This is a genomic window from Nocardioides astragali, assembly GCF_024436375.1.
GTDB lineage: Bacteria > Actinomycetota > Actinomycetes > Propionibacteriales > Nocardioidaceae > Nocardioides > Nocardioides astragali.
The window spans coordinates 840,996-898,666 of the sequence record NZ_JAFMZM010000001.1; the positions used below are offsets into that span (position 1 = coordinate 840,996).

A 57,671-nucleotide genomic window follows, 5' to 3' on the forward strand; every position below is an offset into this window, starting at 1 on the left:
CCGTGGGCCAGTCCCTGGGCCACGAGATCACCGGCGAGATCGTCGAGATCGGCGACGACGTCCTCTTCCACGAGGTCGGCGACATCTGCTCGGTGCCGTTCAACATCGCGTGTGGTCGCTGCCGGATGTGCAACGAGGGCAAGACCGGCATCTGCCTCAACGTGAACCCGGCGCGTGCCGGCGCGGCCTACGGCTACGTCGACATGGGCGGGTGGGTCGGCGGCCAGGCGGAGTACGTGATGATCCCGTTCGCCGACTTCAACCTGCTGAAGTTCCCCGACCGCGACGCGGCGCTGGAGAAGATCCTCGACCTCACGATGCTCTCCGACATCTTCCCGACCGGCTACCACGGCGCCTACACCGCCGGCGTGACCACGGGCTCGACGGTGTACGTCGCCGGTGCCGGCCCGGTGGGCCTCGCCGCGGCGTACTCGGCGCAGCTCCTGGGTGCCTCGACCGTCATCGTCGGCGACATGAACGCCGACCGCCTCGCGCAGGCCGCCAGCTTCGGCTGCGAGGTCGCGGACCTGTCGAAGGGTGACTCGCTGGTGGACATCGTCGCCGACATCCTCGGCGAGCCGGAGGTCGACGCGGCTGTCGACGCCGTCGGCTTCGAGGCGCGCGGCCACGGCAAGGACGCCGCCGAGGCGCCCGCCACGGTGCTCAACGACATCATGAACATCTCGCGTGCCGGCGCCTCCCTCGGCATCCCCGGCCTCTACGTGACCGGCGACCCGGGCGCGGTGGACGACGCCGCGAAGGTGGGCCAGATCGGCGTGCGGCTCGGCCTCGGTTGGGCGAAGTCCCACACCTTCGTCACCGGCCAGTGCCCCGTGAAGAAGTACAACCGCCAGCTGATGAACCTGATCCTGGCCGACAAGGCGCACATCGCGAAGGCCGTGAACGCCACCGCGATCAGCCTCGACGACGCCGCTCTCGGCTACGCCGCGTTCGACAAGGGCGCCGCCCAGAAGTTCGTCATCGACCCCCACGGCATGGTCGGGGCCTGAGTCGATGAGTGATGTCATGACCTCACAGATGTCCGTCCTCGACCGCACCCTCGCCGACTTCGACCCCGAGGTCGCCGAGCAGATCGAGCGCGAGCTGGTCCGCCAGCAGACGACGCTCGAGATGATCGCCTCGGAGAACTTCGCTCCGAGGTCGGTCATGGAGGCCCAGGGCTCCGTCCTGACCAACAAGTACGCCGAGGGCTACCCCGGCCGCCGCTACTACGGCGGCTGCGAGCACGTCGACGTCGTCGAGCAGCTCGCGATCGACCGGATCAAGGCGCTCTTCGGTGCCGAGGCCGCCAACGTCCAGCCCCACTCGGGCGCCCAGGCCAACGCTGCCGCGATGTTCGCCGTGCTCAACCCGGGCGACACCATCCTCGGCCTGGACCTGGCCCACGGCGGTCACCTGACCCACGGCATGCGGATCAACTTCTCCGGCAAGCTCTACGACGTCGTGGCCTACCAGGTCTCGCCGGACGACTTCCGCATCGACATGGCCGAGGTCGAGCGCCTCGCCGTCGAGCACAAGCCCAAGCTGATCATCGCCGGCTGGTCGGCCTACCCGCGTCAGCTGGACTTCGCGGAGTTCCGGCGGATCGCCGACAAGGTCGGCGCCTACCTGATGGTGGACATGGCCCACTTCGCCGGCCTGGTGGCCACCGGCCTCCACCCGAGCCCGGTGCCGTACGCCGACATCGTCACCACCACCACGCACAAGACCCTCGGCGGTCCGCGCGGCGGCGTCATCCTCTCGAAGGAGTCGCTGGCGAAGAAGATCAACTCGGCCGTCTTCCCCGGTCAGCAGGGTGGTCCGCTCGAGCACGTGATCGCCGCCAAGGCGGTGGCCTTCAAGATGGCCGCCGAGCCGGCGTTCAAGGACCGTCAGGAGCGCACCCTCGAGGGCGCGCGGATCATCGCCGAGCGGCTCTCGCAGCCCGACCTCGCCGAGGCGGGCATCTCGGTGCTCTCCGGCGGCACCGACGTGCACCTGGTGCTGGTCGACCTGCGCCACTCCGAGCTCGACGGCCAGCAGGGCGAGGACCGGCTGCACGCCGTGGGCATCACCGTGAACCGCAACGCCGTGCCGTTCGACCCGCGTCCGCCGATGGTCTCCTCGGGACTGCGGATCGGTACGCCGGCGCTCGCGACCCGTGGGTTCGACGCGGTCGCCTTCACCGAGGTTGCGGAGATCATCGCGGCCGCGCTGACGGGCGAGGGGGAGGCCGAGCAGCTCGCCGAGCTCCGCGGCCGCGTCGAGGCCCTCGCCGACAAGTTCCCCCTCTACCCGCCTCAGTTCGACAGCCAGGAGCGCTGATGTCCCACGGTATGCCCGGCGAGCACCCCGAGTGGCTCTGGCGGGACCCCGACCCGAAGTCGTCCTACGACGCGGTGGTCATCGGCGGCGGTGGCCACGGCCTCGCCACGGCGTACTACCTCGCCAAGAACCACGGCATGACCAACATCGCCATCCTGGAGAAGGGGTGGCTGGCCGGCGGCAACATGGCCCGCAACACCACGATCATCCGCTCGAACTACCTCTGGGACGAGTCCGCGGCGATCTACGAGCACGCGCTGAAGCTGTGGGAGGAGCTCCCCGAGGAGCTCGACTACGACTTCCTCTTCAGCCAGCGCGGCGTGCTCAACCTGGCGCACTCCCTCGGCGACGTCCGCGACTCCGTGCGCCGCGTCGAGGCCAACCGCCTCAACGGTGTCGACGCGGAGTGGCTCACCGCCGAGGAGGTGGCCAAGGTCTGCCCGATCATCAACATCTCCGAGGACGTGCGCTACCCGGTCCTCGGTGCGACCTTCCAACCGCGCGCCGGCATCGCCAAGCACGACCACGTGGCGTGGGCGTTCGCCCGGGCATGCGACGCGATGGGCGTCGACATCATCCAGAACTGCGAGGTCACCGGCTTCGTCAAGGACGGCAACCGGGTCACCGGTGTCGAGACCACCCGCGGCCGGATCCTCTCCGACACCGTCGGCATGGTCGCGGCGGGCCACTCCAGCGTGCTCGCCGAGAAGGCCGGCTTCCGGCTGCCGGTGCAGTCCCACCCGCTGCAGGCGCTGGTCTCCGAGCTCTACGAGCCGGTCCACCCGACCGTCGTGATGTCCAACTACGTCCACGTCTACGTCTCGCAGGCGCACAAGGGCGAGCTGGTCATGGGCGCCGGGATCGACCAGTACAACGGCTACGGCCAGCGCGGTTCGTTCCACGTGATCGAGCACCAGATGGCCGCGGCGCTGGAGCTCTTCCCGATCTTCGGCCGGGCGCACCTGCTGCGCACCTGGGGCGGCATCGTCGACGTCTGCCCGGACGCATCGCCGATCATCGGCGCGACTCCGGTCGACGGCCTCTACGTCAACGCCGGCTGGGGCACGGGTGGCTTCAAGGCCACTCCCGCGGCCGGCTGGGCGATGGCCCACACCATGGCCACCGGTGAGTCGCACGAGCTCAACAAGCCCTTCGGGCTGGAGCGCTTCACCACCGGCCACCTCATCGACGAGCACGGCGCCGCCGGCGTCGCGCACTGATCCCGCCCGAGACTGAGAAGGAGCACCTGCCATGTTGCAGATCGAGTGCCCGTGGTGCGGACTGCGGGACGAGACCGAGTACCACTACGGCGGCCAGGCGCACGTCGCCTACCCCGAGGACCCGAGCGCGCTGAGCGACGAGGAGTGGGCCGAGTACCTCTTCTTCCGCGACAACCCCAAGGGTCCCTTCGCCGAGCGCTGGGTGCACAGCGGCGGCTGCCGCAAGTGGTTCAACGCCGTGCGCGACACCCGGACGTACGAGTTCCTCGCGGTCTACACGAGCAACGACCCCCGGCCCGACATCAGCAGCCTGGCCAGCGCCGACACCGCAGGAGCAACGGCATGAGCAGCCCCCAGACCCCACGGCGCAGTCACCGCCTGCCCGCGGGCGGCTGCATCGACCGTGACACGGTGCTGACCTTCACCGTCGACGGCGAGCAGCTCACCGGTCACCCCGGCGACACCATCGCCTCGGCCCTGATCGCCAACGGGCGGGTCCGGGGCGGTGACTCGATCTACCGCGGCCGCCCCCGCGGCATCCTGGCGGCCGGTGGCGAGGAGCCCAACGCGTTGGTCCAGATCCTCGGCGAGCACTCCGAGCCGTCGGTCACCGCGACCGTCCGCTCGCTCACCGACGGCCTGAAGGCGAAGACGCTGTCCGGCTTGGGAGTCCTGGACCCCGAGCCCGACACTGCGGCGTACGACAAGCTGTTCGTGCACACCGACGTGCTGGTCGTCGGCGCCGGCCCCTCGGGCCTCGCCGCTGCCCTGTCGGCCGCGCGCTCCGGCGCCCGCGTCATCCTCCTCGACGAGCAGGCCGAGCTCGGTGGCTCGCTGCTGGGCAGCCGCACCGAGCTGGTCGACGGCACGCCGGCGACCGAGTGGGTCGCCCAGGCGGCCGCGACGCTCGCCGCGGCCGAGGAGGTCACGGTGCTCACCCGCACGGCCGCCTTCGGTTCGTACGACGACAACTACGTGCTCGCCGTCGAGGACCGGGCCGGCGGCTCGTCCGCCCCCCAGCCGGACGGCTTCTCGCGCCAGCGGGTCTGGCACATCCGTGCGGCCCAGGTGATCCTGGCCAACGGCGCCTACGAGCGCCCGCTGGTCTTCGCCGGCAACGACGTCCCCGGCGTCATGCTCGCCGGTGCCGTGCGCACCTACCTCAACCGCTACGCCGTGACGCCCGGTCGCCGCTTTGTGGTCGCCACCACCAACGACAGCGCGTACGACGTGGTCGAGGACATCCTCGCCGCCGGTCTCGAGGTGGCCGCCGTGCTCGACGCCCGGGGCAGCCTGTCGGTCCGCGCGACCGAGGTCGCCGCGGCGGGGGTCCGGGTCCTCTCCGGCACGACCGTCGAGCGGGCCGAGGCCGACAGTGGGACTGCGCTCCTGACGCGGGTCCACGCCGCGTCGATCGCCGACGACGACACCGTCACGCCGCTCGAGACCATCGACGCCGACGTGCTCGCGGTCTCCGGTGGCTGGAGCCCGCTGGTGCACCTGCACACGCAACGCCAAGGCACCACGACGTACGACGCGTCGCTGGTCGCCTTCGTGCCAGGGAGCAAGGTCAAGGACCAGACCGTCGTCGGCGCCAACAACGGCACCTTCCTCCTCGGCGACGCCCTCGCCGAGGGCACGTCGGCAGGCGCCGCCGCGGCAACCACGGCCGGTTTCCCGGTCGAGGCCACCACGGCGCCTGCTGCCGCGGGCACGGCCACCGAGGTCGGCGAGGTCCGCGCACTGTGGCTGGTGCCCGCCGCCGAGGGTGAGCCGGGGGAGTGGGACGAGCACTTCGTCGACCTGCACCGCGACCAGAGCGTCGCCGACGTCTGGCGCGCGACCGGTGCCGGCATGCGCAGCATCGAGCACGTCAAGCGCTACACCTCGATCGGCACCGGCCAGGACCAGGGCAAGACGTCCGGCGTCAACGCCGGTGGCGTGATCGCCGCGGCACTCGGGCTCGACGTCGCCGAGGTCGGCTTCAGCAACCACCGCGCGCCGTACACGCCTGTGCTCTTCGCGGCGCTGGCCGGCCGGGAGCGGGGTGAGCTGTTCGACCCCAAGCGGATCACCCCGATCCACGGCTGGCACGTCGAGCACGGTGCCGAGTTCGAGGTCGTCGGCCAATGGCTGCGTCCGTGGTACTTCCCCCGGGACGGCGAGGACCTCGACGCCGCGGTGGAGCGGGAGTGCCGTGCGGTGCGCACCAGCGTCGGCATGATGGACGCCTCGACGCTCGGCAAGATCGAGATCAAGGGCGCCGACGCAGGCGAGTTCCTCAACCGGATCTACACCAACGCCTACAAGAAGCTGGCGATCGGCTCGGCTCGCTACGGCGTGATGTGCAAGCCCGACGGCATGATGTTCGACGACGGCGTGACGCTGCGCGTGACCGAGGACAGCTACTACATGCACACCACCACTGGTGGCGCTGCCGGCGTGCTGGACTGGCTGGAGGAGTGGCTGCAGACCGAGTGGCCCGAGCTCGACGTCTACTGCACCTCGGTCACCGAGCAGTGGTCGACGGTGGCAGTGGTCGGCCCGAAGTCACGCGAGGTCGTCGCGAAGATGGCTCCCGGCCTCGACGTCTCCAACGACGCCTTCGGCTTCATGACCTTCCAGGAGACGACGCTGGCCTCGGGCATCCCCGCCCGGATCTGCCGGATCTCCTTCTCCGGCGAGCTCGCCTTCGAGATCAACGTCTCGGGTTGGTACGGCCGCCGGGTCTGGGAGGACGTCGTCGCCGCCGGCGCCGAGTTCGGCATCACGCCGTACGGCACCGAGACGATGCACGTGCTGCGTGCCGAGAAGGGCTACCCGATCGTCGGCCAGGACACGGACGGCACCGTCACGCCGCAGGACGCCGGCATGGACTGGATCGTGTCGAAGACGAAGGACTTCGTCGGCAAGCGCTCCTACACGCGTGCAGACAACATGCGGCCCGACCGCAAGCAGATGGTCGGCCTGCTGCCCGTCGACCGCACGACACGGCTGCCCGAGGGCAGCCAGGTCATCGAGGCCGGTCCGGCGCTGTCCGAGCGTCCCAAGCCGGTGCCGATGCTGGGCCACGTGACGTCGAGCTACGACAGCGTGGCGCTGGGGCGGCCGTTCGCGCTCGCCCTGATCAAGGGTGGTCGCGACCGCATCGGTGAGGTGCTGCTGGCGCCCGTCGGCGACCGCCTGGTCGAGGTCGAAGTGACCTCGTCCGTTCTCTACGACCCGGAAGGGACCAGGCGCGATGGCTGACCTGACCACGCTGCAAGGCCTCCGACGCAGCCCGCTCCACGACATGGCTGCCGAGCTCCGCGGCGGCCCCGTTCCCGGGGAGCGCGCGGTGCGGCTGCTCGAATGGCCGTACCTCACGATGGTGAGCCTCCGCGTCGAGCCGGGCTCCGACACCGCTCGGCGGATCGAGGGGGTCCTCGGCACGGGCCTCCCGGAGCGGTGCGGCGACGTGACGGGCGAGGGTGCCCACTCGGTGCTCTGGCTCGGGCCCGACGAGTGGCTCGTCGTCTCGCAGACGGCACCCGAGTCCCTGGTGGCCTCGCTGCGGTCGGCGACAGTGGACGGACGCGCCCAGGTCGTCGACATCTCCGCGAACCGTACGGTCATCGAGGTCTCCGGCCGGGCGGCCCGCGCGGTCCTCGACAAGGGCTGCCCGGCCGACCTGCACCCACGGGCCTTCGCCGACAACACCGCGATCACCACCTCGCTGGCCCGGGTGCCCGTCCTGCTGTGGAAGATCGACGCGCACACGTTCCGCGTCATGCCTCGGGCATCCCTCGCGCAGTACGTCGCGGCCTGGCTGCTCGACGCCGCGCTGGAGTTCGCCTCCCCGCTGCCGGCCGGCCAGGCGCCTGCCGCAGAGGGAGCCTGATGGCGCTCTCCGCCTTCGACCTCTACTCGGTCGGCATCGGGCCGTCGTCGTCGCACACGGTCGGTCCGATGCGCGCGGCGAGGCTGTTCGTCGAGGGGCTCGAGAAGTCGGGCCGGCTCGGCGACGTACGCCGCGTGCGCGCCGAGCTCTTCGGCTCGCTGGGCGCCACCGGACACGGCCACGGCTCGCCCAAGGCCGTCGTGCTCGGGCTCGAGGGCGAGGACCCGGCGACCACCGACACCGACCGCGCCGAGGCACGGATCGACGAGATCCGACGCTCCGGTGAGCTCGTGCTCAACGGCACGACACCGGTCCGCTTCGACGTCGACAGCGACCTGGTCATGCACCGGCGCAAGAGCCTGCCCGCACACCCCAACGGGATGACCTTCGCGGCGTTCGACGGGGACGACACGGAGATCCAGTTCCGCACCTACTACTCGGTCGGCGGCGGGTTCGTCGTCGACGAGGTGGCGACCGGAGCCGATCGCGTCGTCGTCGACGACACCGAGGTGAAGTTCCCCTTCAGCACCGGCCAGGAGCTGCTGGCCATCTGCGAGCGCGAGCAGATGTCGATCAGCGACGTCATGCTCGCCAACGAGCAGGCCTGGCGATCCGAGGAGGAGATTCGCGCGGGGATGCTGCACCTGTGGTCGGTGATGGCCGAGTGCATCGAGCGCGGCTTCCACCGCGAAGGCGTCCTCCCCGGCGGCCTCAAGGTGCCGCGCCGGGCTCCCGGGCTCTTCCGCGAGCTGTCGGGCAAGAGCGAGGTGGACCCGCTCCACGTCATCGACTGGGTGAATCTCTACGCCCTGGCGGTCAACGAGGAGAACGCGTCCGGCGGCCGCGTCGTGACCGCGCCGACCAACGGCGCGGCGGGCATCATCCCGGCGGTCCTGCACTACTACGTGCGGTTCGTACCGGGAGCCGACGACGACGGGATCGTGCGCTTCCTCCTCACTGCCGCGGCGATCGGGATCCTGTTCAAGATGAACGCCTCGATCTCGGGTGCTGAGGTCGGCTGCCAGGGCGAGGTCGGCTCGGCCTGCTCGATGGCCTCAGGCGGTCTGGCCGAGGTCATGGGCGGTACGCCGCCCCAGGTCGAGAACGCCGCCGAGATCGGCATCGAGCACAACCTCGGCCTCACCTGCGACCCGGTCGGCGGACTCGTGCAGATCCCGTGCATCGAGCGCAACGCGATCGCCTCGATCAAGGCGATCAACGCGGCCCGTCTCGCCATCATCGGCGACGGCACGCACAAGGTCAGCCTCGACAAGGCGATCAAGACCATGCGCGAGACCGGGGCGGACATGAAGACGAAGTACAAGGAGACCGCCCGCGGCGGTCTGGCCGTCAACGTCATCGAGTGCTGATGGCTGTCGACGACACGGACGGCAACGGGACCGGCTACACGGGCGACGACAGCAGGCTGCTCGGCACCGCGGACGAGACCGACCTCGCTGTCGAGCATCCGCACGACCATGCAGCGGGACTCCCCGCCGTCACGGTCGCCATGAAGCGCGCGCTGAGCCAGATGGGACCGAGCCGCACAGCGCGGACGCTGCTGCGCCTCAACCAGGCCGACGGCTTCGACTGCATGAGCTGCGCGTGGCCCGACCCGGACCCCGAGCACCGGCACCGTGCGGAGTTCTGCGAGAACGGTGCGAAGGCGGTGGCCGAGGAGGCGACGAAGGTCCGGGCGACGCCGGAGTTCTTCGCCCGGCACACCATCAGTGACCTGCTGCAGCAGACCGACCACTGGCTCGGCCAGCAAGGCCGCCTGACCCACCCGATGGTCAAGCGCCCCGACTCCGAGCACTACGAGCCGATCGACTGGGACGACGCGTTCGCCCTCGTCGGCGACCACCTGCGGCAGCTGGCGTCGCCGGACGAGGCGCTCTTCTACACCTCGGGCCGCGCCTCCAACGAGGCTGCCTTCGTCTACCAGCTGTTCGTGCGCGAGCTCGGGACCAACAACCTGCCCGACTGCTCCAACATGTGCCACGAGTCGAGTGGCGTCGCCATGATCGACACGATCGGCATCGGCAAGGGCAGCGTGAGCCTGGAGGACCTCTACCGGGCGGACCTCATCGTGCTCGCCGGACAGAACCCCGGGACCAACCACCCGCGGATGCTCTCGGCGCTCGAGATCGCGAAGCGGCGCGGTGCCCGCATCATCTCGATCAACCCGTTGCGCGAGGCCGGGCTGGTGAACTTCCGCAACCCGCAGTACCCCCGCGGCGTCGTGGGCGCGGGGACCGACCTCAGCGACCTCCACCTGCAGATCCGGCTCAACGGCGACCTCGCGCTCTTCCAGGCCATCGGGTGCCTCCTGGTCGAGTGGGACGCGGTCGACGCCGACTTCGTCTCGGGCTACACCGAGGGCTTCGGCGAGTGGCGCGACCACGTCCTCGGCGTGGACTGGGACCAGGTGCTCGCCGCGACCGGGCTCTCGCGTGAGCAGATCACCGAGACGGCGAGGATGATCGCCGACTCCGACGCCACGATCTACTGCTGGGCGATGGGGCTGACCCAGCACCGCAATTCGGTGGCCACCATCAAGGAGGTCATCAACGTCGCGCTCGCGCGTGGCGACATCGGCAAGCCAGGGGCGGGCCTGTGCCCGGTCCGCGGCCACTCGAACGTCCAGGGCGACCGCACCATGGGCATCTGGGAGAAGCCGCCGCCGGCGTTCCTGGACGCGCTCGAGGCGGCGTACGGCTTCGAGCCACCGCGCCACCACGGCTTCGACGTCGTGGAGTCCATCCACGCCATGCTCGAGGCCAAGGCGGCGGTGTTCGTGGCGCTGGGGGGCAACTTCCTGCATGCCGCACCCGACACCGCCCTGACTGCAGCGGCCCTGGAGAAGACGGCGCTGACCGTGCAGATCTCCACGAAGCTGAACCGCTCGCACCTGATCACCGGTCGCACCGCGCTGATCCTGCCCACCCTCGGGCGCACCGAGCGCGACGACCAGGCGACCGGACCGCAGTTCATCACCGTCGAGGACTCGATGTCGGTGGTGCACGCCTCCCGCGGCCGGCTCGACCCGGCCAGCGAGCACCTCCGGTCCGAGGTCGCGATCGTCACCCGCATCGCCGAGGCCGCCCTGGGCGACCGGTCGGTCGTGGACTGGGCAGCGCTCCGGTCCGACTACCGGCTGATCCGTGCCGGGATCGAGCGCGTCGTGCCCGGGTTCGTCGACTTCGAGCGGCGGGTGGTCGAGCGGAGCGGGTTCGTGCTGCCGCATCCTCCCCGCGACACCCGCAGCTTCCACACGCCCTCCGGCCGGGCGCAGTTCACCGCCTCGCCGATCGAGACGATCGAGGTGCCACCAGGTCACCTGGTGCTGCAGACCCTGCGCAGCCACGACCAGTTCAACACCACCATCTACGGCCTGAGCGACCGCTACCGAGGCATCGAGGGCGGTCGTCTCGTGGTGATGGTCAACCGCCGCGACCTGAAGGCGATGGGCCTGCGCGACGGCGACCGGGTCGACATCGTCAGCTGCTGGGAGGACGGCCGGGACCGCCGCGTACGCAACTTCCGCGTCGTCGAGTACGACACCCCGGTCGGCACCGCCGCGGCCTACTATCCCGAGACCAACCCCCTCGTGCCGCTGGGCTCTGCCGCCGAGGGCAGCAACACCCCGACCTCGAAGTCGGTCGTGGTCCGGCTCGAGCCGGTCGGCTGACCCGACCGGGCCCCCTGGTCTGACCACCAGGCCTCACCACCTGGCACCACACACAAAACTCCGGCCGTGCGCGATGCGCACGGCCGGAGCTCTGTCTGGCGGGAAGCTACGCCGGGTCGTCCCCGGTGCTGCTCTTGGCGCCGTTGGTGCACTCCACGCTGAAGGCGAAGTCGTCACCGTGCTCGGTGACGCCGGCGATCACCGCCTGCGCGACCGCCTCCTCGCCGTACTGGCGGCGAACCATCAGCGGGTCCTTGCGCAGGTCCTTCACGAGGGCCACGGTGATTCCGACCATCACGAGGACGAACGGCAGCGCAGCCACGATGGTGATGGTCTGCAGACCGCTGAGCGCGTCAGCGCCTCCGACCAGCAGCATCACCGCGGCGGACGCCCCGGTCGCAACGCCCCAGAAGATCACGTTGAACCGGCTGGGGTGCTGGGTGCCCTTCTCGGAGAGCGTGCCCATCACGATCGACGCCGCATCGGCGCCCGAGACGAAGAAGATCGCGACCAGCACCATGACCAGCACCGAGGTGACGGTCGCGAGCGGGAAGGACTCGAGCGTGGTGAACAGCTGCGACTCCAAGCCGCCGGCACCCGCGATGTCGACACCGTTCTGCTGCAGGTTCATCGCGGCGCCGCCCATGACGCAGAACCACACGACGCTGACCAGGCTGGGCACCACGAGCACGCCGGTGACGAACTGGCGGATCGTGCGACCGCGGGAGATGCGGGCGATGAACATGCCGACGAACGGCGTCCAGGACAGCCACCACGCCCAGTAGAAGACCGTCCAGCCCTCGAGCCAGGCCTGGGTGTCGGCACCCTCGGCGCCGGAGCGGGCCGACATCTCGGGAAGGGTCTGGATGTAGCTGCCGATCGACGTCGGGAGCAGGTCGAGCATGAAGATCGACGGGCCGACCACGAACAGGAACAGGGCGAGGGTGACCGCCAGGACCATGTTGATGTTGGAGAGCCACTGGATGCCCTTGGCGACACCCGACACGGCGGACACCACGAAGGCGGCGGTGAGGACGGCGATGATGCCGATGAGCACGGCGTTGCCCGTCGTGCCGATGCCGGCGACGATCTCCAGGCCCGTCCGGATCTGGAGGGCGCCGAGGCCCAGCGAGGTCGCGGAGCCGAACAGGGTCGCGAAGATCGCGAAGATGTCGATGACCTTGCCGACGCTGCCGTGCGCGTGCTTGCCGAGAAGGGGCTCGAATGCGGCGGAGATCAGCTGCAGGCGGCCCTTGCGGTAGACGCCGTACGCGATCGCGAGCCCGACGACGGCGTAGAGCGCCCACGGGTGCAGCGTCCAGTGGAAGAGGGTCGTCGCCATCGCGTTCTGGACGGCGTCGGGGTTGCCGGCCTCGCCGGTGCCCGGGGGAGGGGCCACCATGTGCGAGATCGGCTCGGCGACGCCGTAGAACATCAGGCCGATCCCCATGCCGGCGCTGAACATCATGGCGATCCAGGAGATGGTCCGGAACTCGGGTCGCTCGTCGTCGCGACCGAGCGGGATGTTGCCGTAGCGGCTTGCCGCCAGCCAGATGACGAAGACGACGAACGAGCTCGACGTGAGCACGAACAGCCAGCCGGCGTTGCCCATCACCCAGCCGAGAGCGTTGCCCGATGCACTGCTCAGCGAGGTGGTGCTGATCATTCCCCAGGCGAGGAACGCCAGCGCGACGACCGCGCTGACGCCGAAGACGACCTTGTCGACGCCACCGCTCTCAGTGCGGGGCGCCTCGGGCTCGACGTCGAGCGCCGGGTGCGGGATGGGGTCTCCCGCCGGTGACTTGAATGCGTCCTCGACAGCGTCGTGGACCGCCTGCGCGGTCGGCCTGCCGTTCCTCACCGGCGGCCGACGGCGCGGCGTCTCGGGGGTGGTGGTCATGCTGTGTGTCCCTTCGATGGGTCCGTGCCCGGGCCCTTCGACGATAGACCTTTGTTGTGACAGACGCAACAGACTGCTCAGCATGCAACAAAGGCTTGACATTTGTGTGACCTGGCTCACTATGCCGGTGCTCACGCCCCGCTCGCGCCAGCGACAGGACAGTGCCCGTGGCCACCGGGTGGTGGCCACGGGCACTGTGGGTGAGTCAGCAGGAGACCGACGGGTTCCACGGCGCGAAGACGCCGTCGGGGTTGCTGTCGAAGAGCCAGACGTGCAGGTCGTAGTGCACCGGCATCCCCGGGCCGTGACCCGTCATCGGGCCCTCGAAGGGGCGTCCCCAGAGGCTGGGACGGTCGCCGTCCGTGCTCAGGTCCTGGTCCGCGTCGGCCTGGAACCACTCGGCACCGATCAGCTCGTAGCCGCCGCCCGCGGTGGGGGAGTAGAGCAGGAGCGCCGGCTCACTGGCGTCGACCGGCGCCATCGCCCGGGCCGGGTTGAGGAAGTGCACGCCCATGCCACCCTCGGGCGACTCGGTGCACTCCGAGACCGGGATGAACCCGTCGGCGAGCGCGTGCTGGACGTCGGCGTACGGCGCCAGGCTCCGCTTGAGCCCGGCCAGGGCGCGGCCGGCGCCGTCACGCGAGTGCCGGTCGGCACTGCTCGGCTCGTGGACTTCGCCGTCGTGGGCGGAGGCCGACCCGCCCGTGACGAACAGGGCGGAGGACAGCAACGCCGCGGAGAGCGTCGTGGCGAGAATGCGGTGGGACATGGTGACTCCTTGAGAGTTGGTGGTTGGTGGTGACGATGTGGGACGGGCCTGACAGATCGCTGACGGGCCGCTGTCACGTCCCGAGCACGGGCTTGTTGCTGCGGATGACGCCGTGCGGGTCGCGCTCGCGCTTGATCGCCTGCAGCCGCGCCAGCCGCTCGGCGTCGTAGCCCGTGGTGTCGTCCTGGCCCTCGCCGACGAAGTTGGGCATGCGGTGCGCGCTGGCCAGTCGGCCGAGGGTCGCGTCGAGCATGGAGAAGGCGTGCGGGATCGCCACGGCCAGCTCCGGCACGGCGGGCACGCCGAGCGCGAACACCTGGAAGGGCTCGGTCACGGGCCGGACTGCGCCCCCAGCGGCGCCGTCGTCGGCGAACGCGCCTCCCAGGCCCCGGATCTGGACGAACATCAGCGGGCAGGCGCGCGGGTCGCTGATGGCGGCGCAGAGGTCGTCGATCGCCTCGTCGTCGAGACCGGTGAGCAGCATCGAGTGCTCGAGGGCCGGCATCGGCTCGGTCGGTTCGGCCGCGACCGCATCCAGGCTGCCGGGGGTGATGACCTGCATGAGGTCCATCTCGACCGGCGCTGCGTCGCGCAGCGACCACAGGAGGATGTTGGCCATCTGCTCCGAGCCGAGGTAGGTCGCCGCGACGTTGACGAACGACCGGCCGCGGAGCGGCTCGGGGACGTCCGGGATCGGCGGGAAGTGCAGCACGTGGGCCCACAGCGTCAGCTCGCGCGGCGCCACGAGGGCCAGGTCCCGGAAGGCCTTCAGCACTGCCGGCGCGTGCTCGACCCGCCACAGCAGCTGGCCGCCGTACATCTCCGGCGCGTCGAAGAGCGCCAGCTCCAGTCGTACGACGATGCCGAAGTCGCCGCCGCCTCCGCGGAGCGCCCAGAACAGGTCGGGGTCGGAGGCGCGGGTGACGTGGACGAGCTCGCCCGACGGATCGACCACGTCCAGGGACACCACGCTGTTGGCGGTGAAGCCGTGTGCGCGGGTGAACCAGCTGACACCGCCACCCAGGATCAGTCCGACGACGCTCGGGTCGGGGTTGCTGCCGGCGAGCGCCATCAGGCCGGTGCCGTCGAGGGCGGCGCAGAGCTCGCCCCACTTGACGCCGGCGCCGACGCTGACCGTGCCGCGCACGCGGTCGACCTCGATGCCGTGCAGCGCACGGGTGCGCAGCAGCAGGGTGCCGTCGAGCGTGGTGCGCGGGGCGTGGCCGGTCGGCTGCGCGCTGACCGACGTGCCGTGGGCCGCGGCAAAGCGGACCGCCTCGACGACGTCGCCGACGTGGGCGACCTCGAGGACGGCGGCCGGCTGCTGGTCGACGTTGACGATCCAGGGGGTCCGTACGTCCTGGAAGTCGGCGTCGGACGGAGTCACGAGGCGGCCGGAGACGACGAGCCGCAGCGAGTCCCAGTCAGTCGCGGACGGACCGGAGGACAGAGTGGTCAGGGTGCTGGTCATGGTGGGTCCTTCGTCGGGGTCGACCGATCCTGTTGATCGGGACGTGTCCCCAGCGTCGGAGCCGCCGCTTACCGGCGCCTTGCCATTCCCTTGCCGTCCGTCGCGATCCGTCCCTTGCGATCCGTCCCGCGCGCGGGCTCAGTCAGTCGCGTCGAGCGCCGCGAGCCGCTGCCGGGCGATGCGCTCCCAGCGAAGGCAGCCGACACGGGCGTTCTCCACGACGGCGCGCTCGAGCACCGCGCGGCCCTCGTCGAGCCGGCCGAGCGCCACCAGCCCACTTCCCAGGAAGCAGGCGACGCTGCCGAGGGACTGCACGCTCCCGTACGTCGCGACGGCGCCGGTGAACGGTCGGAGCCGGTCGACCGCTGCGGCCAGGTCGGGGTGCCGCGCGGCCGCCATGACGTCGACGGTGAGGCAGGCGGCGAAGAGACCGGCGTAGTCCCCACCCACCTCCGTGGGCGTGCCGAGGAGCCTGACGCCCGCATCCACCTCGCCCGCCGCGCAGAGCGCACTCGCCACCGCGGTCCGGAAAGCCAGGTAGGGGTGGCTGATCGCCGAGGCGACGATGTCCGGCGGGACTGGCGCTCCCTGCGGAGCGCTGACGATCGTGTAGAGCCCGGTCAGCTCGGGCAGGCCCACGACTGTGGTGCGACGGTGCAGCGCGAGGGTCTCGCGACCGATGCGGACCGCGTCCGGGTCCTCCGACTCCACGGCACGCATCCATCGCCACCAGCCCAGCGGCACGTCGGAGCCCGTGTGCCCGAGCCGGGCGGCCAGCTCCAGCACCGGAGCCATCTCCCGGTCGGCCTCCAGCGCCTTCCCCTGGTGGTGGAGCGCGGTCGCCAGCTGGAACCGCGCGGCCATGACGTACTCGTCGGTGTCGGCGACCTCCAGGGACTCCCGTGCACAGACCTCGCGCTCCTGTGCCTTGCCCGGCGCCCACAGCGCGACCTCCCGCGCCGCCAGGCAGTCGCGAAGCACCTGCCGATCGCCGCTGGCGCGAGCCAGCTCGATCGAGCTCCTCCCACACCGGTCGCCCTCGTCGTGGCGCCAGGCGATGTAGTGCTCGAGGCCGAGGTTGGCCCAGACGCGCGCCCGCAGCCCGGCGTCCTCGACGTGCTCGAGGCACAGCTCGAGGACCTCGACGGCGTGCGGGTCCTCACTGCCCATCTCGCGCCAGTGCCACACGCCGGAGCTGCGGAAGCTGGTGGCGGCCTCGGCCATCCGGGTGTAGTCGTCCCGCTCGCGCGCCAGCCGGATCGCCTCGTCGAGCGTCGCGAGCATGCCGTGGAGGTCGCCCAGGCGTTGCCGTGCGGTCGACAACGACAGCAGCAGCCCGTGCCTCCGCACCGGGTCGGGGTCCGGGATCTCCCGCTCGACCTCGACGGTGCGCGTCCAGAGGGTCAGTGCCTCGGCGAAGGCTCCCCGCGCCTCCGCCGCCTTGGCCGCCCGGCGACCGAAGTCGACGGCACCCTCCGCGAGCTCCGGGAGGTAGGGCGCGGCGAGCGTGTGGTGGTGCGCGACCTCGCCGACCAGGTCGGGGTCCCGGGCCAGCCGTTCGCCCAGGGCTCGCCCGACCTGGGCGTGCCAGCGCGCTCTCCGCCCCAGCGGGAGGTCGCCGTACACGGTCTCGCGGGTGAGAGCGTGCACGAAGCGGAGCTGCCCGACCACGCCGGTCTCCTCCACGATCCCGGCCGCGACCGCCTCGTCGAGGTCGTCGAGGACCGCCTCGCCGAGCGCCGCCGTCAGCAACCGCGTGTCGAACGTCCGCCCGACGACCGAGGCCACCGAGAGCGCGGTGCGGGTCGGCTCGGCCAGCTGGAGGACTCGCATCCGCAGCACGTCGGCGATGCCGTCAGGCACCTCCAGGTGCTCGGCGGCCTCCGCCGTCGCCCGGCCGCTGGCGGCCAGCAGCCGAGCCATCTCGAGCACGAAGAAGGGGTTGCCGTCGGTCCGACGGGTGAGGACCTCGACCAAGGCGGGATCGGCGTCGACCAGCACGTCCTCGAGCAGCGCGGCGACCGCCTCGTCGCTCAGTGGAGGCACGGGCACCCGGCGTGCCTCGAGGCGGGAGAGCCCGGCGAGCGCGTGGGCGAGCACCGGGTGGCGGCGCGGGTCGACGGTGCGCACGGTGGCCACGAAGAGCACGGGACGTCCGCGCAGCTCCTCGGCGGCGTACGCCAGCAGCCGCAGCGACGTGTGGTCGGCCCAGTGCAGGTCCTCCAGCAGCACGACCAGGGGCCGGGACCCGCTGCCGAGCAGCCGGGAGACCGCGGCGAACGTCCGCAGCGTGGTGGCCGCGGCGGCGCCCGCATCGGTCGCGCTCGCCCCCTGGGTCCCGCCCCCGAGCAGCGCCCGCACCTCGTCGGGCACGGCATCCTCGGTGTCGGCGAGGTCGCGCAGCACGGGGAGCCACGGCCAGTACGGCGGCGCCAGGTCGGCCTCGTGGCACCGGCCGACCACGACCCGAGCCCCGCGGTTCGCGGCCCGGTGAGCCGCCTCGCTGGCGAGCATGGTCTTGCCGATCCCGGCGTCCCCGGTGATCAGCAACAGGCCGCCGCGGTGCTGGTCGACCAGGTCGGTGAGCACGGCGTCGATGACCGCCAGGGCCTCGCTGCGACCGACGACCCCGGACACCCGGGCGCGGGTGGCGTCCGCGTCGGGGGTCATCGGCGGCCGTGCGTCGAGGGCGGGGTCGTGGGCGAGCATCTGCCCCTCGAGCGTGCGCACCGAGGCGGACGGGTCCACACCGAGCTCCTCGACCAGGGCCGTTCGCAACGTGCGCAGCGTCTCGAGGGCGTCGGCCTGGCGCTGGCTGCGGTAGAGGGCGAGCGCGAGCAACGACCACAACCGCTCCCGGAACGGGTGGTCGCCGACCACGCCCGCCAGCAGGCGGTGCGCCTCCTCCGGTCGGCCGAGGGCCAGGAACGCCTCGGCCCGGCTCTCCACCAGGGTCAGCCTGGCCTCCTCGAGGCGGACCGTCTCGGCTGCGAGCGTGGGCGCGTTGCCGAGACCGGCGAACGGCTCACCCCGCCAGAGGCCGAGCACACCGGCCGTCGCGTCGAGGACCTCCGCCGGCTCCAGGCCGGCGAGCCGCTCGGTGAGCCCGGCGACGGTGACGGCGTCGACGTCCGCGCCGACGAGGGTGTAGCCCGAAGGATCACGGCGCACCTCGGCGTGCTCGCCGAGGACGCGGCGGAGCCGGGAGACCGCGACCTGCAGCGAGTTGGCCGCAGCGGCAGGCGGCTCCTCGCCCCAGAGCTCGTCGACCAGCCGGTCGTCGCTGACGTGTCGTCCCACGGCGGTCGCGAGCAGTGCCAGCAGCACGCGCTCACGCCGACCGCCGACGGTGCGCTCCTCGTCGCCGACCCGGAGGCGCAGCGGACCGAGCACGTCGATCGCGACGGTCATGGAGCCCTCCTCCCCCAGGTGCACGCAGCATAAGGGCGCCACGGCGACCCGGCGGCGAGGTCTAGACGGGTCTGAGGCCAGCCGTCAGCCGGGGAAGCAGGCCCCGAAGGCGGCGCCGATGCTCTGGGAGAGCCAAGGCGGCAGGTAGTCGATGGCGTGCCCGCCGGTCTCCTGCTTGCCGGCTCCCATCAGCGCGTGCGTGTTCACCAGGATCCCGGTGGTGTCGAAGCTGTGGGAGCTCACGGCCGTCTGCACGATCGTGTCGCCGGCCGGGCACAGCACGCCGAGCAGCTCGTCGTAGGACGAGAGGCCCTGGCCGTTGACTGCGTGCGCATTGCCGTTCGCGCTGCGGCTTGCGTTGTAGCACTCGTGGGCCGATGCGCCGGTCCAAGGCATCGCGGGCCCGTGACCCCGGTCGGCGATGGCTCTAGACGGGCAGGTGGCTGACGCGTCGGGTGTCGGGTTCCTCGAAGACCAGCAGCGTGCGTGTACTGGTGACGCCGTCCATGCCCTGGATCTCGTCGAGCACGAGTCGGCGAAGGTCGGCATTGTCGCGGGCTCGGACGAGAAGCACCACGTCGAACTCGCCGCCGACGAGTGCGATGTGAACCACCCCTGGAAGTGCCTGCAGGCGTTGGGCGATCTGGCGCCAGGCTGCCTGGCGGACGTTGAGCGTGACGTACGCCGAGGTGCCGAGGCCGCTCAGCTCGGGGTCGACGTCAGCGCGGAAGCCGCGGATCACTCCGGAGGTCCGGAGCCGCTCGACCCGGGCGTAGGCGTTCGCCCGCGAGATGTGCAGGGTCTCGGCAAGCGTCCGCATCGACATCCGACCGTCGCTGACGAGCGCATCGAGGATCTGGTGGTCGGTGTCGTCGAGGGGGCTGGCCATGTGTCTCGTCCTCGCGGTGGGTACGTCGTGGAGTTGGACGAACGGCAACTGTTCGCGTCCTTGGTGCGGACATCTTCTCGCATTTCTGCCAACTGTGGAATTCGGATGGTGATCCATGGAGGCTGAGCGCATGACAGGTGACTTCGATCTCCTGCCCGCGGACACGCCGGTCCAGCTGATCGACCCTGCCGGCAGGCCGACGGGCCAGAAGGGATACCCACTCCCCGGAGAGGCCGCGTTGCTCCGGGCGTACGGTGCACTGATCGCCGCCCGCCGGCTCAACGACCAGGCCTACGCGCTGGTGCGACAGGGTCGGTTGGCGGTCTACCCGTCCTCGCACGGCCAGGAGGCCTGTCAGGTAGCCGCGGCACACGTGCTCGAGGACGACGACTGGCTCTTCCCCACCTATCGTGACACTGCCGCCATCGTCGCCCGCGGCGTCGATCCCGTCGAGACCCTGGTGCTCCTCAAGGGCGACTGGCACTCCGGCTACGACCCCGTCGCGGCCAAGGTGGCACCTCAGGCGACACCACTGGCCACCCAGCTGCCGCACGCTGTCGGCGTCGCACACGCCGCCCGACTGCGCGGCGAGCAGACGGTCGTGATGGCGCTGTGTGGCGACGGTGGCACGAGCGAAGGCGACTTCCACGAAGCGCTCAACTTCGCCGCTGTCTTCCGGGCACCGGTCGTCTTCTTCGTGCAGAACAACGAGTACGCGATCTCCGTACCCCTCGCCCGGCAGACGGCCGCACCGTCGATCGCCCACAAGGGGATCGGGTACGGCGTCCCCGGCGAGCGGGTCGACGGCAACGACGTCGCGGCAGTGCTGGCTGTCCTCGGTGCGGCCGTTGCCCGCGCTCGGGCGGGCGAGGGCCCGCAGCTGGTCGAGGCACACACCTACCGGATGCAAGCCCACACCAACGCCGACGACGCCACCCGCTACCGCCAGGACGAGGAGGTCGCCGCCTGGGCCGGACGCGAACCGATCCTCAGGATGGAGGCCTACCTGCGCGACAACGCGCTGCTGACCGACGAGCAGGCGAGGGTGTACGCCGAGGCCGCCGAGGCACTCGCAGCGCACACCCGTGACGGCCTCAACACCGATGTCGCGCCCCGGCCCGACGATCTCTTCGACCACGTCTACGCCTGCCGCACACCCCAGCTGGAGGAGCAGTCAGCGCTGCTCGCCGACGAGCTGGCACGGGAGGAGGCGCAATGCACGAGAAGCTGACGATGGCGCAGGCCCTCAACCGCGCGCTCCGTGACTCCTTGGCCGAGGATCCGTCGGTCCTGGTCTTCGGGGAGGATGTCGGCCCGCTGGGCGGCGTCTTCCGGATCACCGACGGGCTCACTGCCGAGTTCGGCGAGGAGCGTTGCTTCGACACCCCGCTCGCGGAGTCCGGCATCGTCGGCATGGCGGTCGGCCTGGCGATGAACGGGATGCGGCCGGTGGTCGAGATGCAGTTCGACGCCTTCGCCTATCCCGCCTTCGAGCAGGTCGTCAGTCACGTCGCCAAGCTCCGCAACCGCACCCGCGGCAAGGTCAGCGTGCCGATCGTGATCCGGGTGCCGTACGCCGGTGGGATTGGCGGCGTCGAGCACCACTGTGACTCCTCCGAGTCCTACTACGCCCACACCCCCGGACTGCACGTGCTGGCTCCGGCCAACGCAGCCGACGCCTACGGACTGCTCCGCGAGGCGATCGCCTCGGACGACCCGGTGGTGTTCCTCGAGCCCAAGAAGCTCTACTGGGCGAAGGAAGAGGTCGACCTCACGCAGCCGGTCCCCGGGATCGGCCGTGCCGCGGTGGTGCGGCAGGGCTCCGACGCGACGCTCATCGCTTACGGCCCCTCGGTCCCGGTCGCTCTCGAGGCCGCCGAGGTCGCGGCCCAGGAGGGCCGCAGCCTCCAGGTCGTCGACGTCCGGTCGATTGTGCCCTTCGACGACGCCACCGTCTGCGAGGCGGTCCGGTCCACCGGCCGGGCGGTCGTCGTGGCCGAGGCTGCCGGGTTCGCGAGCGTCTCGTCCGAGATCGTCGCCCGGGTCACCGAGCGGTGCTTCCACTCCTTGGCCGCGCCGGTCCGACGCGTCGCCGGCTTCGACATCCCCTATCCGCCGCCGAAGCTCGAGCACCTCCACCTGCCCAGCGTGGACCGTGTCCTCGACGCGATCGACGACCTGCAGTGGGAGCACGCATGAGCACGTCGACGAATGCTCCAGCCCGGGTCTTCCGCCTGCCCGACCTCGGCGAGGGCCTGACCGAGGCGGAGGTCGTCCGGTGGCTGGTCGCTGTCGGCGACCAGGTCGCCGTGGACCAGGCCATCGTCGAGGTCGAGACCGCCAAGTCGCTCGTCGAGGTGCCCTCGCCCTTCGCCGGGCGGGTGGCGACCCTGCACGGCAAGGAGGGTGAGGCGGTCGCGGTGGGCTCGCCGCTGATCACGATCGACACGGTCGGGTCGGAGCAGGCCGGCTCGGGCAACGTGCTCATCGGCTACGGCACCACCCAGACCACCGGTCGTGGTCGTCAGCGCAAACCCCGGGCAGCTGCGGCTCCCGACGCCGTCGGTCCCCCCGCGCCGCAACCCACGCCCCCCGCGGGTGACCCGACCAAGCGACGTCTGGTCATCTCGCCGCTCGTACGCCGCCTCGCCCGCGACGGCGGTGTCGACCTGGCCGACGTCACCGCGACGGGCGAGGCCGGCGTGATCACGCGCAGCGACGTGGTGCGCGCGCTCGCGGCTCGCGAGGACCCGGCCCCGGCCGCCCCGCCGGCCGTGACCCCGACCACGACGCCGGTCAGCGCTGCGAGCGGGTCCGGCGAGCGTCGTACTCCGCTCAACGGCTTCCGCAAGGCGGTCGCTGCCTCACTGTCCCGCAGCCGCGCAGAGATCCCGGAGGCGACGGTCTGGGTCGATGTCGACGCCACGGCGTTGTGGCAGATGCGCGAGAGCACCCGCACGCCCGCAGACCCCGGACCGGGACTCCTCGCCTACCTTGCGCGGTTCGTGGTCGCCGGGCTGAAGCAGTACCCGGTCCTCAACGCCCGGCTCGACACCGAGCGACAGGAGATCGTCGAGCTCGACCAGATCCACCTCGGCCTCGCCGTGCAGAGCGAGCGTGGGCTCGTCGTACCAGCGGTGCTCAACGCCGAGACGATGACCACCGCCCGGCTCGACGCCGCGATCCGCGACCTCACCTCGCGTGCCCGGGAGGGCCGGGCAACGGCCGAAGAGCTCTCCGCCGGCACCTTCACGCTCAACAACTACGGCAGCTTCCGCGTCGACGGAAGCGCGGCGATCATCAACCATCCCCAGGTCGCGATCCTCGGCTTCGGCCGCATCCTCGACCGCCCCTGGGTCGTCGACGGCGCGATCGTCCCGCGCAAGATCACCCAGATGTCCTTCGTCTTCGACCACCGCGTCTGCGACGGAGGTACGGCGGCCGGCTTCATGCGTGTGGTCGCCGATGCGATCGAGGACCCCGCCGCGGCAATAAGGAACCTCTGAGCCCACATCTACGGAAGGAAGAGCATGAGCATCGACAAGGTCATCGGCGAATGGGACGGGCAGCTCAGCTGCTCTCGCTATGACGAGGCCAGCGGCGCGTTCTTCACCATCGCGCTCCACTCGCTCCGGCTCGGCCCAGCGGCGGGAGGGACCCGCGCGATGCAGTACGTCGGCCACGACACCGCCGTCGACGACGCCACCCGGCTGGCCGGTGCCATGACGCTGAAGATGGCGATCGCCGGGTTGCCGATGGGCGGCGGCAAGTCCGTCATCGCACTGCCTGCTCCTCGTCACGTGCTGACCGAGGGTCAGTGGCAGCGCATCCTGGAGATCCACGCCGAGAACCTCCGGGCCCTCAACGGTAGCTACTGGACCGGCCCCGACGTCGGCACCGCGTCGGTCGACATGGATGTCCTGCACGCTGCCGGCGGCTACGCCTTCGGCCGGTCCGAGGAGGCTGGTGGGCCCGGTTCGAGCGCGCCCGAGACGGCGCACGGGGTGCACGTGGCGATCCACGCGTCGATCCGCGAAGCCGGCTTCGATGACCTCAGCGGCCGCCGGGTGCTGGTCCAGGGTCTGGGTGCGGTGGGCTACGACGTTGCTGCGAGGGTGGCTGCCGAGGGCGCACACGTCATCGCCACCGACGTCGACCCGATCCGTTGCGAGCGCGCCCGGACGGAGCTGGACGCGGAGATCGTCGCCCCACGTGACGTGCTCTCCACGCCCTCGGACGTCTTCGTTCCCTGCGCGACCGGGAACGTCGTCGACGACGCGGTGGCCGGCACCCTGCCGACACAGGTCGTGGCCGGAGCAGCGAACAACCTCCTGGCCCGCGCGACTGCGGCCGACGCTCTTGCCCGCAGGGGCGTCGTCCTCGCACCGGACTTCGTCGCCAACGGCGGGGGAGCCATTCATCTGGTCGGCCGCGAGGTCCTCGGTTGGAGCGCTGACCAGGTCGCAGCGCACGTCGAGGGGATCGAGGGCACCCTGAAAGAGGTCTTCGACCTCGCCCGCTCCGAGCGGATCAGCACCGAGCACGCCGCGCGACGCCTGGCCTCGGAGCGGTTGAGGATCCATGTCTGAGGCGTTCATCCTCGACGGCATCCGCACGCCGATCGGCAGGTACGGCGGAGAGCTGTCTGGGGTGCGGCCCGACGACCTCGCGGCTCTCGTCGTACGGGCTGTGGTCGAGCGGAGCGGCATCGACCCGGCCGACATCGACGAGGTCGTGCTCGGCGCGGCCAACCAGGCCGGCGAGGACAACCGCAACGTCGCCCGGATGGCGACCCTCCTTGCCGGACTCCCAGACACGGTCCCGGGGTTCACGGTCAACCGCCTCTGCGCGTCCGGGCTCACCGCCATCACGACGGCCCGGCAGATGATTGCCTCGGGCGACGCCGACGTCGTGGTGGCCGGAGGTGTCGAGTCGATGACCCGCGCTCCCTGGGTCACGGAGAAGCCGGCCCGCGCCTGGACGAAGCCCGGCCAGAGCTGGGACACGTCGATCGGATGGCGATTCACCAACCCGGCATTCGACGCCGACACCACCCTCACCATGCCGCAGACCGCCGAGCGCGTCGCCGAGCGCTGGAGCCTGACGCGCGAGGACCTCGACGCGTTCGCGCTGCGATCGCACCAGCGAGCACTCGCGGCACAGAAGGACGGGTGCTTCGACGCCGAGATCGTCGCTGTCGGCGTGGTGACCCAGGACGAGGGACCCCGGGCCGACACCACGGCGGAGAAGCTCGCGCAGCTCCGACCGATCCACGGTCACGGCGGCCTCGTCACCGCCGGCAACTCCAGCTCGCTCAACGACGGCGCAGCGGCCGTCGTACTTGTGAGTGAGCAGTATGTCCAACGGACCGGCCTGCAGCCCCGCGCACGAGTCGTTGCCGGAGCCAACGCCGGCGTCGCGCCGGAAGTCATGGGCATCGGCCCGGTGCCCGCCACCCGCAAGGTCCTGACCCGCGCCGGCTGGACGATCGACGACCTCGACGCGGTGGAGCTCAACGAGGCTTTCGCCTCCCAGTCGCTCGCCTGCATCCGCGACCTCCGGCTCGACGAGCAGATCGTCAACGCCAACGGGGGTGCCATCGCGCTCGGACACCCTCTCGGGTGCTCCGGCACCCGGCTCGCAGTCACCTTGCTCAACCGGCTCGAACGACTCGACGCGCGTCGCGGACTTGCCACGATGTGCGTAGGTGTGGGGCAGGGTTCTGCGCTGCTGCTGGAACGACCATGAGCTGTCGGCGGTCAGCCGACCGCCTGGAACCGGACGTCGACCGCCAGACCGGCACGCGTAACCCTGGTCTGTGGCGCTCAGCAGAGCACGTTGAACGGAGGCTTTGACTGAGGTCCCGCCCATCGACAGGGGGCACCCGTCTTCGCAGGAGACAAGACAGCCCGCGTGGGTCCCTCGATGCGCTTGATTTTGCGGCAGGCTCACCTCAGGGAACTGATGAGTCACGCGCAGTGGGCGCTCGGCTCGGGAGGAGCAACAGAGATGCGCAAGATGTTGGTGCTGCTGACGGGCCTGCTCATGGCCACGACCGTGACCGCGCCCCCGGCGGCGGCGATCACCGGAAACTATGTCGAGGACGTCGAGCACTCGTTCGTCGGACTGGTGGTGTTCTACGACGAGGAGGGCGAGTTCGTCCAGCGCTGCTCCGGATCACTGCTGACCTCCACCGTGTTCCTCACCGCCGGGCACTGCACGGATGCTGCGACCGGAGCGGTGACCGCCCGCGTCTACTTCCAGCAGGACGCCGGCGCCCACTACGACCCGGCGACCGGCATGGACCCCGTCTCCGGGTATCCGGAGACCTGCGCTGCCGGGACACTCGGCACCTTGTGTGCCACCTCCGACGAGCTCTACAACTACGGATTTCCCGGGGGCCTTCCCGACAGCGGCGACGCCGGCCTGGTCATCCTGGACCAGGATATCGCGATGCCTGAGTACGGCGCCCTGGCAGCGGCCGGCACGCTCGACCGCCTGGCCACTCGTCGAGGGCAGCAGGCGCTGACTTTCACGGCCAGCGGCTACGGCTTGACCGAGGTCAACCCGGTGAAGGTCACGTCCTTCCGCGAGCGCCTGATGGCCCAGGCGCAGCTGACCAACCTGCGCAGCCACCTCACCGACGGGTTCAACCTGCAGACCAACGGCAACGGCGCCGGTCGAGGTGGCACCTGCTCGGGGGACTCGGGTGGTCCTGTCTTCTACGGGGGCTTCGAGAGCAACCTCATCGTCGCAGTCACCTCCTTCGGGCTGAACGAATACTGCCGGGGGACCGACTTCGCGTTCCGGACCGATCAGCAGGCCGTGCTCGACTGGATCCGAGACTCCGTCGGCGAGAGCACGTGGGCAGACATCACCCTCGTCACGATCTGACTGTCGGCAGCCGCGAGGAGCCAGAGGGTGACGGCGCGTGCGGTTGAGGCGGGGTACTTGTCACTGGCGGGCGGCACCGCTTGGCTGCGTCACCTCAGCACCGAACGCTTCTTTTGCGTCTGTGAGTCTGTTCGTCACACTCGCTGAGAAGTCCGGCTCCTAGGACACGGGTCTGCCGCACGGAGGAGGTAGGCGTGGCTGAGACTGCCGTTGCGCTCGCCCTGACTCCTGCCGGTGCGGATGCGCATGGGGGATCTCCTGATCGGGGGTCCCGGGAAGTCTTGCGGGGATTCTCGCCGGCGTCCGGCGAATTGAGCAGACGGGTGAGCAGGTGCGCGGCGAGGGGTCGGCCCGCAGGGGGAGGCGACCGTCGTACGCCGCATCGCCGAGGACGCATCCGGGTGCTTCAAGCGGGGGAGTGCATCACCCCCGCAGTTGGCGTCTGCGGGTGACTCGGAGGACGGGCAGCACCCATTCGGCCTCTCTGCGGCTCGGCGCGTCAGTGTCGAGCTTGGTTCGCGCCGCGCGTCACGAGCTCGAGCGGCACCACATGGATGTCGCCCGAGGGCACGCAGCACGAGAGGTCCGTCCGGCACGCCTCTGTCGGCGCCGACGCGTCGAGTGTCGCCCGTACGTCATGGAGCTGACGCGCGAACTCGCCCAGCTCCTTGATGCGCTGCGCGATCTCGGCCTGCTTCTCGTCGATGAGCCGGATCACCCGGGCATGCGCGGCGGTGCAGTTCGCTCCGCCCCAGATGGGGAGAAGGTCGGCGATCTGCTCGCAGCTCAATCCCATTCTGCGTGCGCGGTGCACGAACAGGAGCTGGGTCGCCGAGTCCTCGCCGTAGTCGCGGTATCCCGACCCCGTGCGGATGGGGGCACCGAGGAGCCCGATCCGCTCGTAGTAGCGGACCGTCGAGGTGGGCACCCCGACCCGGTCCGCGAGCTCTGAGATTCGCATCCACCCACGGTAGACCCGGCACTGGGGTGCAGGGTCAACCCTTGACCTTGCATCCGAGTTCAAGGCCTACGGTCACGGCAACGGACCGGCACACGGTCCCCGACCCGAGGAGCCCACCATGTCCACCTTCACCCGTGAGAACACCGAGATCGCGGTCGACGTCGAAGGGGTCGGCCGGCAGCACCGCGCGGAAGCCGGCGGGATGATCGTCGCCCTCGAGCGCTGGAACGCCGGGCTCGACACCGCCGAGATGTTCGCCGACCTGCCCGACGGGGCGTGCCAGGAGCCGCACTTCGGCTACGTCCTGGCGGGTTCGGCGACGGTGCGCTACACCGACGGGGAGTCCGAGACTCTCTCGTCCGGCCAGGCCTACTACCTGCGGCCCGGCCACAACGTCCATGTCGACCACGACGTCGAGCTCGTGGAGTTCACCCGGTCCGACGATGCGCCCGGCATCAACACGCTCGAGCTGTAGCCGCCGCTCCCTGGCGTGCATGTTTGCGGCGGTGTGGCGCACCACGTCGCGCAGCTCATCATCGCCCTGGTGTCCCGCACGGTCTCCCCTCGGTCATGACCGCAGACCTGACGGCTGTCGGTGCAGCGGGCACTGGTGCGGGCCGAACGAACGGACGGATGATGTGTCCCGGTACGACGCCCCCACGAGCACCCTCGGTCGTGCCACGGGGAGGCTAGCGTCGTCGCAACCCCGCGGTGGACCGACCGAGGACGCGCACGGAGGAGGTAGGCGTGGCTGAGACGGCCATTGCGCTCGCCCTGACTCCAGCCGGTGTCCCGCCGCTGCGCACCCACCAGGCTCGGGCCCTCGCCGCCCTCGACACCGTCTGGGACGCGGACCGCCGCCGGGCCTGGGTGGTGCTGCCGCCGGGCGCCGGGAAGACCCGGGTGGGCCTCGAGACGATCACTGCCGCGCTGGGTGCCGGGACCGCGACGCACGTCGTCGTCCTCGCGCCGAACACCGCGATCCAGGCACAATGGGTCGCCGCCGCGGCCGCGCACCGGCTCTCTGCAGGCACGAGCCGTGACCTCGCCGCGACCGTGACGTGCCTGACGTACCAGTCCCTCGCGGTGTTCGACGCCGATGCCGAGGTTGCCGACGACCCCGACGAGACGCCCCGCACCGAGCGCGGCTCCCTGCTCGACCGGCTCCACCGCAACGGCGCCGAGCTGGTCGAGAACATGCGCAGCGCCTCCGGCTTGCTCCTCGTGCTCGACGAGTGCCACCACCTCCTCGAGGTGTGGGGGCGCCTGCTGGGCGAGCTCCTGCACACTGTCGAGGACGCCCGCGTCCTCGGACTCACGGCCACCCCACCGGACGCGATGAACCGTGAGCAGGCAGCCCTGGTCGACGAGCTCTTCGGTGAGGTCGCGTTCCGGGCCGGAGTGCCGGCCGTGGTGAAGGAGGGCCACCTCGCCCCGTTCGCCGAGCTGGCGTGGCTGACCACCCCGACCGCCCACGAGACCGAGTGGCTGGCCGCGGAGGCGACCAGGTTCACCGAGCTCACCACCTACCTGACCGACCCGACGTTCGGGTCGTTGAGCTTCCTCGAATGGATCAACGCCCGCTTCGTGGAACCCGTGCCCCAGACCCGGAGCTGGGCCGAGGTCGTGAAGGCCGAGCCGGACCTGGCCCACGCGGCGCTGCGCATGAGCCATGCCGGCCTCCTCGCCGCCCCCGAGGGTGCCAGGCTGAACGAGCAGCACCGCCGAGCCCCGGACGCCGACGACTGGGTCGCACTGCTCGGCGACTGGATGACGAAGCACGTCACCCGCAGCGATGACGCCCGTGACCGCGACGTGGTCGAGAAGGTACGCCGCGCACTTCCTGCGGTGGGGTACGTCTGGACCCGTCGCGGCATCCGCCGCGGACGCTCCCCGGTCGACCGGGTCCTGGCGCGCTCGCACGCGAAGACGACCGCCGCGGTCGAGATCGTCGCCCACGAGCTGTCCCTGCTCGGAGCGCGAACTCGGATGCTGGTCCTGTGCGACCACGAACGCGCGTCCTCGACGCTGCCGACGGGGCTGCAGGGGGTGCTGGACCAGCAGTCGGGCTCCGCGTACGCCGCCCTGGAGGCGCTGGTCGCCGACCCGACCACCGCGACGCTCGGCCCCCTGATGGTCACCGGCTCCACCGTCGCCGGACACCCAGACACGCTTGCCGCGCTCGCCGCACACGCCGAGGAGATCGACCCCCGACTCGCCGGGAAGCTGCAGGTCGAGGGCGAGGGTCCCGTGGCGACGCTGACGGGGGCGTGGAGCAGTCGGCACTGGGTCGCCCCGGTCACCTCCTTCTTCGAGTCAGGCCACTGCCAGGTCCTCGTCGGCACCCGCGGGCTGCTGGGGGAGGGATGGGACGCCCGCCGCATCTCCGGCCTGATCGACCTGACCACCGCGACGACGCTCACCGCCGTCGTCCAGACGCGCGGCCGCGCCCTGCGCACCGACCCGACGTGGGACGAGAAGGTCGCGGTGAACTGGTCGGTGGTCTGCGTGTCCGAGACGCACCCCAAGGGCGGCAACGACTGGGACCGCCTCGTGCGCAAGCACGAGGGGTTCCACGGCGTCGACGACGACGGCGACATCGTCGACGGGGTCGGACACATCGACGCGGCGTTCTCGCCGTACGCGCCCCCGCCGGTCGCCGCTTTCGACGACATCAACGCCCGGATGCGGGCCAGGGCCTCCCAACGCGACGAGATCCGTTCCTGCTGGGAGGTCGGCCAGCCCTACCGCGACCAGATCGCCCCGACCTTGCGTGTCCACTCCACCACCCAGGTCGCGCAGGTGGAGCCGGCGACCGGGACGGTGATCCGCCTCGACCTGGTCCCGCCGCCGGTGACCATGAGCAGGTCCGGGGTGACGGTCGTCGACGCGAGCCTTGCTCCGGGCCCCCTTCTCGGTGCTCGGGACGCGGCAGCAGCGGGACTGGGTGCCGTGGGAGTTCTCGCCGGCAGTGGGGCTCCGCTCATCGGCTGGTACGCCCTCGCCGGCGTCGGCCCCCTGGTGGCCGGTGCCGGCGTGTGGGCCGCGGCGGACAACGCCCGCAGGGAGTACCTCGCGGGCTGGGTGGCCGAGCACGTGGCCCTGGCGGCCGCGGTCCCGTCGGTGGGCCGCGTTGCCGCAGCGGTCGCTGACGCCTTGTGCGCGGCGGGGCTGACAGCGGCGGGGTCAGGTGCCGTCGTGGTCGAGGTGCACCCCGGCGGCGAGCACCGATGCCGTCTGGAGGGGGCGCCGGCGGAAGCGGAGCTGTTCGCGGCCGCGCTCGACGATGCGCTCGCCCCGATGGGCACTCCCCGCTACGTGATGTCGCGGTACACGATGACGTCGCCGCTCGCTTCGGCGCGAGCTCCTCGAACCCGGAGAGGCGCGTTGAAGGCGCTGCGTCACGCACCCCCCGACACGACGGCGTGGCACCAGGTGCCCGCGGTGCTCGGGGTGAACGGGGGCCGTGCCGCGGCGTTCGCGAACGCCTGGCGTCGCTGGGTCGGCGACGGGGACCTGCTCTTCACCGGCTCGGCCGAAGGGGCTGGGGTGCTCGCGGCCCAACAAGGCTCCGACCCGTTCGACGCGACCACCGTGATGCGCCGCCACTGGGTGTGACCGCGCGGCGCTGCGCTTCTCTAGCCCTTGCCGCAGGACGTCATGGCGGCTTCGTAGTCGTCGGCATCCGTGAACCTGAGCCGGCATTTGCCCACGCCGGTTCGCACTCGGCCTCTGCGCAGTCCACCGCCCATCGGCCGATCCGGCGCATGGCGCCAGATCGGGATGTTTCATTCATGGTGCAGGCTCAGACCCGAGGACACGCAGACGTCCTGCGACCGGGACGTCTTGTCAGATCCTCGGTCAAGAGTTGCTCAGCTTGATCACGGTCGGACGGGTGCACCTACGGCAGCTCTCTCGCCGCACCGCCGACCGACCTCGGTGAACTATGTTCAGGGCGACTAGCGCCGTCCGATGTCGTCAAGGGGGAGAAGGCCTGTGTCCGAAGAGTCCCGCCCGGAGGCGCCTGATAGCGCACGCGAGCGGCGAGCCAGGCCAAAGCACAAGCACACTCTCGGGCGAGTCATCCTGATCACGGGCGTTGCCCTCGCACTGGTCACCGGGCTCAGCACCGTCTACTTCATCCGGCACCTGAACGGCAACATCGAAGGCATCTCGACTGGCGGTCTCGATGAAGACGCGCGGCCCGAAGAGCTCTACAGGGGCAACGGCGAGCCGCTCGACATCCTGATCATGGGCTCTGACTCCCGCGACGGGGAGAACCGCATCGACAACGAACAGGGCGGCGGGTCCGACACGACGATCCTGGTGCACCTGTCTGCCGACCGTTCCCGGGCGTACGCCGTCTCCATCCCGCGCGACTCGATCGTCGATCGTCCCGAGGACGGGTGCGACTCCCCGGCAGTGACGGATGTGATCTGGAATGCCGCGTTCAGCGCCGGGGGTCCGCTCTGCACGATGCGCCAACTCGAAGAGAACGCCGGCATCCGCGTCGAGCACTTCATCGTGGTCGACTTCGCCAGTTTCGGCTCGATGGTCGACGCGGTCGACGGCGTGCCGGTGTGCGTGCCCTACGACATCGTCGACAAGCCGCGCCAGATCTTCGTGCCGAAGGGCAACCCGTCGGTGCTGACCGGCGACGAGGCCCTGGACTACTTCCGCGCTCGCTACGTCGGCGACCTGATCCAACGCAACGACATCTCCCGAATCCGTCGCCAGCAGGAGTTCATCGGCGCCTTCGGTCGCAAGGTGCTCTCCGCGGGCACGCTGACCCGCCTCGACAAAGTAGTTCCGTTCCTCGACGCGGCCACCAAGTCGCTCACCACCGACGACGAGTTCGCCAACGTCACCCGCCTCGGCAAGGTCGCCATGCAGCTCCAAGGCATCGGCCTCGACAAGATCAAGTTCGTCACGCTGCCCACGGCTTACTACCCGCGCGAATCCGACTTCTGGGGCCGGGTCTACTGGACCGATCAGGCCGACCAGATCTGGAGGTTGATCGCCGAGGACAAGGAACTGCCAGTCAAACTGATCGGCGACACCTCCGTCAGCGCCGAAGGACCACCCGAGTCCTCGGAGTCGCCGAACGCCGGTGGCAGCGAGTCGCCGACGAGCATTCCGTCCGACACACCCTCAAACACTCCCAGCAACACGCCCTCCACGACGCCGAACGCACCAGTGGAGACGACCGATCCGGCCGACCAGATCTACGGCGTCTGCTCATGAGCCCGATGGCAGAGAACCCGCTCGCGACTGGGATACCGCGACGACCGAGCATTCCCGCGCAGAGCAACAGCTCAGTTGCTGACGGGCTCGCCGAGCACGTTCTGCAGACTGGCCAGCCCGCGCGAGCTGTGGCTCTTCACGCTCCCCTCGGCGATCCCCAGCTCGTGCGCCGTCTGGCGAACATCCAGGCCGAGCCAGTGCCGAAGCACGACCACCTTGCGCTGCATCTCCGGAAGTGACTGGACGGCCCCGATGAGGTCGACGTGCTCCGCACCACCGAGCCCCTCCCGACCAGGCACCTCGGCGCCCGATTCGAGCGAGACGGTCTGGACCCGCCGCTGCCGGAGGCGAAAGGCGTCGATGTTGGTGTGCACCAGGATGCGTCGGACGTACGCATCGGGGTTGCCGTCCTTCGCCACTCGCGGCCATGCGACGTAGAGCTTCGCCAGCGCGGTCTGGAGCAGGTCGTCGGCGTCGTGCCAGTCACCGCAGAGGGCGTACGCCACCTTCCGGAGGTGGTCCTGTCGGGCCAGGACGAACGCTGTGTACGCCGCCTCCCGGTCGCTGCGCCTCACGGGGCCGACTCGTAGGGGTAGCCGATGACGGCGTCGCCGCAGCCGGGGTACTCCGACTCCGCCAGGTAGACCACGCCCGGGACCGGCTCGTCGAGGATGCGCGCGATCACGCACAGCCGAGCGCCGTCGACCTCGATGGTCCCTGTCGCACTCGGCACGCCTTCGGGTGCCTGGTCAAGCCGCGCGGGACTGGACTGCTCGAGGATTGCGGCTCCCTTGTGCGCGGTCAGCACCCCGTCCTCGCCGATCGTCACCCAGCCGGGCTCGTACCAGTCGCCGGAGACGTCCGTGTGGAACATCGGGTCGGTGTTGAGGACATCCATCTCGTGCACCCACTGCTCGAAGCTGCGGGTGCTGGTTGCTTCGTGCTGCTCGTCCCAACCGGTGAGCGTGGTGCCGTCGGCCTCCGACGGCACGGCGCCGCGGTCCTCGTCCCAACGTTGAGCGGCCATGACCCACCAGATCTTGCCCTCGTACGTGACGATCGCTGCTGAGGACTTCACCCGTGGCCGTCCGATCGGGTCGTCGACCTCGTGCTTGATCGTGACGCCGGGCGCCGTCGTGATCTCACCGGTGAAGTAGTCGTAGCCGTACAGAGGCTCCCAGGAGGGGTGTGCGCCCTCGGAGACCCTCGTCGGCTCCGGGGTGTTGGCCCCGCCTGTGGCCACGGACCCGCCGGCCGTGTGCTGAGCGAGGGGCAGCACCGCCCAACCCACTCCACCGAGGACGAGGCCCGTGGCGAGCACGACCGCCCCCGTCGCCGTACGCCGCCTGCGGGTCGTGCGTCGACCGGCGATCAGGCGGTCCTCGATCGGGCGGTGGGCCGGCCCGCCCTCGAGTGCCCGGTCGAAGGTTTCCTTGAGATCCATGGCGTCTCCCCGTGTCGCGCTGATGCTGTCATGGAGGAGTACGCCTCTCGAGCGGATCGGTTGTCACGGCGCGGAGATCAATTGTGGTTGACGACTCGAGGGAGTCACGCTGAGGCGCTGAGGCTCGATGAACGGTCATGCTGTCGCTCATGCACACGTTGGAGTCCGAGCGCCCACCCGACTACCTCGCTCGCCTGGCAGCCTCGGCGGTGGGGCGGGCGTACAAGTCTCTCGTCGTTGACGAGATGCGGATAGAAAGGTGTTCCACGGTGCTCGACCTGGGCTGCGGTCCGGGTGCGGACCTGGAAGCCTTCGCCGCCGCAACCGGTCGCGAGGGACGGGTGATCGGGATCGACAGCGACGTTGATGTGATCGCGGTGGCAACGGGGCTTGTTGGCGACGTCGCGGGAGTCGAGGTCTTGGTGGGCGACGTGCACCATCTTCCCTTGGCCGACCAGTCGGTCGATCGTGTCCATACCGACAGGGTCCTTCAGCACGTCGAGCATCCCGCGTCGGTCGTACGTGAGGCTGCACGAGTGCTGCGTCCGGGCGGCGTGGCAGTTCTTGCCGAACCCGATTGGGACACGCTCGTCATCGACTTCCCCGATCCTGCGGTGCCCGTCGCCTATCGACGTTTCATCACTGAGCGGGCCGTGCGCAACGCCCGGATCGGCCGCCAGGTGCCCGACTTGTGCGAGCGGCAAGGACTTCGTGCGACGCGCGTCCTCCCCGTGACATCCGTCTATCGTGACGCGGTCGAGGCTGACCAGGTCTTCGGTTTCCAGAGGGTGACGTCGCGTGCGGTCGAGGCGGGGTACTTGTCAGTGCCCGACGGCACCGCTTGGCTGCGTCACCTCCGCACCGAACGCTTCTTCGCGTCTGTGAGTCTGTTCGTGACTCTCGCGGAGAAGCCCGACTCCTAGGGCACGCAGCCGGAGCTCAGGCGAGGCAGAAACGTAGGTGCGCGGTAGGGCGTGCCCGCCGCGCTCGCACCCGTGGGCGGGAGCGTGTCTCCACCCGAAGGCGAGACCCGACGGACACGCACCACTCCGTACCCAGTCGGCGACGAAGGATGCGCGTGGACTTCAATCGCCAACTCTCTGTCCCGTACGGACGTTCCGCAACAACGTGGACAGGCATCGCCTAGATCCCGCTCTGTACGTCCTCGGCCTGCGGCTTCCCTACCGCGATCCGCCCCGGGAGCAAGGTGGCGCAGACCAGGCCGATCACCAGAGCGCCTGCGAAGACCGTCATCAGCGTCCGGTGGTCCGAGACGACTGCTGCGCGGGTGCCCGTGACGTCGAGCAGCAAGCTCATTACCGCCACCCCGGTGAGGCCGCCGAGGTAGCGCATCGTCGAGCCGATCCCAGCGGCCATGCCGGCGTCGTCGGCGGGTGCGGCGGTCGTCGAGGCGCTCTGCGCGGCCGGTGTCGCGAGGCCCAGGCCGGCGCCGAGGAGTGCCAACGGCACCGCAACCTGACCGACAGCAGTGAGGTCTACGCGGGCGAGCGCGACGATCCCGACGAGGGCGACGACTGACCCCGCCAGAGCGACGGCGCGTGCTCCGACCCGGTCGACCAGGCGACCACCCACCGGCGAGACGATCACCATGGCGAGCATGAGGGACACCAGCAGCTGGCCGGTCGCGCGGGCGCCGAGGTCGAGGAGCTCCTTGGCGATCAGCGGAACCTCGAAGAGAAGCGCGTACATGACGAGGTTCTGGACCGCGACCAGGACAGTCCCCGCGGAGAAGGTCACTGAGCGGAACACGTAGAACGCGACCACCGGGTCTCCGGCACGCCGTTCCCACAACACGAACGGCACGAGAAGTGCGGCGCCCGCTGCAAGCAGGGCAACAGTGTGGCCGCCGTCGGGACGAAGCCCCATGACGAGGGAGGTCAACGCGGCCGCAAGAAGGAGGCTGCCGACCCAGTCGAAACGTGGCCGTGCGCCGCGGACCTCACTCGTCGCCACTCGGCCGGCGAGGGCGCCAAGCCCCACCGACACGGCGAGCACGGGTAGGTTCGCGACGAAGACGCTCGGCCAGCCGAACGCGTCGACCAGCGCGCCCCCCGCCAGCGGCCCCAGCGCGGCCGCCAGGGCCATGACCGCGCCGAAGGCGCCGAATCCCCGTCCTCGGAGCTCGTGCGGGAGGGTGCGGCGCAGCAGGGCAACCGTGGCGGGCACCAGGACTGCACCACCTGCCGCCATCAGGATCCGGGCCACGGTCAGCAGCGCGAGAGACGGGGCCACGTAACCGAGCACCGCCCCAGCAGCCACCAGCACCTGACCGATTGCCACAGTGCGGGCGTGGCCGACGCGGTCGGCGACCTTTCCCGCCGGGCTCTGCAGCACGATCGCCGCGACCAGGTAGCTGGTGACGAGCGCCTGGGTCACGACCGCAGGATCAGTGTCGAACTCGGCGCCGATCTCGGGCAGGGCGACGGCGATCATCGTGGAGTTCAACGGCATCAACGCAGCGGCGAGAGCCGCTGCCACCAGGCGACTACCGTCCCGACTCTCACGCATGGGTGATCGGGCGCCGTTGCAGGAGGAACATCCCCCCGCCACGGAAGGCGAACTCGATGTCGTGGTCGTGGGCCCCGTACACGTCGTCGCACTGCGTCGCCAGGCCGTCGAGCGCGGCGAGCTCCGCCTCGCCGAGGCAGTACGTCCCGGCCCGCGCCGGGTCGACGGAGATCTCTTCGGTCAGGTCACCGCCGCCGCGACCGAGCCGGATCGCGATGTCCTTGTCGCCCAGGCGTCGCTCCAGCGTGGTGCCCCCGCGGGCGACCCGATACATGTCGGGCGTCACGAGTCCGCCCACGACTGCCTCACCCAGTCCCCAGCTCGCCTCGATCACGCGCTCGTCCGCGCCGGTCACGGGGTTCCGCGTGAACAGCACCCCCGCCACGTCCGCGTCGACGAGCTGTTGCACGACGACGGCCATCCGGGACCCGGCCTCCAGGCCCAGGGTGGCCTGATAGCTGCGGGCACCGGCCAGCTGCCCGGACCTGTGCACGTCCCGCACTGCGCCTGCGAGCGCGTCGGCGCCGGAGACGCCGAGCACACTCAGGTAGGCACCGGCGAAGCTGGCGCCAGCGGAGTCCTCGTCCGGAGCGCTGGAGCGCACCGCCACCAGGCCGAGCTCGTCACTCACGCCGGCGAGCGCGGCGATCGCGGGAGGATGGCCGTCGACGACGGCTTCGACGACGTCCGGCGAGAGCGCGTAACCGCCCGGCACCGGGAGCCCACACCGGATTGCCGCACCGAGCTGGGCCGCCTTGCCGCCGAAGACGTCGACGTCGACGGCCTCGGCAAGTGGGGTGACGGTGCTGCGCCCTCCGGACATGCGAGCGGTTCAGGACCCGGCGGACACGAGCACGTGGACCTCGCCGGTCGTGCCGTCCACGCGGACGCGGTCACCGTCGCCGATCACGCTGGTCGCCTCGCGGGTGCCGACGACCCCCGGAATGCCGTACTCGCGAGCGACGATCGCCGCGTGGCTGAGCTGGCCGCCCCGGTCGGTGACGATCGCGCCGAGGAGCGGCAGCACCACGTTGAAGTACGGCGAGGTGTTGCGGGTGACGAGGACGTCGCCCTGGCGGATCCGCCCGAAGTCGGCCGAGCTGCCGATCACTCGGGCGGTGCCTTCATAAGTGCCGGCGTTGACCGAGAGGCCGTGCAGGACGGTGTCGGTGTTGGCTGCCTCGGAGAAGCCGAACAGGTTGGCGAGCGCCGCGTCCACGGCACGCGCTCCACGGCGCGCACCCGCTGGGAGGATCTCCGCCGGCGGTGGGGGCGCGGGCATCGCGTTGAGGAACGGCGGCGCGTCCTCGGACGTGTGCGTGGTCCGCCACTCGTGATGCGCGGCCGCCTCGGCGGGACTGGGTCCGGGCTGCCCCCGGAGCAGCGCGCTGAGCTCGTCGACCTGAAGGTCGACCGCGTGTGCCGGGTCGAGCAGGAGCCCACGCGCGTGCAGCCGCCGCCCCGCCTCGAGCAGCGCCCGTCGCGCGAGTCCCGTGGCCCAGCCATCCGAGTAGACCCCGCGCTCGTCGCGCAACCGGTTGACGAGCCGGGCCTCGGCCACCAGCTCGTCGAACTGGGCCCGGTGCTCTGCCGGGACCCGCGAGCGGAGCGTCTCCAGCGCGGTGTCGTCGGTCGGGCGCGTCGGCGTCCCAGCGGACGCGGTCGTCAGGGCTTCGAGCATCACCTCTGGCATCTCGCCAGCCGTGAGGTCGCCGACGTCGTAGCCGACCGACCGGTAGCGCACGGCCTCGACGTACGCACGTACGGCTGGCCCGACGTCCGGGTCGACGGACAACGCCTCGATCCGCTCAGCCGAAGACGCGTCGGAGCGAAGCACGGCCAGTGCGTTGTCGTTGGCCGCGAGCGCGTCGCCCGCCTTGACCAGCTCGTCGGCCGCGAATCCCTTGGAGATGGGCGACGAGCCCCTGAGTAGGCCGCAGACCTCGCCCGGACTCGCATCGGTCCACGAGACGACCTGAGCGATGAGGTCGCCGGTCAGCACGATGGCAGTGGCCGTGTACTTGTGGTGCAGCTCGACCATCCGCGACCCGTGCTCGATGCATCGCTCGAGATGTGTGATCAGGCCTTCGTCGGACAGCGCCGTCACGTCGATGACCTGGATCGCCTTGTGCTGCTCGATCGCCGCCGGCTTGTCCTGCGTGTCCCAGGTCTTCAAGTCCTCGCGCCACTGCTTGGCCTCGAAGGCACGAACCGATGTCGCGATCCGCGCGCGCATCTTCGGGTGCAGCCGCGTCAGGAGCCAGAGGATCGGCGCGGGCGGCGGACCACTCGCACCCTTGGGCGCGAGGTAGGCGACCGGCTGCATGTACAGGAACCCGTTGACGAGCGCGGGCTGGAGATAGTCCAGGAGCATCCCGTAGCGGGCCATCCCCTCGGCGAAGCCGCGTGGGAACGCCTCGATGACCGCCGCTCCATTGGATCGGGCGAACGGACGGGAGAAGTGGGTCGAGTCGAGCTCCCACGGTCCCTTCCCGGGCGCCTCGAAGATGACCTCGTCCATGAGAGCTTCCCCTTCCCTCCTTCGCAACGTAGCCCGGTGTCCACCTGACGTCACCGCCGTGGACCGGATCGACGTCGATGGTTTAGACCAGTGCGGGGCGATAGGCGCGGTTGAGCCCTGCAGCCAGGTCAGCGCACGACCTTCACGGTCGTGACCGTGGTGCGGGTGCCGACGCGGGTGCCGATGTTCCACCAGGTGTGGTGGCGCATCGAGTGCGTGAAGGTCACGCCCAGCGCCCACGTGAACTTGTCGATGCGCTTGAACGGGATGCCGCCTCCGGCCGGTGGGCGCGGTGTGTGGGACGCGTAGACGTAGCTCGGACGCGTCGCCGCCTCGACCAGCACCGTGTAGGTGCGGCCGCGGTGGACGACGTAGTGTCCGTGCTCCATGGACGCCCCACGGATGACCACGGCCGCGGTGCGGGCGACCACGCGGGTGCTGCTGCGGTTGCCGGCGCGGTCAGTCGCGACGGCGACGTAGACGACCCGGTTTCCCTTGGTCGTACGCCTGACCTTGCACGTGGCGACCCCCGAGTGGCGGTCGGTCGCCCGGCAGCCGGCGACCGGCCCGTTGGCGAAGTAGGTCGCTCCGGCCCGGACCCCTGTCACCCGGACGACCGGACGGACGGCGTCGATGTTGATGCCCTTGACCACCGCGGTGTCAGCACCACCGTCGGCGGCGATGATCGTGCGAGTGACCGTCTGGCCGGCGGCGTTGCGCGACAACCTCACGGGAGCAGGGCACGGGTTGGTCAGCGGTGAACCGGACTCCTTGCAGGCGAAGCTGACCGTCACGGGCGTGGAGTACCACCCGTTGCGGCGGGCCTTGTTGCTCGACACGGTCGCGGTGATGGCTGGATCACGACGAGCCGTCGAGGCCGATGAGCCGGTGAAGGCGGCATTGCCGGCGTACACCGACGAAACCTCACGGGTGCTCCCCGCGGGGACCTCGTAGGTCAGGGTCGCCGTACCTCGGGTGAGGGTGGCGGTGCCGACTTCGGTGCCGGCGACGTAGAACCGCACGCTGCCGGTCGGGTCGCCCGCGCCCGGAGCCACGGGGGCGACCGCTGCCGTGATGGCGGTGCCCGTCACGGACACCGCGGAGGTCGTGGCGGCCTTGTCGACCGTCAGGGTCGCGGGCGTGGCGGTGGAGGTGGCGTACCGGTTGGTGTCCGAGGGTGTGAAGACCGCGCCCACGGGGTGGGCGCCAACCGCGAGCTTGGAGCCGGTCAGCTCGGGACTCCTGGCGGTGCCGTCCGAGGCGGGTGCGACTGGGGCGCCGACCGGAGCCCCGTCGACTGTGAACTGCACCGACCCTTCCGTGGTGTTGCCCACCAGGACCGTGGCCCTCGCCAGCTGGCCGTAGACCACCTCGCTGGTCGGCAGCGTCACCACGGTGGTGGTGGCCTCGTGCACGACATCGATCTGCTGGGTTGCCGTCGGGGCGGCGGTGTGGTCGGCGTCGCCGGCCTGGTCTGCGGCGATCACGCAGCGTCCGACGTGGTCGAAGCTGACCAGGTCACCGGTGATGGAGCAGGCGTCGTTGGTCGTCGTGCCGTGGACCGAGAGGGTGACCGGCTGCGCGGATCCGCCGCCGGACGTCTCGACGGTGTAGCTCCCGCCCACCGAGGCGGGGGAGGGAGGTGAGGACGTGAAGGTGATGGCCTGCGGGCCGGCGCCGACCGTCATGGTCTGGTCAACGGTCGGCGCGGGGAAGTAGCCGTCGTTGCCGGCCTGGTCCGCTGACACCACACACTGACCGACGTGGCTGAAGGTGACCATGCCGGCCGGCGTGACGGTGCAGGCCGAGCTGCTGGTGCTGAAGGTGACGGGGTTGCCCGATGCGCCACCGGTGGCGGTCGCCGCGTAGGTGGTCCCGACCACGGGCTGTGCAGGCGGCGTCGAGGTGAAGGTGATCTCCTGGCTGGTGAGCAGGGCGATCACCGAGATCGTGTTGTCGGCGTTCGCGACGTAGGCCCGACCGGTCATCGGGTCGACCTCGACGGACTGGGGATTGTCGCCGACCGGGACGGTGCCGTCGACGGAGTTGTCGGTCAGGTCGATCACCGAGACTGTGTCGTCATTGCGGTTGGTGACGAAACCGGTGCTCTTCGCGGGGTCGACGGCCATGTCCGAGGGGCCGCTCCCGGCGTTGAAGGTGCCGAGGTTGGTCTCCGTCGTCGTGTTGACCACCGAGACGCCGTTGGCGTTGTTGTTGACGACGTAGGCGCGTTGGCCGATCGGGTCGACAGTGACCTGGATGGGGCCGGCGAAGCCTTCGACGCTGTTGGTGTGCGTGGTCCCGGTGATGACGGCCAAGGTGCCGCCGAAGAGCGTGGCCGCATAGGCCTTGTGGGTGGTCGGGTCGACGTCCACCGCCCACGGGCGGCTGCCGACGATGTTGGTGTTCGTGCGGGTGGCCGGAGTCACCGTGGTGTCGAACACCGACACGACCTGCGAGTCGTAGTTGGTGACGTACACCGTGTGCGTGGTGGGGTCGACCGCGACGCCGATCGGGTTGCTGAGCCCGCCGAGCGAGCCGACGACCGTGTTGCTGGTGGTGTCGATCACGGCGAGCGAGTTCGCACCGCCGCCGCGCACGACGTACGCGCGGTGGGCGCTCGAGTCGACCGCGATCCGGCCCGGGTTGGTCACCGGGATCGTGGTCTCGACGGTGTTGGTGGCCAGGTCGAGGACCGACACGACCCCCGCTCCGGACTTCGAGACGTAGAGCGACTGGTTGGCGGTGTCGATGCCCATGCCGCTGCCCATGCCGCTGCCCATCGGAACGGTGGCGATCACGGCGTGCGACGTCGCGGCGGTCGCGGCCGTCGCGGACACGGCCACGGCGGCACCTGCGGCCAGCGTCACCGTGAGGGCGCCGACGATCAGCTTCCTGGCCGAACGGGCGGTGGATGATGCGCGACGGGCGGCGCCCGAGCGAGGGGATGCAGGCGGACAGGCGGCCGTGCCCGAGATGTTGTGAATGATGGTGGGATCCCTTGCGATCGAGGGTCGACCCGTGCGCGTCGACAGGTTCTGATCCTCACATCCGCCCGGACCCGTGTCCGACGTTCGCCGTTATCCGGTGCTCGCCCGCTCTGCGTAGTGGTCGTGGGCTCCAGGAGCGTGGGTCGTCGGGAGTGCGCGCTAGTCGATGGATTCGATCCGGTCTCTGAGAGCGCGGAGCTGGTCCCACGTGACGGCCGTGTCGTGGTCGCTGTCGTCGAGCGCACGTCCGCGCTCGAGTGCCATCAGCTGGAGCTGGACGAACAGGTTCTCCTTGCGTAGCTGGAGGTTCTCCAGCTCGAGCTTGCGGACCCGGGCCGTCAGGTCTTCGAGGGCTAACGGGATGTGGTCGTGGGGGATGGTGTCGTGCTCTGGCACGATCGGGTCCTTTCGTGGTGGAGGCGCCCGAGGCTAGGTAGTTGTCAAGTCAACAACCTTGATACGCGCTCCGCTCCGTTTTGTCATCCGGGCCCAGCAGCGCAGGCTCGCGTCGAGCGTGTCGAGGATGCGAGCCCAGCTCTCGGCTGAGACGCTGTCGGTCGAGGAAACGGGTCGCGCGGCTGCGCACGAACCTCGACGCCTTCCTCGCGCGGTGCTGCAGCGGGTCTGACCCTTCCTCAAGCGAACAGCGGGCGCAGATGGTTGTTGAGGAAGACGCCCTCGGGGTCCAGCTCGCGGCGGAGAGCGATGAAGTCGTCCGCGCGTGGATAGTTCTTGTGCAGTCGCTCGGGCGTGAGGAAGTGCAACTTGCCCCAGTGGACCCGCGCCCCGAAATCGGCCAGCAGTGCGTCGACCGATCTCAGGTAGCTCCAGTAGTCGGTGCCCGGCTTGCCGGACACAGAGATGACGGCCGTGGCGGTCTTGTACTGCGGTGAGAGGAATGCTTCGTCCGCGCCGACTGTCCGCACTTCCAGCGGGTACACGGAGTCCGGGAGGCTCGCGAGCATGAGCTCCCTCACGGCATGCAGGGCCTCCGGGGCACGCTCCAGCGCCACGAAGTACTCGAGCTCGTGGAAGTTGGGGTCGTAGACCATGGGGAAGATCCGGTAGCAGCGGTCGACACGGCGGCCCTCGGTGTCGTCGTCCGCGACATCCGGGCCGACCTCGTCGTAGACCTTCACGTAGCACCGGTCGGCCAATCGCTCGCCGTGACCGTCGAGGTTGTACAGCGCGGCCGACTGTTCGGTCGGCAGCCAGAAGAACCCGAAGTGACGGTGCTGTGAAACGAGCTCGTCCCAGTTCTCCATCACCTCCTCCCAGGATCGCAGGTCGACCTGCTCGCGCAGGCGGTAGGCGTCGGTCACTTCGAGCTCGAGCCGCGTGATGACGCCGAGCATCCCCACGGCGACCTGCGCGGCGTGCAAGAGGTCGGGGTCGCTGTCGTCGATGTCGCGCAGCTCACCGGTCGCGGTCACGAGCCGTACGCCGCGCACCACACCCGACAGGCTCGTGTAGCGGGTGCCCGAGCCGTGCGTGCCAGTGGCGACCGCCCCCGCGATCTGCTGGGTGTCGATATCGCCCTGGTTGCGCAACGCGAGGCCGGCCTTCCACAGCGGCTCGTAGAAGTCGTGGATTCGCGTAGCGGCGAGCGCGGTCGCGCGCTTGGTCTCCGAGTCCGTGTCCACGACGCCGCTCAACGCCCTGAGATCGAGCAGCACCCCGTCGGTCTCGACGACCGGCGTGAACGAGTGCCCGGCACCGGCAACTCGCACGCCGACGCCACGCTCAGCGGCCTGCCTGACAAGCGCGGCGACCTCCTCCTCGTCGCGAGGCGTGGCCGCGAAGGCCGGCGAGAAGGACTGGTTTCCCACCCAGTTCGTCCACGTCGATGTCGGCAGGTCGGTGAGCGCGATTCGGGCCATGAGTCCTCCAGCAGTCGGCGACCCCGGGCTCAGCCTGATCAGTAGCCAGGTCGCCGTCAAGGATCAGGGACCGTGCTGCCCGGGTGGGCTCCTCCACAACCTTTACCTTCCCCCTGTTTCGCCGCATTCGCGCTGGGTAGTTTGACGCTGCACGTTCTCGGGACAACAGGGGCACCGCCATGGCAGCGGAAAGACTGGCAACGGATCGACACACGCTCGATCGTTCGCAGGTGCTGGCGCGCCCGGACGCCCACCTCGACCTGGTGCAGCGACTCGACAGCCAGGTGCGCGAGCGGGTTCGCCGCGAGGGCGTCGACCCGCAGCGCGAGGCGGTCGTCGTACGCCGCATCGCCGAGGACGTCGTGCGTGACCACGACCAGCTCAGCCTGACCGGCGCCGTCGCACCGATCGCCGACGACGGCGCGATGGTCGGCGAGCTGGTGGCGAGGGTGTCGGGTTTCGGTCCGCTTCAGCCGTTCCTCGACGACCCGGAGGTCGAGGAGGTCTGGATCAACGACCCCAGCCGGGTCTTCATCGCCCGCCGGGGTCGCCACGAGCTGACCAACCTGCGGCTCGACGCCGCACAGGTCAACGAGCTCGTCGAGCGGATGCTCAAGTCGAGCGGACGTCGCCTCGACATCAGTACGCCCTTCGTGGACGCGATGCTGCCCGAGGGTCACCGCCTTCACGTCGTGCTCGAGGGCATCACCCGCGGCTTCACCGCGGTCAACATCCGCAAGTTCCTGCTCCGTGCGCACCGGCTCTCCGACCTGGTAGCGCTCGGCAGCTTGACCCCGCAGGCGGCCCGGTTCCTGGAGGCATCGGTGCGTGCCGGCCTCAACATCCTCGTCGCCGGCGGCACGCAGGCCGGCAAGACCACGATGCTCAACTGCCTGGCCGCGGCGGTGCCGGGCGGCGAGCGGGTGGTCAGTGCCGAGGAGGTCTTCGAGCTGCGGTTCAGCCACCCCGACTGGGTCGCCATGCAGACCCGCCAGGCCGGCCTGGAGCAGACCGGCGAGATCGTGCTGCGCGACCTCGTCAAGGAGGCGCTGCGGATGCGGCCGAGCCGCATCCTCGTCGGCGAGGTGCGTGCCGCGGAGTGCCTCGACCTGCTGCTCGCGCTCAACTCCGGCCTTCCCGGCATGTGCACGCTCCACGCCAACAGCGCACGCGAGGCGCTGGTCAAGATGTGCACCCTGCCGCTGCTGGCGGGCGACAACATCTCGGCCCGGTTCGTCGTGCCCACGGTGGCGACGTCGGTCGACCTGGTCGTCCACCTGGGCGTGGGCGCGGACGGCGTACGCCGCGTCAACGAGATCGTCTCGGTGCCGGGCCGGGTGGAGGCCGACGTCATCGAGGTCGAGCCGATCTTCGTGCGCCACGGCTCTGACCTGCGTCGAGCCGGCGGCGTGCCGGCGCGGCAGGAGCGCTACGAACGGGTGGGCATCGACGTCCACCAGGTGCTCGCCTCCGAGCCCGGACCGGGGGGTCCCTGATGGGTGCGTTGGTGGGTCTCGGGGTGGGCGTGGGCCTGCTTCTCATCTGGGCCGCGTTCGCCCTGCCGCGCACGCCCAAGACGTCTGCTCCCACGTCGTCGGCCCTGGGAGGCCTCCTCGCTCGCGCCGGGTTGAGTGACGTCACCTCGACCAGCGTGGTGTCCCTGTGCGCCGTGCTCTTCGCGGTCGCCTTCGCGGTCGTGCAGGCCGTGTCGCGGACAATGCCGGTCGCCGTCGTGTTCGCGGCGATGGCCGCCTACGTGCCGATCGCCGTGCTGCGGCAGCGAGCCGCGCGACGACTGCGTGACTTCGCCGAGGTGTGGCCCGAGGCGGTCGACAACCTGGCCAGCGCCGTACGAGCGGGACTGTCCTTGCCTGATGCCGTCGCGGCACTCGCAACGACCGGGCCGGAAGCACTGCGCACCGACTTCGCGCAGTTCGCCCTCGACTACCAGGTCACCGGCCGGTTCGGCGAGTGCCTCGACCGGTTGAAGGACCGCTTGGCCGATCCGGTGGGGGACCGGGTCATCGAGGGACTGCGCCTGGCCCGGGAGGTCGGCGGCGGTAACCTCGGTCGGCTGCTGCGCAACCTGTCGGGCTTCCTGCGCGACGACGCCCGCACCCGCTCCGAGCTCGAGTCGCGCCAGGCGTGGACCGTCAACGGCGCCCGCCTCGCTGTGTCCGCGCCGTGGATCGTGCTGCTGCTGATGTCGTTCCAAACCAGCGCCATCCGCCACTACGCCTCCCCGGGCGGTGTGCTGGTGCTGGGCATCGGCTTCCTCGTCTGCGTGCTCGCCTACGCCGCGATGATGCGGATCGGTCGCCTTCCTGTCGAGAAGCGGATCCTGTCGTGAGCACCTTGGCGCTGGGGGGCCTGCTGGGCGCGGTGGCCGGGGCTGGACTGGTGCTGGTCGCGGTGCGGCTCAGCGTGCTTCGTCGACCGCAGCTCGCCGAGCGCGTGCTGCCCTACCTGCGCGACCTGCCGCGCCGTGACCAGGGGCCGGCGCTGCGCACCGTCTCGTCCTCGCCGACGTCCGCGGCGGCCGGCATCTTCGGCCCGTCGCTGCGCTCGGCGGCCGACCTGGTGGAACGGGTGCTGGGCGGGAGCTCGTCCGTACGACGTCGGCTGCAGCGCGCCGGGTTGGACCGGACCGTGCAGGACTTCCGCATAGAGCAGGTCGTGTGGGGCCTGACGGGCTTCGGCGCGGCCGCGGCGCTCAGCCTGCTGCGGGCGCTCGGTGGCGTGGGCAGCGTCGGCTCGGCGGTCGTGTTCTGCCTGCTGGGGTTCGTCTGCGGGGTGTTCCTGCGCGACAACAGGCTCAGCACCCAGGTGAAGGCCCGCGAACGCCAGATCCTCACCGAGTTCCCCACGATCGCCGAGCTGCTGGCGCTTTCCGTCGCGGCTGGTGAGAGCCCGGTCTCGGCGCTGGACCGGGTCGTCCGCCGTAGTCACGGCGCGCTGTCCGAAGACCTCGCCGACGTGTTGGCGCGGATTCGCACGGGGGAGCCGGTGGGATCGGCGTTCGAGTCGCTCGCGCGAGCCACCGGCCTGCCGATCGTGGCACGGTTCGCGACCGGGATCACCGTGGCGATGGAGCGCGGCACCCCGCTGGCGGACGTGCTGCACGCGCAGGCAGCCGACGTCCGCGAGGCGGGCCGCCGGCTGCTCATCGAGACCGCGGCGCGCAAGGAGATCGCCATGATGGCGCCCGTCGTGTTCTTCGTGCTGCCGGTGACGATCCTGTTCGCCTTCTACCCCGGTGTGCTGGGCCTCCGGCTCACCACACCCTGACCCAGCACCCACTGACCAGAACCACCGAAAGGACACGACCATGCACCAGTCGCTCGCGGGACTGCTGTTCCACCTCACCCACCCCGCGCCGGGCCGCCGGCGCGACGATCGCGGCGACGTGCCGGGCTGGGTGATGGTGACCCTGATGACCGCCATCGTGATCGCAGGGCTGACCCCGTTCGTCGGCGACGAGCTCCGAGCCCTGCTCGATCGGGCGTTCTCGATGGTGAGCGACTAGGTGCCACGTCGCGCTCGCACCGGCGAGCGCGGAGCAGCAGTCGTCGACTTCGTCTTCGTCCTGCTGGTCCTGCTGCCGCTGGTGCTCGGCATCCTGCAGCTGGCGCTCGTGCTCCACGTGCGCAACACCCTCGCCTCAGCCGCGGCCGAGGGCGCTCGGCATGCTGCCGTCGCCGGCTCGTCCGCGCCGGCCGGCCAGGCGAAGGTCCAGGAGCTCATCAACGGTGCGCTCTCCCAGGATTTCGTCAGGTCGGTGAGCGTCCGTCCGGCCGTCGTCGGCGGGGCCGCCGGCTACGAGGCGGTGGTCGAGGCCGACGTGACGGTGCTGGGCCTGGGCGGTCCGGGCGTGCACGTGCGCGTCGAGGGTCACGCGATCGCCGAGGCGGCGAGCACGGTGCAGCCGTGAGTCGACGTCCGATCAGCAGGGCCCGTGACGAGACGGGCTCGGCCCTCGTCGAGTTCAGCTGGCTGGCGATCATCCTGCTGGTCCCGCTGATCTGGCTGGTCATCTCGGTCTTCGAGGTGCAGCGGGGTGCGTTCGCGACCAGCGCCGCCGCACGTGCGGCGGGTCGGGCGTACGCACTCGCTCCCGACGACGTCACAGGCGAGGCCCGCGCCCGGGCCGTGGTCGCCCAGGTGCTGGCCGACCAGGGCTCGCCCGGCCAGAAGGCGCGCGTCAGGATCACCTGCGCGGCTCCGGCGGGCGACTGCCACGTCGGCACCGCGGTGATCACCGTCAGGGTCCGCTCCGGCGTCGACCTGCCCTTCTTCCCGGCGATCCTCGGCAACGGTGCCGCGAGCTTCTCCCTCGGCGCCAGCCACACCGTGCCGATCGGTCAGTACGTCGAGAGCGCGACCGGCGACGGGGGAGCGGAGCCGTGATCGGTCGCCGACCCTCGCCCCTGCGCGACGAGCAGGGACAGGTGACCCTGCTGATCGTCGGCTTCGCGAGCATCCTGCTGATGGCGATCGTCACGCTCATCGACGCCTCCGCCGCCTACCTCCAGCGCCAGGGTCTCGACAACCTCGCGGACGGTGCCGCCCTCTACGGCGCCGACCTCGGCTCGGCCGGCGTCTACGAGCAGGGCCTGGACGCGCCACGGCTCACCCAGCAGGAGGCGGCGGTCGAAGCGGCCGTGCGGGCGTACCTGACGAAGGCCGGCGCCGAAGGCAAGTACCCCGGGATCGAGGTCGGTGTGCGGGTGGACCCGGTCAACCGCTCGGTGACCGTGCGGCTCGAGGCTCCACTCCACCTGCCCCTCACGATCCCTGGGTCCCCGAGCAACCCGAAGGTGACCGCGAGCAGCACCGCCGCGGTGACGGTGCAGCCCACAGGTGGGTAGTCGTCCGCGCTGGACCGGTGAGGCTCTCCCAGACCGCCCCTCTACTGCGGAGGTGCGAAGGAGAGGCGGTCGAAGACCAACGTGCTCTCCGCGATCCGTCCGCCACGGATCGTGAAGTGCTCGGCGGCCGGCGCAGTCGTCGTGGTCGCCGTGTGCGGGCAGTAGAACAGCAGCGCGTGCTCTTGGTCGCCGAAGGCTGCGATGTCCGTCAGGCCGGTGTTCACCTGGACGAATCCGTGCAGGTAGTCGCGGAAGGCCTCTTTCCCGGAGAGGTCGCCGCCGGGAGCACGACAGACGAAGCCGTCGTCGGCGACGTACGCCATCGCGGCGTCGACATCGCCACTCGTCCATGCTCGGTGATAGGCCAAGGCGACTCGAAGTGCCGCACTCTCGGTGTGCTCGGTCATCGTGTTCCCTTCTCGTGGTGGGCTGTCATCGGTATGACACCGGCCAGCCCCGGAACGGAACGGTCCTGCGCGAAATGGTGCGGGCGAGCGTCTGCGCCGGCGTGAGACGATCCCGCGGTGAGCGAAGCCATGCTCGATCGGGCGCGAGCTGGAGACGAGCAGGCGTTCCGCGAGCTCAGCGATCTGTATCGCAAGGAGCTCCAGCTGCACTGCTACCGGATCCTCGGGTCTCTCGCCGATGCCGAGGACATGCTGCAGGAGACGCTGCTCGCGGCGTGGCGCCACCTGCCCGATGCCGCCGGCGCTGACTCGCTGAGGGCGTGGCTCTACCGCATCGCCACCAACCGCTGCCTCAACGCCCTGCGAGCGAAGCGGCGTCGGCCACCCGAGCCGACCCCACCATTCGACCCCACCGAGCCGAGTCGTCGTACGGAGATCACGTGGCTGGAGCCCTATCCGGACGCCATGCTGCCCGCGATCCACGAGACGGCGCCGGGGCCGGAGGACGCCTACGATGCCAGGGAGGCCGTCCAGCTGGCGTTCATCGCCAGCCTGCAACGCCTGCCGCCACGCCAGTGCGCGATCGTGGTGCTGCGTGACGTTCTCGGCTTCTCCTTGGCAGAGGTCGCCGACATGCTCGGAACGACCGACACTGCCGTGAAGGGCGCACTGCAGCGGGCACGGGCGACGGTCAAGCGAGACGCCCCGCCTGATCCCGGGGGACTGTCCGCGACGTCAGCGTCCGCCAGCGAACGCGAGCTCGGCCGGCGCTTCGCGGAGGCGTTCCTCGACGACGACATCGACGCAGTCATCGCCCTGCTGACCGACAGTGCGTGGCTGGCGATGCCCCCGGCGCCGCACGAGTACCACGGCGCCGCGGCGATCACCGGCTTCCTCCGCGCGTACCTGTCCTGGCGCGGGCAGCGCGGGCATCGTCTCGTGCGCACCGGGGCCAACACCCAACCAGCGTTCGGCTACTACATCGCGAGGCCCGACGAGGACACCGCGGATGCCTCCGGAATCATCGTCCTCACGGTCGTCGGCGACCGGATCCAGGGCGTGACATGGTTCCTCGACGCCGACCTGCATCCGCGTTTCGACCTCCCCCAGACCGTGACCTTCGACCTGCCGGAGATCAGCTGGGCTCCAGGTGCGGGGGCAGCCCGAACCATTCGAAGACGGCGCTGCCGAAGGTGATGATCTCCGCGACCAGGCCGTCCTCGAGGCGCAGCACGTCCATGGCGAAGGGTTCGTAGGTCGGCGACCCGGGCCGGCGCAGGTACATCGCCACGGCCGGCTGTCCATTGGCCGTCGTGGTCCGGCACTTCCAGTCGGTGTAGTCGCCCCCACCGAAGCCGCCGTCGATCCAGCCCTGGACGGTCTCCTCGCGGCCGACCCAGACGCCTGGGTCCGGGGGCATCGCGAACCGTAGGTCCGAGCGGAGCAGTGCGGTGAGTCCGTCGATGTCGAGTGTCTCGTGGGCGCGGACGTACGCCGACACCAGCCTCCGCTCCTCCGGGCTGAGCCCGTGCTTCGATGGTGCGCTCCAGTCGAGCCGGCCGTCGGGCAGGTGGTCGCGCATGGTGGCCCGGGCCCGCTGGAGGGCGCTGTTCGCCGACGCGAGGGTGAGCTCGAGGGTGTCGGCCGTCTGCTGGGCCGGCCAGCCGAGCACGTCGCGGAGGATCAGGACGGCGCGCTGCCGCGCGGGCATGTGCTGGACGGCGATGATGAACGCCAGCTCGACGGTCTCCTTGGCCACCGCCCGCTCATGCGGGTCCTCCGGCTGGCTGTCGGGCCACGGCTGGAGGTAGAGGACTTCGGTGCCCGTTCCGCCCGCGCCCTGCAGCTCGATGGGGACCGGCGTGCGGTCTCGACGCTTCTCGAGGAAGTCCAGGCAGGCGTTGGTGGCGATCCGGTAGAGCCAGGTGCGCAGCGACGCCCGCCCCTGGAACGACTCGCGCTTCGCCCACGCGCGGAGGAACGTCTCTTGGGTCAGGTCCTGGGCGTCCTCGTAGGACGCGAGCATCCGGTAGCAGTGCACCAGCAGCTCGCGGCGGTATCGCTCGGTGAGCAACGCGAACCTGCCGGCGTCGCCGCTGCGGGCCACGTTGATGAACTCGGCCTCGTCGGCGCCGGTCGGGCTCGTCGGTCGGGGGTCGGTGGTCTCCACGGTGTCTCCTACGGTCGCAGGGGTGTCACCTGATGTCGACGGCCGAGCGCGCGAGAACTGATCGGTCGGAACACATCGAGCCACCGATGAGTTCTGCCCACCGGGGTCGTCAGCCTCACAGACACGCTGTGAAAGGACGGATCGATGATGGAGCAGACGAGCGCGACCCCACGGGCTGGGCGGCGCGAATGGTTGGGCCTGGCGGTGATCGCGCTGGCCTGTGTGCTGTACGTGATGGACCTGACCGTGCTGCACCTCGCCGTGCCGGCGCTCAGCGCCGACCTGCAGCCGAGCAGCACCCAGCTGCTGTGGATCATCGACGTGTACGGCTTCATGGTCGCCGGGTCGCTGATCACCATGGGCAGCCTCGGCGACCGGATCGGACGCCGCCGGCTGCTGCTGATCGGGGCCGCGGCGTTCGGGGTCACCTCACTGCTGGCCGCCTTCTCGACCTCGGCGGAGATGCTGGTCGTCGCCAGGGCGCTGCTCGGCGTGTCCGGCGCGACTCTGGCGCCGTCGACGCTCTCGCTGATCCGGAGCATGTTCCACGACCCGCGGCAACGGAGCACCGCGATCGGGATCTGGATCACCAGCTTCTCAGCCGGCGCGGCGATCGGGCCGGTCCTCGGGGGTCTGGTCCTTGAGTTCTTCTGGTGGGGCGCCGTGTTCCTGCTCAACGTGCCCGTCATGGTCGCCCTGCTCGTGCTCGGGCCGCGGCTGCTGCCCGAGTACCGCGACCCCCATGCCGGCCGTCCCGACCTGCCCAGTGCCGCCCTGTCGCTGGCCGCGATGCTCGCGCTCGTCTACGGGCTCAAGCGGGTCGCCCAGGACGGGGTGACGACGACCGCCCTCGTCGCCGCACTCGTCGGCCTGGGCCTGGGGGTCGTGTTCGTACGACGCCAGCACCGGCTGGCCGACCCGCTCATCGACCTGTCGCTGTTCCGCATCCCGGGGTTCAGCGCCGCGCTGGCGACGTACGGCATCGGGATCTTCGTCGTCTTCGGCGGATTCCTGTTCATCCCGCAATACCTGCAACTGGTGCTCGGCATGCCCCCGCTCGAGGCCGGACTGTGGACGCTGCCGTGGGCGTTGTCGTTCATCGTGGGCTCCAACGCCACGCCGATCCTGGCCCGCCGGATCGACCCGGCCTGGCTGATAGGCGGCGGACTGGTGCTGGCCACCTTCGGGTTCGCTGTGCTCCTCGGGATCGAGGCCGGCTCCGGGCTCCCCCTCATCGTCCTGGGCTCGATCGCCTTCTCCCTCGGCATGTCACCGGCCTTCACCCTCACCAACGACCTGATCATGGGGTCCGCTCCTCCGGAGCGTGCGGGTGCCGCGGCCGGCGTCTCCGAGACCGCGGCCGAGCTGGGTGGCGCCCTCGGCATCGCGATGCTCGGCAGCATCGGGGTTGCGGCCTACCGGCGCGGCGTCGACGACGCCCTCCCCAGCACGCTGTCCGTCGACCAGGCCGACGCAGCGCAGGGAACGCTCGGCGGGGCTCTCGAGGTCGGGGCCCAGCTGCCCACGACGGCCGGGGAGTCGCTGGTGACAGCCGCCGAGGCAGCATTCACCACAGGCCTGCACCTCGGTGCGCTCATTGCCGCGGCCTCGTCTCTGGCCCTGGCCGGCTTCGTCCTCGCCCGCGGGCGCGTCGGCGTCCTGACCGAGGAGCCCGAACCGGTCGACGAGGCCGTCACCTGAGCCGACTGAGGGCCACCCATGGAGACGGCCGCCGTCGGTGTGCGGTTCGCTCCCCGGGTGCGGCTGTCCACGCCATGGCAGCGGATCGACTGACGGCCGATCGACACACGCTCGATCGTTCGCCGGCCGCGGAGGCCGCGTCAGCCTTCATCGGGCTGTTTCACCAGGCCGCGAGTGTGCTCGGGCGGTGCTAGATCACTGGTGCGCCGGGCTACGCCGCACCTCGTGTCGGCGACGAGCGGCCATGCAGTCCTAGCGTGATGGGCGTGTCCTTCTCCATGCGACCTGCTCGACCCACCGCGAGCGCTAACACCCCAGCGGCCGCGCAGTCCTAGCGTGATGGGCGAGTCCTTCTCCTGCGAGCCGTGAGCGCTAACACCCGAGCGGTCTAGACCAGTGGTGGCATCCCGTGTGCTCCTCTTGCGCGCCGATGTCGTCGGAGAGGAAGGTCCCATGCACCGGTTGGCTATTCGGGGCTGACCATCTCGGGGGAGTCGCTGTGGCAGCGCTGTCTTTTCGTCGTCTTGTCCGTCCCATCTGCTTGGCCTTGACCGCGGCAACGCTGGCGTTGGTCCCCGCATCGGCTCAGGCGGTCCCGGCCGCACGGGCCGTCGCCCCGATCGCATCTCCAGGGCTTGGTGCCGCTGACATTCGGGCCATGCTGTCGCCCTTTGCGACGGCGTTGGGTCAGGGGCGGTGGCTCGCCGGGTCGTCGGTGACCTCCATGGCCAACCTGTTGCCCGGTCAGGAGCTGATCGTCGCGCCTGAGCTGCCGGTGCGCTTCGTGCCGGGCACGATCGAGTCGACACCGGTCACCGTGACGAACACGACCGCCCAGCCGCTGCCGGCGACCCTGAAGCTCTCGTACTGGTGGGCGGAGGTCGGGTCCCAGACGCCGATCAACGGACACAATGCCGCTGAGGTCCCGCTGGGGGTCGAGCTGGCTCCTGGAGCATCCGTCGAGCTGGACCTCGGGGTCAGGACGCCGATCCAGTCGGACGAGGGTGCCAAGCGCCTGGACTACGACCTCTACGTGGATCTCAAGGACGGGAGTGCCTGGTGGTCGGCCACTCACTCCTACGGCGCGTCGACCGACCGTCCCTCGCAGCTGTGCGGACTGGTCGCCGGCCGCGGCCTGATGTGTCCTGACCGACTGGTCGAGGACGCGACGTCCAACCAGCTGGGGCTCGAGAAGTTCCTCTCCTACTCCGGCGAGGACACGGGTGCAGGCACGTCCCTTGCCTCAAACCTCTCCTCGGGCAATGCGGTGTGGTCTTATGCCCCGATCCAGGTCCCGTCCATCGGCCCGTCCACGTTCGTGCGGCTGACGTACAACAGCATGGATGTCAGCGACCCGGGCACGGGCTACGGCTGGTCGGTGCAGGCGTCGACGCCGACGCGACTCGGCAGTGTGCTGTCGGTGCCCAAGGGCAATGCGGTCGCGAAGACGATGACGTTCGTCGATGGTGACGGCACCACGCACGAGTACAAGGACGGCACGCGCACAGGCTCCATCACGACCTACCGTCGGCCGGCCGGCGTGCACCTCGACCTGATTCGGGACGAGTCGCAGCCCGTCGAGAAGCAGTGGGTCTTCACCCGCCCCGACGGTCTCCGGTTCTACTACAGCCAGAGCACGGGACTGCCCACCATCGCGGTTGACACTCACGGCAACATGATGAGATTCACGCACGACCAGTACGGGCAGCTGTCCTCCCTCGCCGATAGCAGGAATCGTACGACTCTGGTCTTGAACTGGGTCCAGAAGCGGTTGGTGGGCCTGCGCGACCTGTCTGGTCGGGGGATCCAGCTGGGCTACAACGGCACTGGTCAGGTGATCTCCATCCGAGACGGCGGCAACTTCGACCTCTCCGCCGGCACCTTCTCCGGGCCGGTCAAGACGTTCGGCTTCAGCTACACCACCGAACCGGTGAACAAGAACGCCAAGCTGCTCTCGGTCACCGACCCGCGCGGCAGCACGACCGACGTCGCCTATTTCGACGCCACCGAGGAACCGAAGCGCCACTGGTGGGTCAAGCAGATCGAGGACCGTCGCGACCACACCACAGGGTTCATCTACAGCGACCCTGACGGCAATCTGGGTGAGGACGTCGAGGTGATGGTCTTCGACGACAACGGCTCCGCCACGTCAGCCACGACCTACCTCGTGGACGGCTTCGGTCGAACCGAGAGGATCCGGGACGCCAACGCCTTCCACGGCTCCCCGAACGAGGTCACCAGCCTGCTCTGGGACGGCGACCACAACGTCATCAAGATGACCGACCCCTTGGGTGCAGTGTCGGAGTGGGAGTTCGACGACGCCACTGGATACCCCACGCTGCAGCGCGATCCGGAGGCGTTCGCCTCCGGCACGCCCGGCACGCAGATGTCCTATCACCAGCTCATCGGAGTGCCAGGTCGTCCTACTGTGCTCGCGTCCATCACCGAACCCCCAGGTCAGGACGCGCCCCAAGGGCGAAAGACGACATTCACCCACGATTCCTACACAGGTGACCTCCGGTCAGTCCGAGACCCGCTCGGGCACGTCACGACTTACACCTACCACGGGGACGGCACGCTGCACACGGAGACCGACGCTCGCGGGTTGGGTCACACCACGACCTACACCAGCTACCACACCACGGGCTCGCCCATGTCGATCACCGACCCGTTGGGCAACGAAACCGCCTTCAGCTACGACGCGCGCGGGAACGTCACGAGCCTGACGGACGCGGCGGGTGAGAACAGCACGGCCACCTACGACGTTTTCGGCCGCGTCGAGACGCAGACCACGCCGCACGAGACGGGCAGCACCCGCACGACCACGACGGACTACGACCTCAACGACAACGTCACCTCTGTCACCGACCCCACCGGAGCGGTCACCAGCACGACGTACACGCCGATGGACCTCCCGGCCACCGACACGCTGCCGGCCAACAGCGAGCCCGCGAGCCCACGGGTCGTCACCTACACCTACGACATGCTCGACCGGGTGGAGCAGATGACGTCACCGGCCGGCCGGCTCACCATGTACGGCTACGACAAGGTCGGTCAGCTCACCAGCGTGCACAGGGTGTACACCGATCTCGACGGCCAGGTGAAGACGCTCCTCACGGAATACACCTACGACCTGGTCGGCAACGTGACCAAGGTCGAGAACCCGTCCAAGACGCAGACCGCGGACCTTGGCGACTTCACGACGAAGTACGTCTACGACCTCAATCACCGGGTGCGTCAGACGATCGACGCCGCCGGCAACGTGAGCAAGACCGACTACGACACCGACGGCACCGTGTCCCAGACCGTCGACCCGACCGGAGTCGTGACGACCTACGACTACGACCTCGACGGCCGGACGAAGGCCGTGACCGTGCCGCACGGGGGCCAGCCGCGCACCACGACGTACGCATATGACGCCGTCGACAACCAGACCCGGGTGACGACTCCAAGCGGTCGCTTCTCCGTGACCGTGTACGACATGCTCAGCCGCCCGATCGAGACCCGGAGCCCGTTCGACAGCGCGGGCGGTCGTTACGGACAGCCGACGCGGACCTTCGTCGAGTACGACGCCGTGGGTCGCGTGAAGAGGCAGTCCGACCCCACGTGGGCAACAACCGGTCAGGACTGGACGACCTACACCTACCACCCCTCCGGCGACATCCAATCAAGCACCGACCCGTGGAACCTCGTCACGACCTACGCCTACAACAAGAACGGCCAGCAGACCCAGCGCGTGGCACGGAGCACCGACAACAAGGCGAACCGCACCATGACGTGGGCCTACTTCCCGGACGGCTCGTTGAAGTCCCGGGGCGACGGTGCCTCCGCTCCCGCCGAGCAGGTCGTGGTCGACAACCCCGTCGGCACGATCGGCGCCGGGACGTGGAACACCTCGGCGGACGCGCGTCCGGGCAAGGTCGGGACTGACTACAGAGTCGAGAACTACACGCCGCCGTCATCCCCGAAGTGCATCGGGACGAGCTGCACCTGGGGCCCCGGACCGGGGACCTTCTCGTGGCCTCTCTCAGTGCCGACGAGCGGCTCCTACAACGTGGCGGTCACCTGTCCGCGTGACGCGTCGACCGGTGACGCGGCTACCTACAGCCTCAGCGGCAGCGGCGCCTCGGGGTCCAGCACCATCGGTCAGGGCCAGTGTGCGAGTGGCTACGCCAACGTGATGACGGCGCAACTGCACACCGGCAACGCGTACACGCTGAGCGTGCGCGGCCTGAGCATGACGAGCCAGTCCACCAACCCGCCGACTCGCACCCGTGAGACCACCCGCGCATCGGGTGACGGGTCCAAGTCGGCCGGCACGACCTCCATCGTCCCGACGGATGCGCCCAACCCGGTGACGACCGTGGCGGACGCCGTGCGCCTGACGCTGCCCTCGACCACCGCCGGTCGCTCCTACGCCTACGCCTATGACAAGGACGGCGTCGCCATCCTGACCACCAGCCAGGCGCAGGGGGAGACGGAAAAGAAGTGGGTCTCGACCCCCGA

The 57,671-nt window shown here is 70.2% G+C and carries 45 protein-coding genes (2 of these 45 cut by a window edge); 28 read left to right on the forward strand and 17 right to left on the reverse strand.

All coding sequences use genetic code 11. From position 1 onward, the window contains the following. The 8 genes in view from fdhA to J3P44_RS04180 are tightly spaced (at most 31 nt apart) and all read left to right on the forward strand, a layout consistent with a single transcriptional unit that may run on beyond the window. On the forward strand, nt 1-1,010 hold the 3' portion of the coding sequence (gene fdhA / locus J3P44_RS04135; protein WP_255888963.1) for a formaldehyde dehydrogenase, glutathione-independent. The gene continues 205 nt to the left of window position 1, outside the view; 1,010 of the gene's 1,215 nt are visible here — the last part of the coding sequence; the start codon falls outside the window, past its left edge; it ends in the stop codon at nt 1,008-1,010. Nucleotides 1,011-1,026: 16 nt separating this feature from the next. Next, nucleotides 1,027-2,325, forward strand: a complete 1,299-nt coding sequence (gene glyA / locus J3P44_RS04140) for a serine hydroxymethyltransferase (RefSeq protein ID WP_372496469.1) — start codon at nt 1,027-1,029, stop codon at nt 2,323-2,325. Beyond that, the gene (locus J3P44_RS04145) at nt 2,325-3,545 is read left to right on the forward strand and encodes a sarcosine oxidase subunit beta family protein (protein WP_255888964.1); all 1,221 of its coding nucleotides are present in this window, start codon (nt 2,325-2,327) and stop codon (nt 3,543-3,545) included. Before glyA ends, J3P44_RS04145 begins: the two co-directional genes overlap by 1 nt. 31 nt (nt 3,546-3,576) lie before the next feature. Then, entirely contained in the window at nt 3,577-3,891 is a 315-nt protein-coding gene (locus J3P44_RS04150) for a sarcosine oxidase subunit delta (protein WP_255888965.1), read from the forward strand. Next, a complete protein-coding gene (locus J3P44_RS24900) occupies nt 3,888-6,794 on the forward strand; it encodes a 2Fe-2S iron-sulfur cluster-binding protein (protein ID WP_305121879.1) in 2,907 nt (968 codons plus the stop codon). Before J3P44_RS04150 ends, J3P44_RS24900 begins: the two co-directional genes overlap by 4 nt. Next, on the forward strand, nt 6,787-7,425 hold the full coding sequence (locus J3P44_RS04170; protein WP_255888966.1) for a sarcosine oxidase subunit gamma: 639 nt from the start codon (nt 6,787-6,789) through the stop codon (nt 7,423-7,425). Before J3P44_RS24900 ends, J3P44_RS04170 begins: the two co-directional genes overlap by 8 nt. Beyond that, nucleotides 7,425-8,795 (forward strand): L-serine ammonia-lyase, encoded by a 1,371-nt coding sequence (locus J3P44_RS04175; RefSeq protein ID WP_255888967.1) that lies wholly within the window; start codon nt 7,425-7,427, stop codon nt 8,793-8,795. The genes J3P44_RS04170 and J3P44_RS04175 overlap by 1 nt, the downstream gene beginning before the upstream one ends. Further along, the gene (locus J3P44_RS04180; RefSeq protein WP_255888968.1) at nt 8,795-11,116 is read left to right on the forward strand and encodes an FdhF/YdeP family oxidoreductase; all 2,322 of its coding nucleotides are present in this window, start codon (nt 8,795-8,797) and stop codon (nt 11,114-11,116) included. Before J3P44_RS04175 ends, J3P44_RS04180 begins: the two co-directional genes overlap by 1 nt. Before the next feature lie 106 nt (nt 11,117-11,222). Here the strand turns inward: J3P44_RS04180 and J3P44_RS04185 are convergent, their stop codons facing one another. From J3P44_RS04185 to J3P44_RS04210, 6 genes are all read right to left on the reverse strand, one after another. Next, on the reverse strand, nt 11,223-13,016 hold the full coding sequence (locus J3P44_RS04185) for a BCCT family transporter (protein ID WP_255888969.1): 1,794 nt from the start codon (nt 13,014-13,016) through the stop codon (nt 11,223-11,225). Between the two features lie 205 nt (nt 13,017-13,221). Next, nucleotides 13,222-13,785 (reverse strand): hypothetical protein, encoded by a 564-nt coding sequence (locus tag J3P44_RS04190; protein ID WP_255888970.1) that lies wholly within the window; start codon nt 13,783-13,785, stop codon nt 13,222-13,224. A 73-nt stretch (nt 13,786-13,858) separates the two neighbouring features. After that, nucleotides 13,859-15,256, reverse strand: coding sequence for an FAD-binding oxidoreductase (locus J3P44_RS04195; protein WP_255888971.1), 1,398 nt, complete (start codon nt 15,254-15,256; stop codon nt 13,859-13,861). A gap of 138 nt (nt 15,257-15,394) precedes the next feature. After that, entirely contained in the window at nt 15,395-18,667 is a 3,273-nt protein-coding gene (locus tag J3P44_RS04200) for an ATP-binding protein (RefSeq protein WP_255888972.1), read from the reverse strand. Nucleotides 18,668-18,751: 84 nt separating this feature from the next. Continuing rightward, nucleotides 18,752-19,063, reverse strand: coding sequence for a hypothetical protein (locus tag J3P44_RS04205; RefSeq protein ID WP_255888973.1), 312 nt, complete (start codon nt 19,061-19,063; stop codon nt 18,752-18,754). A 31-nt stretch (nt 19,064-19,094) separates the two neighbouring features. Then, on the reverse strand, nt 19,095-19,556 hold the full coding sequence (locus J3P44_RS04210) for an Lrp/AsnC family transcriptional regulator (RefSeq protein WP_255888974.1): 462 nt from the start codon (nt 19,554-19,556) through the stop codon (nt 19,095-19,097). Nucleotides 19,557-19,686: 130 nt separating this feature from the next. Between J3P44_RS04210 and pdhA the strand changes: the two genes are divergently transcribed. The 6 genes from pdhA to J3P44_RS04240 all read left to right on the forward strand — a co-directional run bounded on the left by pdhA (nt 19,687) and on the right by J3P44_RS04240 (nt 26,450). Next, on the forward strand, nt 19,687-20,787 hold the full coding sequence (pdhA, locus tag J3P44_RS04215; RefSeq protein ID WP_255888975.1) for a pyruvate dehydrogenase (acetyl-transferring) E1 component subunit alpha: 1,101 nt from the start codon (nt 19,687-19,689) through the stop codon (nt 20,785-20,787). Continuing rightward, on the forward strand, nt 20,772-21,755 hold the full coding sequence (locus J3P44_RS04220) for an alpha-ketoacid dehydrogenase subunit beta (protein WP_255888976.1): 984 nt from the start codon (nt 20,772-20,774) through the stop codon (nt 21,753-21,755). The genes pdhA and J3P44_RS04220 overlap by 16 nt, the downstream gene beginning before the upstream one ends. Continuing rightward, entirely contained in the window at nt 21,752-23,062 is a 1,311-nt protein-coding gene (locus J3P44_RS04225; RefSeq protein ID WP_255888977.1) for a dihydrolipoamide acetyltransferase family protein, read from the forward strand. Before J3P44_RS04220 ends, J3P44_RS04225 begins: the two co-directional genes overlap by 4 nt. Before the next feature lie 24 nt (nt 23,063-23,086). Then, nucleotides 23,087-24,145, forward strand: coding sequence for a Glu/Leu/Phe/Val dehydrogenase dimerization domain-containing protein (locus J3P44_RS04230; protein ID WP_255888978.1), 1,059 nt, complete (start codon nt 23,087-23,089; stop codon nt 24,143-24,145). After that, on the forward strand, nt 24,138-25,304 hold the full coding sequence (locus J3P44_RS04235) for a thiolase family protein (RefSeq protein WP_255888979.1): 1,167 nt from the start codon (nt 24,138-24,140) through the stop codon (nt 25,302-25,304). The genes J3P44_RS04230 and J3P44_RS04235 overlap by 8 nt, the downstream gene beginning before the upstream one ends. Before the next feature lie 261 nt (nt 25,305-25,565). After that, the gene (locus tag J3P44_RS04240; RefSeq protein WP_255888980.1) at nt 25,566-26,450 is read left to right on the forward strand and encodes a trypsin-like serine protease; all 885 of its coding nucleotides are present in this window, start codon (nt 25,566-25,568) and stop codon (nt 26,448-26,450) included. A 499-nt stretch (nt 26,451-26,949) separates the two neighbouring features. On the opposite strand, the gene J3P44_RS04245 is transcribed toward J3P44_RS04240, so the two are convergent. Further along, nucleotides 26,950-27,411 (reverse strand): MerR family transcriptional regulator, encoded by a 462-nt coding sequence (locus J3P44_RS04245; RefSeq protein WP_255888981.1) that lies wholly within the window; start codon nt 27,409-27,411, stop codon nt 26,950-26,952. Between the two features lie 118 nt (nt 27,412-27,529). On the opposite strand from J3P44_RS04245, the gene J3P44_RS04250 reads away from it, so the two are divergent. The 3 genes from J3P44_RS04250 to J3P44_RS04260 all read left to right on the forward strand — a co-directional run bounded on the left by J3P44_RS04250 (nt 27,530) and on the right by J3P44_RS04260 (nt 32,655). Further along, nucleotides 27,530-27,886: a cupin domain-containing protein gene (locus J3P44_RS04250; RefSeq protein WP_255888982.1), complete on the forward strand. Its 357-nt coding sequence runs from the start codon at nt 27,530-27,532 to the stop codon at nt 27,884-27,886. Nucleotides 27,887-28,158: 272 nt separating this feature from the next. Then, nucleotides 28,159-31,029 (forward strand): DEAD/DEAH box helicase, encoded by a 2,871-nt coding sequence (locus J3P44_RS04255; protein WP_255888983.1) that lies wholly within the window; start codon nt 28,159-28,161, stop codon nt 31,027-31,029. Between the two features lie 378 nt (nt 31,030-31,407). Then, nucleotides 31,408-32,655 (forward strand): LCP family protein, encoded by a 1,248-nt coding sequence (locus J3P44_RS04260; RefSeq protein ID WP_255888984.1) that lies wholly within the window; start codon nt 31,408-31,410, stop codon nt 32,653-32,655. 71 nt (nt 32,656-32,726) lie between these two features. On the opposite strand, the gene J3P44_RS04265 is transcribed toward J3P44_RS04260, so the two are convergent. Next, nucleotides 32,727-33,230: a SigE family RNA polymerase sigma factor gene (locus tag J3P44_RS04265; protein ID WP_255888985.1), complete on the reverse strand. Its 504-nt coding sequence runs from the start codon at nt 33,228-33,230 to the stop codon at nt 32,727-32,729. Further along, nucleotides 33,227-34,099, reverse strand: coding sequence for a hypothetical protein (locus tag J3P44_RS04270; protein WP_255888986.1), 873 nt, complete (start codon nt 34,097-34,099; stop codon nt 33,227-33,229). The genes J3P44_RS04265 and J3P44_RS04270 overlap by 4 nt, the downstream gene beginning before the upstream one ends. Nucleotides 34,100-34,248: 149 nt before the next feature. On the opposite strand from J3P44_RS04270, the gene J3P44_RS04275 reads away from it, so the two are divergent. Beyond that, a complete protein-coding gene (locus tag J3P44_RS04275; protein WP_255888987.1) occupies nt 34,249-35,022 on the forward strand; it encodes a methyltransferase domain-containing protein in 774 nt (257 codons plus the stop codon). A gap of 220 nt (nt 35,023-35,242) precedes the next feature. Here the strand turns inward: J3P44_RS04275 and J3P44_RS04280 are convergent, their stop codons facing one another. The 6 genes from J3P44_RS04280 to J3P44_RS04305 all read right to left on the reverse strand — a co-directional run bounded on the left by J3P44_RS04280 (nt 35,243) and on the right by J3P44_RS04305 (nt 44,019). Beyond that, on the reverse strand, nt 35,243-36,628 hold the full coding sequence (locus J3P44_RS04280) for an MFS transporter (protein ID WP_255888988.1): 1,386 nt from the start codon (nt 36,626-36,628) through the stop codon (nt 35,243-35,245). Next, a complete protein-coding gene (locus J3P44_RS04285) occupies nt 36,621-37,451 on the reverse strand; it encodes a PEP/pyruvate-binding domain-containing protein (RefSeq protein ID WP_255888989.1) in 831 nt (276 codons plus the stop codon). Before J3P44_RS04285 ends, J3P44_RS04280 begins: the two co-directional genes overlap by 8 nt. A gap of 9 nt (nt 37,452-37,460) precedes the next feature. Beyond that, entirely contained in the window at nt 37,461-39,149 is a 1,689-nt protein-coding gene (locus J3P44_RS04290) for a PEP-utilizing enzyme (protein WP_255888990.1), read from the reverse strand. A gap of 128 nt (nt 39,150-39,277) precedes the next feature. Continuing rightward, entirely contained in the window at nt 39,278-41,995 is a 2,718-nt protein-coding gene (locus J3P44_RS04295) for an Ig-like domain repeat protein (RefSeq protein WP_255888991.1), read from the reverse strand. Between the two features lie 303 nt (nt 41,996-42,298). Continuing rightward, nucleotides 42,299-42,535: a hypothetical protein gene (locus J3P44_RS04300; protein ID WP_255888992.1), complete on the reverse strand. Its 237-nt coding sequence runs from the start codon at nt 42,533-42,535 to the stop codon at nt 42,299-42,301. 239 nt (nt 42,536-42,774) lie between these two features. Beyond that, nucleotides 42,775-44,019 (reverse strand): D-arabinono-1,4-lactone oxidase, encoded by a 1,245-nt coding sequence (locus J3P44_RS04305; RefSeq protein ID WP_255888993.1) that lies wholly within the window; start codon nt 44,017-44,019, stop codon nt 42,775-42,777. Between the two features lie 230 nt (nt 44,020-44,249). On the opposite strand from J3P44_RS04305, the gene J3P44_RS04310 reads away from it, so the two are divergent. From J3P44_RS04310 to J3P44_RS04340, 7 genes are read left to right on the forward strand one after another with little or no spacing between them, the layout of a single operon-like run. Then, nucleotides 44,250-45,515 (forward strand): TadA family conjugal transfer-associated ATPase, encoded by a 1,266-nt coding sequence (locus J3P44_RS04310; RefSeq protein ID WP_255888994.1) that lies wholly within the window; start codon nt 44,250-44,252, stop codon nt 45,513-45,515. Beyond that, the gene (locus tag J3P44_RS04315; protein ID WP_255888995.1) at nt 45,515-46,369 is read left to right on the forward strand and encodes a type II secretion system F family protein; all 855 of its coding nucleotides are present in this window, start codon (nt 45,515-45,517) and stop codon (nt 46,367-46,369) included. Before J3P44_RS04310 ends, J3P44_RS04315 begins: the two co-directional genes overlap by 1 nt. Continuing rightward, a complete protein-coding gene (locus tag J3P44_RS04320) occupies nt 46,366-47,307 on the forward strand; it encodes a type II secretion system F family protein (RefSeq protein ID WP_255888996.1) in 942 nt (313 codons plus the stop codon). The genes J3P44_RS04315 and J3P44_RS04320 overlap by 4 nt, the downstream gene beginning before the upstream one ends. Before the next feature lie 40 nt (nt 47,308-47,347). Continuing rightward, entirely contained in the window at nt 47,348-47,545 is a 198-nt protein-coding gene (locus tag J3P44_RS04325; protein WP_255888997.1) for a hypothetical protein, read from the forward strand. Beyond that, a complete protein-coding gene (locus tag J3P44_RS04330) occupies nt 47,546-47,950 on the forward strand; it encodes a TadE/TadG family type IV pilus assembly protein (protein ID WP_255888998.1) in 405 nt (134 codons plus the stop codon). After that, complete coding sequence (locus tag J3P44_RS04335; protein ID WP_255888999.1) at nt 47,947-48,426, forward strand: hypothetical protein; 480 nt, start codon at nt 47,947-47,949, stop codon at nt 48,424-48,426. The genes J3P44_RS04330 and J3P44_RS04335 overlap by 4 nt, the downstream gene beginning before the upstream one ends. Continuing rightward, complete coding sequence (locus J3P44_RS04340; RefSeq protein ID WP_255889000.1) at nt 48,423-48,887, forward strand: Tad domain-containing protein; 465 nt, start codon at nt 48,423-48,425, stop codon at nt 48,885-48,887. The genes J3P44_RS04335 and J3P44_RS04340 overlap by 4 nt, the downstream gene beginning before the upstream one ends. 41 nt (nt 48,888-48,928) lie before the next feature. Here the strand turns inward: J3P44_RS04340 and J3P44_RS04345 are convergent, their stop codons facing one another. Further along, on the reverse strand, nt 48,929-49,294 hold the full coding sequence (locus J3P44_RS04345; protein ID WP_255889001.1) for a nuclear transport factor 2 family protein: 366 nt from the start codon (nt 49,292-49,294) through the stop codon (nt 48,929-48,931). Nucleotides 49,295-49,411: 117 nt separating this feature from the next. Between J3P44_RS04345 and J3P44_RS04350 the strand changes: the two genes are divergently transcribed. Beyond that, the gene (locus tag J3P44_RS04350) at nt 49,412-50,491 is read left to right on the forward strand and encodes an RNA polymerase subunit sigma-70 (RefSeq protein ID WP_255889002.1); all 1,080 of its coding nucleotides are present in this window, start codon (nt 49,412-49,414) and stop codon (nt 50,489-50,491) included. Here J3P44_RS04350 and J3P44_RS04355 read toward each other — a convergent pair. Next, nucleotides 50,430-51,464, reverse strand: coding sequence for an RNA polymerase subunit sigma-70 (locus J3P44_RS04355; protein WP_255889003.1), 1,035 nt, complete (start codon nt 51,462-51,464; stop codon nt 50,430-50,432). The genes J3P44_RS04350 and J3P44_RS04355 overlap by 62 nt on opposite strands. A 144-nt stretch (nt 51,465-51,608) precedes the next feature. Between J3P44_RS04355 and J3P44_RS04360 the strand changes: the two genes are divergently transcribed. Further along, on the forward strand, nt 51,609-53,165 hold the full coding sequence (locus tag J3P44_RS04360; RefSeq protein WP_255889004.1) for an MFS transporter: 1,557 nt from the start codon (nt 51,609-51,611) through the stop codon (nt 53,163-53,165). A 658-nt stretch (nt 53,166-53,823) separates the two neighbouring features. Then, nucleotides 53,824-57,671 carry the 5' portion of an RHS repeat-associated core domain-containing protein gene (locus tag J3P44_RS04365; RefSeq protein WP_255889005.1) on the forward strand. The gene runs 2,149 nt beyond the window's last position, so 3,848 of the gene's 5,997 nt are visible here — the first part of the coding sequence; it begins with the start codon at nt 53,824-53,826; the stop codon falls past the right edge of the window.

Coding starts and splice junctions, on each gene's coding strand:
- glyA (WP_372496469.1), top strand. CDS start 1,027: ATGACCTCACAGATGTCCGTCCTCGACCGCACCCTCGCCGACTTCGAC.
- J3P44_RS04145 (WP_255888964.1), top strand. CDS start 2,325: ATGTCCCACGGTATGCCCGGCGAGCACCCCGAGTGGCTCTGGCGGGAC.
- J3P44_RS04150 (WP_255888965.1), top strand. CDS start 3,577: ATGTTGCAGATCGAGTGCCCGTGGTGCGGACTGCGGGACGAGACCGAG.
- J3P44_RS24900 (WP_305121879.1), top strand. CDS start 3,888: ATGAGCAGCCCCCAGACCCCACGGCGCAGTCACCGCCTGCCCGCGGGC.
- J3P44_RS04170 (WP_255888966.1), top strand. CDS start 6,787: ATGGCTGACCTGACCACGCTGCAAGGCCTCCGACGCAGCCCGCTCCAC.
- J3P44_RS04175 (WP_255888967.1), top strand. CDS start 7,425: ATGGCGCTCTCCGCCTTCGACCTCTACTCGGTCGGCATCGGGCCGTCG.
- J3P44_RS04180 (WP_255888968.1), top strand. CDS start 8,795: ATGGCTGTCGACGACACGGACGGCAACGGGACCGGCTACACGGGCGAC.
- J3P44_RS04185 (WP_255888969.1), bottom strand. CDS start 13,016: ATGACCACCACCCCCGAGACGCCGCGCCGTCGGCCGCCGGTGAGGAAC.
- J3P44_RS04190 (WP_255888970.1), bottom strand. CDS start 13,785: ATGTCCCACCGCATTCTCGCCACGACGCTCTCCGCGGCGTTGCTGTCC.
- J3P44_RS04195 (WP_255888971.1), bottom strand. CDS start 15,256: ATGACCAGCACCCTGACCACTCTGTCCTCCGGTCCGTCCGCGACTGAC.
- J3P44_RS04200 (WP_255888972.1), bottom strand. CDS start 18,667: ATGACCGTCGCGATCGACGTGCTCGGTCCGCTGCGCCTCCGGGTCGGC.
- J3P44_RS04205 (WP_255888973.1), bottom strand. CDS start 19,063: ATGCCTTGGACCGGCGCATCGGCCCACGAGTGCTACAACGCAAGCCGC.
- J3P44_RS04210 (WP_255888974.1), bottom strand. CDS start 19,556: ATGGCCAGCCCCCTCGACGACACCGACCACCAGATCCTCGATGCGCTC.
- pdhA (WP_255888975.1), top strand. CDS start 19,687: ATGACAGGTGACTTCGATCTCCTGCCCGCGGACACGCCGGTCCAGCTG.
- J3P44_RS04220 (WP_255888976.1), top strand. CDS start 20,772: ATGCACGAGAAGCTGACGATGGCGCAGGCCCTCAACCGCGCGCTCCGT.
- J3P44_RS04225 (WP_255888977.1), top strand. CDS start 21,752: ATGAGCACGTCGACGAATGCTCCAGCCCGGGTCTTCCGCCTGCCCGAC.
- J3P44_RS04230 (WP_255888978.1), top strand. CDS start 23,087: ATGAGCATCGACAAGGTCATCGGCGAATGGGACGGGCAGCTCAGCTGC.
- J3P44_RS04235 (WP_255888979.1), top strand. CDS start 24,138: ATGTCTGAGGCGTTCATCCTCGACGGCATCCGCACGCCGATCGGCAGG.
- J3P44_RS04240 (WP_255888980.1), top strand. CDS start 25,566: ATGCGCAAGATGTTGGTGCTGCTGACGGGCCTGCTCATGGCCACGACC.
- J3P44_RS04245 (WP_255888981.1), bottom strand. CDS start 27,411: ATGCGAATCTCAGAGCTCGCGGACCGGGTCGGGGTGCCCACCTCGACG.
- J3P44_RS04250 (WP_255888982.1), top strand. CDS start 27,530: ATGTCCACCTTCACCCGTGAGAACACCGAGATCGCGGTCGACGTCGAA.
- J3P44_RS04270 (WP_255888986.1), bottom strand. CDS start 34,099: ATGGATCTCAAGGAAACCTTCGACCGGGCACTCGAGGGCGGGCCGGCC.
- J3P44_RS04275 (WP_255888987.1), top strand. CDS start 34,249: ATGCACACGTTGGAGTCCGAGCGCCCACCCGACTACCTCGCTCGCCTG.
- J3P44_RS04280 (WP_255888988.1), bottom strand. CDS start 36,628: ATGCGTGAGAGTCGGGACGGTAGTCGCCTGGTGGCAGCGGCTCTCGCC.
- J3P44_RS04285 (WP_255888989.1), bottom strand. CDS start 37,451: ATGTCCGGAGGGCGCAGCACCGTCACCCCACTTGCCGAGGCCGTCGAC.
- J3P44_RS04290 (WP_255888990.1), bottom strand. CDS start 39,149: ATGGACGAGGTCATCTTCGAGGCGCCCGGGAAGGGACCGTGGGAGCTC.
- J3P44_RS04305 (WP_255888993.1), bottom strand. CDS start 44,019: ATGGCCCGAATCGCGCTCACCGACCTGCCGACATCGACGTGGACGAAC.
- J3P44_RS04315 (WP_255888995.1), top strand. CDS start 45,515: ATGGGTGCGTTGGTGGGTCTCGGGGTGGGCGTGGGCCTGCTTCTCATC.
- J3P44_RS04325 (WP_255888997.1), top strand. CDS start 47,348: ATGCACCAGTCGCTCGCGGGACTGCTGTTCCACCTCACCCACCCCGCG.
- J3P44_RS04345 (WP_255889001.1), bottom strand. CDS start 49,294: ATGACCGAGCACACCGAGAGTGCGGCACTTCGAGTCGCCTTGGCCTAT.
- J3P44_RS04360 (WP_255889004.1), top strand. CDS start 51,609: ATGATGGAGCAGACGAGCGCGACCCCACGGGCTGGGCGGCGCGAATGG.